Source organism: Kribbella sp. NBC_01505 (assembly GCF_045040285.1).
Classification (GTDB): domain Bacteria; phylum Actinomycetota; class Actinomycetes; order Propionibacteriales; family Kribbellaceae; genus Kribbella.
Genome location: NZ_CP109425.1, coordinates 4,541,951 through 4,599,621, shown reverse-complemented (window position 1 = coordinate 4,599,621; position 57,671 = coordinate 4,541,951). Strand labels below are relative to the sequence as shown.

Here is a 57,671-nt window from a genome sequence, read left to right as displayed (position 1 = left end):
TCGCCGGTTAGCGGAGCCAGGCTGTGGTGTCTGGGGGGAGTTGGCCGTTGTCCAGGGGGCTGCTGGTGAGGAGGAGCTCTGTGTGGGGCGGCAGGTCGATGGGTTCGGCGGACAGGTTGGTGATGTTGGTCAGGTGCTCGCGCTGGAAGGACAGGACCTGGGGGTCCGAGTCCAGCCAGGTCAGGGATCCGTCGCCTAGGTGGTGGCGGCGGATCGCCAGCGCGTTGCGGTAGAGGGCGAGCATCGAGTTCTGGTCGGCTTGCTGGGATTCGACGGTGAGGTTCTTCCAGTCGGCGGGTTGCGGGAGCCAGGGGGTGCCGGCGCCGAAGCCGAAGGGGGGTTCTTTGCCGGACCACGGGAGGGGGACGCGGCAGCCGTCGCGGCCTCGGTCGGTGCCGTTGGAGCGGGCGAAGATGGGGTCCTGCAACAGCTCGTTGGGAAGGTCTTCCACTTCGGGGAGGCCTAGTTCTTCGCCTTGGTAGACGTAGACCGCGCCGGGGAGGGCCATTGCCAGCAGGGCTGCGGCGCGGGCTCGGCGTTCGCCCAGGACCAGGTCGGTGTGCATGCCGTGTTTGCGGTCCTGGTGCGAGAACGACGTGTCCGAGCGGCCGTACTTGGTGACCGGGCGGGTGACGTCGTGGTTCGAGAGGACCCAGGTGGGCGGTGCGCCGATCGGGATGTGGGTGGCGAGGGTGAGGTCGATGGAAGCCTTCAACTCGGCTGCCTCCCAGGGGCGGGAGAGGAAGTCGAAGTTGAAGGCGGTCTGCATCTCGTCGGGGCGCAGGTAGAGCGCGAAACGCTCCTGGTCCGGCATCCAGATCTCGCCGACCAGCATCCGGCCTTCGTACGTGTCGGTGATGCGGCGCCAGCCGCGGTAGATGTCGTGCAGCTCGTCGTGGTCGGTGTAGGACTCCTCGACACTGTCCAGATCCTTGAACAGTACGGCGGCGCTGTCGATCCGGATGCCGTCCACGCCCCGGTCCAGCCAGAAGCGGAGGATGTCGTGGAACTCCTCGACCACCTCGGGGTTGCGCCAGTTGAAGTCGGGCTGCTCGGGCGCGAACAGGTGCAGGTACCACTCCCCGTCCGGCACCTGCGTCCACGCCGGGCCCGCGAAGATCGACTGCCAGTCGTTCGGCGGCTGATCGCCTCGGCCCGGGCGGAAGATGAAGCGCTCGCGCTCCGGCGACCCCGGTCCGGCCTGCAGAGCCTGGACGAACCACTCCTGCTGGTCGGACCCGTGGTTCGGCACGATGTCGATGATGGTGCGGATGTTCAGCGCATGGGCCTCGGCGATGTACGCCTCGGCCTCGGCCAAGGTGCCGAACGCCGGATCGATCGCGCGGTAGTCGGCGACGTCGTACCCGCCGTCGGCCATCGGGGACGGGTACCAGGGGTTGAGCCAGATCGCGTCGACGCCGAGCTCCGCCAGGTACGGCAACTTGGCGCGCAGACCGGCGAGGTCACCGATCCCGTCGCCGTTGCCGTCGGCAAAGCTGCGCAGGTAGACCTGGTAGATCGCCGTGCCACGCCACCAAACGTCTGCCATCGGAGCTCCTTAACCTTTGAGGGAACCGGCGGTGAGGCCGGCCATGATGCTGCGCTGGAACACGAAGAAAACAAGGATGGTCGGCAGGCTGGCGATCACCAGCGACGCGATCAGCACGTTCTGCGGCATCTGCGCGGACAGCGACGCGATGCCGACGCTGATCGACATCTTGTCGGTCTCCGGCAGCACCAGCAGCGGCCAGACGAAGTCCTTCCAGACCGTCACCACGGACAGGATCGAGACCACACCGAGGATCGGCCGGGAGACCGGCAGCACGATCGACCAGAGGATCCGCATCGGCGACGCGCCGTCGATCTCGGCCGCCTCCAGCAGTTCCTTCGGGATCGAGTCGAAGAAGCGCTTGAGCAGGAACACGAAGAACCCGTTCGCCGCCGCCGGCAACCAGATCGCCCACGGGGTGTTGAGCAGATCGAGGTGCAGGATCGGCAGGTCCTTGGCCACCAGGTACGTCGGTAGCAGCAGAACCATCGGCGGGATCATCAACGTGGCCAGCATCAGCCCGAGTACGACCTTGCCGAAGTAGGGACGGAGCTTCGACAACGAGTACGCCGCGGTGACGTCGACCGCCAGCGTGAACAGCCACGCGCCCCCGGCGTACAGGACGGTGTTCTTCAGGAAGACGCCGAGCTGAAGCTGGTTCCACGCCTCGAGGTAGACGCCGAAATCGAAGTGCTTCGGGAAGAAGCTCGGCGGGATCTGGGCGAGTTCGTCGGGTGACTTCAGGGCGCCGGTGATCATCCAGTACAGCGGGAAGACGAAGGCGCCGGTGAAGCCGACCACGGTGATCACGAGGATCGTCCAGTAGAGCACCCGGCCGCGCGGGGTCTGCAGGGCCAGCGGGGACACCAGAGTTCTCATCGCTCCGCCTCCCGGGAGACTCGCAGGTAGACCGTGGAGAAGATCATCAGCACGATCATCAGCATCAGGCCGAGGGCGCTACCGCCGCCGAAGTCGCCGAAGTTGAAGGCGTACTGGTACATCAGGTAGGCGACCGTGACGGTCGCGTTCTCCGGACCACCGCCGGTCAGCAGGTACGGCTCGATGAAGACCTGCATGGTCGCGACGACCTGCAGGAGCAACATCACCAGCAGGATCAGCTTGGTCTGCGGGACCGTCACGTGCCAGATCCGCCGGAACAGGCCGGCACCGTCGAGCTCGGCGGACTCGTAGAGATCACCGGGGATGCTCTGCAGCGCGGCCAGGTAGATGAGGGTGCCGGTGCCGAGGTTCATCCAGGTCGACACGAGCACGAGGCTGATCAGCGCCGTACTGGTCGAGTCCAGCCAGGCCAGCGGCGGGATGCCGAACGTATCCAGCACCTGGTTGAACAGGCCGGCACCCGGGTCGTAGAACCACTTGAACAGCAGTACGGCGACCGCCGGCGGCAGCATCACCGGCAGGTACACGATGAACCGCAGGTAGGCCTTCGCGTGCTTCAGCTCGTTCAGTACGACGGCCAGCACGAACGGCACCGCATACCCGACCACGAGCGCCAGCCCGCTGAACACCGCGGTGTTCAGCCAGGCCTGCCGGAACGCCGGGTCCTCGATGACGTTGCGGAAGTTGTCGAACCCGACCCACTTCCCCGGGTCGACGAAGTTGTTCTCCTGGAAGCTCAGAACCACTTCCCGCACCATCGGGTACCAGGAGAACAAGGCGAAACAGATCAGTGCGCCGCACAGGAATCCGTACGCCGTGAGGTTCCGCCCGAAGGCCCGTTTCAGGGCGCCACGACGGTCCTCGTCCGGGCGCGGGCCCGCCGCCCTCGGTTGAGGACGGCGTACCCGCTCTTGGGTGACAGTCATTACGTGTTCTTTGCCAGGATCTTGTTGGCCTTGGACTCGGCGTCACTCAGCAGCTTGTCGATGTCGGCGTCCTGACGGGTCAGTACGGCGGACATCGCGACGTCGAGGACGGCGTACAGCTCCTGCGCCTTCGGCGGCTCGAGCTTGTTGGCGATCGAGCCCTGAGCAGTCACGTACGGCGTGAAGTGGTCGACCGGCACCGTGGCGAACTGCTTGCGCAGGGCAACGATTTCCTTCCCGGGGGCCGAGTCGCCGTACAGGTCCGGGATCGGCAGGCCGACCGGGCGGCCCTGTTCCTTGGCCCGCTGGTAGTTGAACTGACCCTGGCCCGGCGTGAGCTCGTGGAACTCCAGCCAGAGCAGGCCTGCCTTGATCTTCTCGGGTGTCGCCTTCGGGTTGAACATGTAGCCGTCGCCACCGCTCAGCGACGACTTGCCCTCGGACTCCGGTACGGCGGTCACGCCGTAGTCCTCGAACTTGCCCTGGAAGTCGTTGTTCACCGACTGCACGACATCGGGCGCGCCGATCATCATGCCGAGCTTGCCGGAACCCATCATGCGCATCAGGTCTTCCCACTGCAGCAACTGCTTGCTGCCCATGGAGTTGTCGTTCCAGCGCATCGCCTTCAGGTTCTCGAGAACCGCCTTGCCCTCGGGGCTGTTGAACGCGGCGGTCTTGCCGTCCTCGCCGACCATCGAGCCGCCGCGGGCGTAGAGCGACGCGGCGAAGTGCCAGCCGCCGGTGTTGCCCGCGGAGTACTCACCGAAGCCGGTGTAGCCGGCGCCGAGGCCGGCGATCTTCTTGGCCGCGGCCTGGACGTCGGTCCACGTCTTCGGCGGGCTGTCCGGGTCGAGCCCGGCCTGGGTGAACAGCTTGCGGTTGTAGACCAGGCCCATGTTGTAGTTGTTGCGGGGCAGGCCGTAGGTCTTGTCACCGTCCTTGAAGACACCCTGGACATCCGGGCGCAGGTCCTTGGTCGCCTTCACATCGCCGACGTACTGGCTGATGTCGGCGGCCTGACGGGCCTTGATGATCTTCTGGACGTCGGTGTAGTAGACGTAGAACAGGTCCTCCTGGGTCCCGCCGGCCAGCTTCGCCTGGAAGGTGTCCGGGTTGATGCAGGGGAACGCGTCCTTGCTCTCGATGGTGATGTTCGGGTGCAGCTTCTGGAACGCGACGACGTCGGCGTCCCAGCCCTCCCGTTCCTTGGCGTTGCTCTTCGGCGGCTGACAGCCGACCGTGATCTTGACCGGTCCGTCCGCTCCACCGGAGCCCTGGGCCCCCGGCTTGTCGTCCCCCGAGCCGCAGGACACGGCCCCCAGCCCGAGTCCCGCTACCAGCAGCAGGCTGAGCCCGCGGCGCCTTGTCGTCATGTTGAACCCTCTCCCTCGACTCTGCGCCACACCGTAGGGTTGTCGACACATGAGCGCAATACTTCAAGAGAAGATTGCAAAAACGTGACTAATGACAGAACGCGGCTACGCCTGAACGCACGAATGCCCCGTTCACCTGGGTGAACGGGGCATTACTGGCAGTGAGCTAGGTGCGAGCTCGGGCAGTCGAGGCCCGTACGACGAGTTCCGGCTCGAAGAGGAGTTCGTCGGCAGCGACCGCCGCGCGCTCGATCAGCGCCATCAGCATCTCGACGGCCGCCCGGCCCATGGCGTCGATCGGCTGGCGAACAGTCGTCAACGGCGGGTCGGTGCAGTTCATCATCGCGGAATCGTCGTACCCGATCACCGACACATCGCCCGGTACGTCGAGGCCGGCACGCCGTACGGCGCGAATGACTCCGAGGGCGAGGATGTCGCTGGCGCAGACGATGCCGGTGACACCCGCGGCGACCAGTCGGCTGCCGGCGGCGTGACCGCCCTCGAGCGAGAACATCGTGTGCTCGACCAGCTTCGGATCCCCTTCCTCCGAGGCGAGGAACGCGGCCAGCTTGCGGCGGGACGGGATGTGGTCGCGCGGCCCGAGAACCATCCCGATCCGCTGATGACCGAGCGTACGCAGGTGCCCGATCGCCATCTCCGCGGCGACAGTGTCGTCGGTCGACACCTGCGGAAACCCGAGATGGTCGACCGCCGCGTTCACCAGAACGGTCGGCAGCTTTCGCTCCTGGATGAGCTCGTAGTGACCGTGCGGCGCGTCCGCCTGCGAGTAGAACCCACCGGCGAAGACGACCCCCGAAACCTGCTGCTGCAGGAGCAGGTCGACGTAGTCCGCCTCGGACACGCCACCGACCGTCCGGGTGCAGAGCAAGGACGTGAAACCTTGCTGCGCCAACGCTCCCCCGACGACCTCCGCGAACGCCGGGAAGATCGGGTTCTGCAACTCCGGCAGCACCAGGCCGACCAGCCGGGCGCGATCGCCGCGCAGCTGGGTGGGCCGCTCGTAACCCAGTACGTCGAGCGCGGTGAGGACCGCTTCCCGGGTCGCCTCGGAGACGCCGGGCTTGCCGTTCAGCACCCGGCTCACGGTCGCCTCGCTGACGCCGACCTTCTTGGCCACCTCTGCAAGTCGTCGTGTCATGACGCAAACTCTACGCCTATCTACGCAATTTCTTGCAACGACTTGCGCTGCCAGAATCGGCTCCCTTCGGCTCCCTGAGAGGTCAGGTTGCTGACAGACTGTCCGGGTGCCTCGCTTCGTCGCCACTCGTCCGGACACCGGTCTGCTGTCACTCCCGTGGGACGTCCCGCTGGAGGACTGGCCCGAGGAGCAGCTGGTCGCGCTGCCCCGCGGTATCTCCCGGCACGTGGTCCGGTTCGTCCGGGTCAACGGCACGGTCTACGCGATCAAGGAGGTGCTCGAGCACCTCGCGCTGCACGAGTACCGGCTGCTGCGTGACCTGGAGCGTCTCGAATCGCCCTCGGTCGAACCGGTCGGCGTCATCACCGACCGCATCGACCGCAACGGTGAGCCGATCGACTCGATCCTGATCACCCGGCACCTGCAGTTCTCGCTCCCGTACCGCGCGTTGTTCTCGAGCACGTTGCGCCCCGACACCGTGAACCGGCTGATCGACGCCCTGGTCGCGCTGATCGTCCGGTTGCATCTGCTCGGCTTCTTCTGGGGCGACTGCTCCCTGTCCAACACGCTGTTCCGACGGGACGCCGGCGCGTTCGCGGCGTACCTGGTGGACGCCGAGACCGGCGAGCTGCACCAGGAGATCTCCAACGGTCAGCGCGCCCACGACCTCTACACGGCCGAGATCAACCTCTTCGGCGAGCTGTCCGACCTGGAGGCCGGCGGCCTGCTCGACGAGTCGCTCGACCCGCAGGAGATCGTCCAGTCGATCCAGGACCGCTACGAGGCGCTCTGGAGCGAGCTGACCGCACCCGAGGAGTTCGCCACCGACGAGATGCACCGGCTCGACTCGCGGATCCGGCGGCTCAACGAGCTCGGCTTCGACGTCGCCGAGATCGACATCATCACCGACTGGGACGGCAGCCAGGTCCGGATCCAGCCGAAGGTCGTGGACGCCGGCCATCACTCCCGCCGCCTGATCCGGCTCACCGGCCTGGACGTCGAGGAGAACCAGGCTCGCCGCCTGCTGAACGACCTCGACTCGTACGCCGCCGCCACCGACCAGCAGAACGAGGACGAGGAGATCGTCGCCCACGAGTGGCTGACCGACGTCTTCGAGCCGGTCGTCCGCTCGGTCCCCCGGGATCTGAAGCGCAAGCTGGAGCCGGCCGAGGTCTTCCACGAGGTGCTCGAACACCGCTGGTTCCTCTCCGAGCAGGCCGGCCACGAGGTCGACACCATGGAGGCAGCCCGCTCGTACGTCGAGAACGTGCTGAGCGCGAAACCCGACGAGAAGCTGGCCCTCCCACCTGCTCCCCTCCCCGGCAGCACCCTCGACCCCGACCTGGACTGACCGGTTCGGGCCAGGGCAGTCCTCGATCGGCCGCGGCGGCGGAGGATCGAAGGATGAAGGTCCGCTTGGCAGCGTTGATGCTCTGTGCCCTGGCCCTGGCGTCGTGCGGCGAGAAGCCACCGCCCACCGGTCCCTCGATCCGGCTCCAGGACGTCGCCGACCGGCTGGTCACCTACACCCTGCGGATCGAGGACGAGGCGCTGACGCGTGATGCCAGCACCCAGCACACTCCGATGGTCGACAGCGACATCCCCCTGCGAGCCGTCACCACGTATCCGAGTCCACCGGCGCCGGATTGTCCCGGCGTCGGGAGTATCGCGAAGACCGAGTTCTCGATCGGCGACACCAACCCGGCCACGCAGTACGGCCTGCTCCGGACGTGGCTGACAGCCAACCGTTTCCGCGTCACCGAGCAGACGGTCGACGGCCAACCGACCCTGGACGGCCGGACCAGCGACGGCTTCACGGCAGCGATCACGATGATCGAGGACGACGTACAGGTGGTCCTGACCTCACCGTGCGGCTGGCCTGCCGACGTACCGGGTGGGCCTGCTCAGACGGGGACGTCCAAGCCGGCACAGAAGGTGGGGCCCCCTGAGCTGGCCTGCCAGAAGCCGGCCGAGTACGTCGTGAGCCTCAGCGGACCGCAGTACCGGGGTCCTGGTTCGCATCTGATCGCCGTGGCCACCTCGCTGCCGGACACGACCGCTGCAACCACGATCTTTCCGCCCTCCGGCTGGGGCGCGGAGCGAGGTACCTCGGGCGACCTCGACCGGCGACGGGTCCAGCTGGTCGCGTGCGTGACCGGTACGGCGACCGCGGGCTCGCGGCCGGTCAGCTGCAAATACGACCGCCCGCAACCGAAGACGCTGACGCTCGGGGTCCGCGAGGCCAAGTACGACGTCGTCGTCCGAACCGCCCGGACCGGGCAGCAGGTCGGCAGGTTCAGCGTCCGCGGCACTCAATCCGACCAGGACAGCTGTCCCTCCACCCTGATCGACAACACAACCGAACTCCTCCGAGGCATCGACCTCGAAGCATTCGAGGCAAAACTCCGCCCCTTCGTCACCACACGCAAGTAGCCGACGCAACGTCTGGCACCTGCCCAGCGTGCGAAGGTGATGATGCGGCACGCACAGGGCACCCGTCGAGGCGTATAACAGGTAAGCGGCTGCAATAGCGGGGTTGGTGTCCCCGATTCGCGCCGTACCGGACAGGCCGGTTGCGTATGCGGTGGCTGGTCGCCGCGGCGTCCGATCCGGAGTCACCATCCGGGGGCTTGAACAAGTTCCGGTGGCCTTGAACAAGGTATGACCTGTTCACGCCCACCGCCGAGTGTTCACACCCCCAGCTTGTGGCCACGGCGAGGTTGCGCAGTGGCGCCTCTCGCGAGGGTGGCAACCGTCGGGCTGGGGAGCCGTCCCCCGGAGCCCGACGCGAAGAACCTCCCCCAGTGCTGCTGGCCCCTCGCCATCACTGGTGGCCGGAGACATGAAGTTGGGGCCGCAGACATGAAGCTGGGGCCGGAGACCTCTGGCAACAGGTCTCCAGGAACCACAAGGTGTCTCGCGCCATTGGTGGTGGCCCGAGAGCATCCACCTGGCCTCAGGCAGCGTTCGTCGTGGTCTTCGGACGCCGACCACCTCGGCCGTGGTCGGGGCCGGTTCCCGGATGATTGCTGCCGGTATTTGGCAGTAGAACCCCGTGGATCTGTAGCTGGTCGGGGTTTCCACGGGTTTGCGGGGATCTGCTGCCGCTGGGAGGCAGCAGATCCCCGCAAAGGTGGTCGGTGGCCCCCGATTCGCGCCGCACCGGACAGGCCGGACACGCACACGGTGGCTGGCCGCCGCCGCGGCCGATTTACTGAAGCGCTAGGCGGGCGCGGTCTGTGGCTGAGGGGGATGGCGAGGCCGGTGACCGCGTGCCCGGTCGTTTGAGCTTCCGGGCTTCGGTTGCGGTCCCAGAAAACGAGGGGATCTCCCCGCAAGTTAACCCTTCTCCCCTCAAATTTTGAGCAGAGAAGGGTCAACTTGAACGGATATCCAGCCAAATTTCCGCGGGCCAGCCAGCCAGCCAGCCAGGCAGGCAGGCGAGGCAGGCGACCTGAACCGCAGTGGCCAACCGCGGCGGCGGGTCAGCTGACAGGCCTCGTGATCGTCGGGAGCAACCACAGCCCGGAAGCTCAAGCAACCGCAACCGTGGTCACCGACCGCACCATCCCCCTCAGCCGAAGACCAGCCCAGCCACCCGTCTCAGTCAATCCGGCCGCAGCGGCGATCAGCCACTGCGGACCTCGCCGGCCGAATCCGAGCGGCGGGACGGGACGAGCACATTCGGGAAGGAGGGGTTCCTGTCCAGACAAAGCCCTCAGCCACCGCGACCGACCACCTCTCGCGATCCCGCTCCCCAAACCGGTCTGGAGAGCAACAGCCGCCAAATCGCAACTGTCACCCAGCGGCAGTAGATCTCCGTGAACCGGGCAAACCTACAGTCATCGCGGCTAACGTCCGAAAACACGCCGACCCTGTACTGCGATCTTTCGGACGTTAGCCGCGCTAATCCGCACGGGCCCTTCGACCCGAGCCGATTGACCATGCAGCCCTTTGAGGTGGTTCCTCCGAAGCGTCAGCGCGGGGGCATGCGGAGGGCGCCGTCGAGGCGGATTACCTCGCCGTTGAGGAGTTGGTTGTCGAGGATGTGGGCGACCAGGGCGGCGTACTCGGAGGGGCGGCCGAGGCGGGAGGGGTGCGGGACCTGTGCCTCGAGGGCGGTGCGGGTCTCCTCGGGGAGGCCGGCGAGCATGGGGGTTTCCATGGTGCCGGGGGCGATGGTGACGACGCGGATGCCCTTGTCGGCAAGGTCTCGGGCCGCGGAGAGGGTGAGGCCGACGATGCCGCCCTTGCTGGCTGCGTACGCCGCTTGGCCGACCTGACCGTCGTACGCGGCGATCGAGGCGGTCATCACGATGACGCCGCGGTCACCGTCGCCGCCGGCGTCCAGCGCGATCATCCGCTCGGCGGCCAGCCGCATCACGTTGAAGCTGCCGATCAGGTTGACCTCGATCACCTGGCGGAAGGTTGCCAACGGCAACGGACCCTTGCGGCCGACGACGCGGCCCGGGGTTGCGATCCCGGCGCAGGTGACGACCACCCGCAGATTGCCGAGAGCAGTCGCCTCGTCGAGGGCCGCGGTGACGGCCGCTTCGTCGGTGACGTCGGCCGGGGCGAAGACCACTCGGTCGCCGAGCTCGTCCGCGACCGCCTTGCCCGCGGACGACGGGAGGTCGACGATGACGACCCCGAGCCCGTCCGCGGCCAACCGCCGTACTGTCGCTTCTCCGAGGCCGGAACCGCCACCGGTGACGAGGGCGACATCGGACGGGGCAAACTTCATGAAGCGCTCCTCAGCAGGTCGCGGCTGATCACGAGCCGCTGGATCTGGTTGGTTCCTTCGAAGATCTGGGTCACCTTGGCCTCGCGCATGTAGCGCTCGGCAGGGAACTCCCGCGTGTAACCGTAGCCGCCGAGGACCTGGACGGCGTCCGTGGTGACCTTCATGGCGGCGTCGGTGCAGATGAGCTTGGCGATCGCGGCCTGCTGGGTGAAGGGCCGGCCGAGGTCGCGGCGGCGGGCAGCCTGCAGGTACGTCGCTCGCCCGGACTCGACCGCTGCGGCCATGTCCGCGAGCAGGAACTGGACACCCTGGAAGTCGGCGATCGCCTGCCCGAACTGCTGCCGCTCCTTCGCGTAGGACGCCGCAACGTCCAGCGCGGCCTGAGCCAGCCCGATCGCGGCGGCGGCGATTCCGAGCCGGCCGGAGTCCAGGGCGGAGAGCGCGATCCGCATCCCGTCGCCCTCGGCACCGATCAGGTTCGCCGCTGGGATCCGGACCTGGTCGAAGTTGACCAGGGTCGTGGTCGAGCCGGTCAGCCCCATCTTGCGCTCGGGCGCGCCGAAGCTCAGCCCCTCGGTCGGCGCCGGGACATGGAAGGCGGAGATCCCGCGCTTCGGATCGGGCGACGTACGGGCGAAGGTCGTGTAGAAGTCGGCGTGCGAGCCGTGGGTGATCCAGGACTTCGTCCCGGTCAGCACGTAGGAGTCGCCGTCGCGGACCGCCTTGGTGGTCATGCCGCTGATGTCGGATCCGGCCTGCGGCTCGGACAGCGCGTAGGCGCCGAGCTGGTCACCGCCGACCATGTCGGGCAGCAGGCGAGCGCGCTGCTCCTCGGTCCCGAAGGTCGCCATCGCGTAGCTGGCCATCGTGTGCACGGACACCCCGACACCGACCGACATCCAGGCGGCCGCGAGCTCCTCGAGCATCTGCAGATACACCTCGTACGGCTGCTCGGCGCCGCCCCACTGCTCCGGGTAGGGCAGTCCGAGCAGGCCGGCCTTGCCGAGCGTGCGGAACGCGTCCCGCGGGAACGACTCGGTCTCCTCGGCCTTGGCGGCGTACGGGGCGAGCTCGTGCTCACACAGGTCGCGGACAAGCGCGAGCAGATCAGTGGATTCCTCGGTCGGCAACAGGCGATCGACGCTCATCAGGCACCCCTCCCCGGGTCTGCCAGAATGATACCAGGAATGATACTGACGGCCACAGTCTAGTATCGTTCTATGCTGTCTCGTTATGACGACCGTCGTGCCGGGGCGCCGCACGCGCAGGCAGAGCGAACTGCTCGACCGCCTCCTGTCCCTGTTCCTCGATCAGGGCTTCAGCCGGTTCACCCTGGACGACCTGGCCGCCGAGCTGCGCTGCAGCAAAACCACCCTGTACGCGCTCGCGCCGAGCAAGGAACAGCTCGCCGTCGAGGTGGTCAAGCACTACTTCAAGAACGCGACCGCCCAGGTCGAGTCCGCCGTCGCCCGGCAGACCCGGCACGACCGCCGGATCGCGGCGTACCTGAACGCCGTCGCCGACGCGCTGCGGCCGGCCAGCCGGACCTTCCTGGACGACGTCGCGACGTTCGCGCCGGCCCGCTCGGTCTACGAGCGGAACACCCGGATCGCCGCCGACCGGGTCCGGACGCTGATCGAGGACGGCATCAACAGCAAGACCTTCCGGCAGGTCGACATCGCGTTCGCCGCCGAGATGATCGCGCACACCATGCAGGCCATCCAGCGCGGTGACATCGCCCGCCGTACCGGCCTGAACGACGCCGAGGCCTACCGCGAGCTGGCGTCGTTCGTCCTGCATTCGCTGCGGTTGGATTAGGTCTGTAGTTTTCCGGCATGGAACTCAGGCTCGGTCCGTTGCTGCGGTACGTCGACGAGACGCGCGCGACCGTCTGGGTGGAGACCTCGGGGCCGGGCGTGGTCGAGGTGCTCGGGCACTCCGCGCCGACCTGGTCGGTGCACGGGCATCACTACGCGCTGGTGCGGATCGAGGGACTGGAGCCGGAGAGCTCGACGCCGTACGACGTTCGGCTGGACGGCTCGGTGGTTTGGCCGCTCGCGGACTCGCCCTACGGACCTAGCGTGATCAGGACGCCGCGGGCGGACGGGACGTTCCAGCTGACGTTCGGGTCGTGCCGGCGATCGGCGCCGTTCGATGCGGAGGGATTCAAGCGGTTCGGGCCCGATGCGCTCGTGGCGCTCGCCGGTGGCGAGCTGCCGGACGCGCTGCTGCTGCTCGGGGATCAGGTGTACGCCGACGAGCCGTCCGTCGCCGTACTCGAGCGACTGCGGGACGCGCATGGTGGGCGGCAGGGGTCCGAGGTGGCCGACGAGATCGGCAACTTCGAGGAGTACACCTGGCTGTACGACGACGCCTGGCTGGAGCCGGCCGTGCGCTGGCTGTTCTCGACCGTGCCGCTGTGCATGCTGCTCGACGACCACGACCTGCGCGACGACTGGAACACCTCCCTGACCTGGCGGCGCTGGGTCACCGAGCAACCGTGGTGGCGGGACCGCGTGGTCGGGGCGTACGCGTCGTACTGGGTCTATCAGCACCTGGGGAACCTGTCGCCCGAGCAGCTCGACCAGGACGCGACGTACAAGGCGATGCTGACGCTCGAGAGCGACGACGAGCGGACGGCGTACCTGGAGAGCTTCGCGTGGACTGCCGACGAGGACCCGGCGTCGACCCGCTGGAGCTTCTACCGCGACTTCGGTACGGCGGCCCGCGGCGTCCGGCTGGTCGCCGTCGACTCGCGGTGCTCGCGGCACCTGGAACCGACCGAGCGGGCGATGGTGGACGCGCACGAGTGGGCGTGGGTGCAGAAGGTTGTGCTGGACGCCGGTCGACCGATTCACCATCTCCTGCTGGCTTCTACACTGCCGTTCCTGCTTGCACCGGGCCTGCATCACTTGGAGGGTTGGGACGAGGCGATCTCGTCCGGTGCTTGGGGGCCGCGTGGGGCGCGGATCGGTGAGCGGATCCGGCAGGGGATGGATCTGGAGCACTGGGCGTCGTTCCGGAAGTCGTTCGACGATGTGACCTCGTTGTTGAGGGCGTTGGTGACTGGTGAGGATCCGCCGGCGTCGATCCTGATGCTGTCGGGTGACGTGCACTGCAGTTACATCGCCGAGGCTTCGCTGCAGGCGGTCGAGCATCCGGGGACGGCGATCCGGCAGCTGACGATGTCGCCGTTCCGGAATCCGGTGCCGCGGCATGTGCGGTGGGCGAACCACTTGCTCGATGCGCGGTGGATGACGTGGTTGCTGCATCGGCTCGCGCGGTCGGCCGGCGTACGGGATGTGTCGGCGGATTGGCAGCTCGCGCACGGGCCGTGGTTCGCGAACGGCGCTATGACGGTGCGGCTGTCCGGTGAGAGCTGGACGGTCGATGTGGAGCACGCTGAGCTGCACGGTGACCAGCAGCGACTGGTCCATACCCTGAGTTACCCTCAGTGAGGGTTTGTCGTCCTGAAGTTGCCATCTGACTCCTTAGGACCCCTCGCCATGGGAGGTTGACCGGTATGAGAACTTCGACCATCCGCCGCAGTGCAGCGGCCCTCGCCGCCGCTGCGCTCGCTGTCTCCGCCGTACCGGCCGCCCAGGCCGACCCGGCCCCGCCGCAGCGGCTCTCCGCCGCCGCGATCACGTCGGCGCTCACCCGCGACGTCAACATCGCCGGCACCGCCTGGCAGACCGAACCTGACGGCACCGTCCTGGTCTCCTACGACTCGACCGTGACCGGGGCCAAGCTGGCCGACCTGAAGACGAAGACGAGCCGCCTCGGCGGCGGCGTCACCCTCGAGAAGCTGCCCGGCAAGCTGCGCAAGTTCGTGCAGGGCGGGGAGGTGACGTACGGCGGCGAGTGGAAGTGCTCGGTCGGATTCAACGTCGTGCGCAACGGGAAGTACTCGTTCATCACCGCCGGCCACTGCGGCAACGTGGCCTCGACCTGGTTCTCCGACCAGGCCCACACGAACAAGATCGGCACCACGCGCAGCTCCAGCTACCCGGGCAACGACTACGCGATCGTCGACTACCCGGCCGGCATCAAGAAGCCGGGCGGCAGCGTCTACCTCTACAACGGGCAGTCGCAGGACATCGTGAAGTCGACGACCCCGGCCTTCGGCACCTACGTCTACCGCGCGGGCGCGACCACCGGCCTGAAGAGCGGCCGTGTCCGTGGCCTCAACGCCACGGTCAACTACGGCGACGGCCCGATCACCGGCCTGATCCGCACCAGCGTCTGCGCCGAGCCCGGTGACTCCGGCGGCCCGCTCTTCAGCGGTCGCTCCGCCTACGGCCTGACCTCCGGCGGCACCGGCGACTGCAACGGCCCGGGCGGCGTCACGTACTTCCAGCCCATCACCGAGGTGCTGACCAAGTACGGCGTGTCGGTCTACTGATTTTTCCGCCGGAGCGTGGGGAAAACAGCCTCACGCTCCGGCGTCGGTCGAATACTCCGCGCTGATCGCGGGTAGGAAACCTCACGGTTGAAGTCAAGGACGCACCCGCCCCGAGCGCGTCCTCATCGTGAGGAGGCTGAAACCGTGAACGTTTCTCCCATCCGCCGTACCACCGCGATCCTGGCCGTCGCCGGGCTCGCCGCCGCCGGGCTGCTCAGCACCGGGCAGGCGACCGCCGCCGTACCGTCTCCGGCCGCGATCACCTCGGCACTGAACACCGAGGCCCGGATCCCCGGGACCGCCTGGCAGACCAACCCCGACGGCCGGATCATCGTGTCGTACGACGACACCGTGACCGCGTCGAAGCTCGCCGCCCTGACCCGCGTCACCGACCGGTTCGGGGGCGCGATCACGCTCGAGAAGATCCCCGGCAAGCTCACCAAGTACATCGCCGGCGGTGACGCGATCTACGGCGGGCAGTACCGTTGCTCGCTCGGATTCAACGTGCAGGACAACGCCGGCGCCTACTACTTCGTGACCGCCGGCCACTGCGGCAACATCGCGTCCAGCTGGTACGCGAACTCCTCGAAGACCACCCTGCTCGGCACGGTCTCCGGCTCCAGCTTCCCCGGTAACGACTACGCGATCGTCAAGTACAGCACTTCGTACACGAACCACCCCGGCACCGTGAACCTCTACAACGGCAGCAGCCAGGACATCGCCTCCGCCGCCAACGCCACCGTCGGCCAGGCCGTCAAGCGCTCCGGCAGCACCACCGGCCTCCGCTCGGGCTCCGTCACCGCCACCAACGCCACCGTCAACTACGCCGAAGGCACCGTCACCGGCCTCATCCGCACCACCGTCTGCGCCGAAGGCGGCGACTCCGGCGGCGCCCTCTTCGCCGGCTCCGTAGCCCTGGGCCTGACCTCCGGCGGCTCCGGCAACTGCACCTCCGGCGGCACCACCTACTTCCAACCCGTCACCGAAGTCCTCACCAAGTACAACGTCCACGTCTACTGAGCAGGAACTGAACCAAGCGATCAGAAGCAAAGAACACTGAAAGATAAAGACAGAAGAGCAGTTAAGAACAGGTTGCCGACGGTCAGGCAAGCGATCGCCTGACCGTCGGCTCACGGCTAGGCGACGAGGCGTGCCAGACGTCGACGAAGTACTCGCGGTCGCCGTCCTCGACAGGCTCGTCGACCAACTCGAGTTCGGACCAGGCGACGAAGCTCGCGGCATGCAGGAACCCGTCCACGATCGACTCGAGTGACGCCTGGCGAACAGTTGCCCCGAACAACAACTGGTCCGGCGGGAGCGAGGTGATGGAGGACCGCAGTTGACCGGCCCGCTCGTCATGCCAGACAGAGAAGACCGCAGGAGTCGCCTGCCCAGCCTCGGCAAACCTCGCGCGCAAAGCGACCGCACAGGACTCGAAGGCGCCGACCACCTCAGCAACCGACAGCTGCTCCCGCTCCTCCTCGTCAGAAGACAGGAACCACGTGTTGTCACGGGTCTCCTGCAACGAGTCCGCCGGATCCAACCGGTACTCCTCAGTCGCCAGCTCCCCAATGAACCGAAGCAGACTCACCTCAATCGCCCCTCGCCACGTTATCGGCCGGGGACGGTGGATTGGGCGGCTTCCAGGAGGCGGGTGGCCCAGTCGATGCTCTTGGCGGCATCTGCTGCCGAGACCGGTGCTGACTGGTACTGCGCCTTGGACTTCAGCTTCAGAAGGCGCGAGAACGTCGTACTGGCGTCTCGTCCGGCGGGGCCTGAGTTCTTCAGCTCGGCAACGGCTTCGTCGAGGAGTGCCACTAGCCGGCCTTTCGGGTGAGGGTTCGGTGGGGGGTGGCGCCGGCGATGGGGACTGCGTCGCGGCGGAGTTCGGTGGCGAGGCGCTCGCCGCGAGCGACGAGGTCGGCGATCTCCGTGGCGCTGTATTCGACGACCTCGCAGGAGTTGCCGGACCAGGCGGTGGCATGCGCCGAGAGCAGTTCCAGCTGGCCCAGCCAGCGCCGATCTGATTCGTCGACCTCGTCCGGGCGGACGATCAACAGATCGAGATCGCTACCGACGTCGCCCTCCGCGCGCGCAGTCGAACCGAACAGCCAGACGGCCTGCGCAGGCACTTGCCAGGCCTTCACTTCAGCGCCAATCCGGTCGAGCAGTACGTCGCGGAGACGAGCCAGACTGTCGATCGCCGCGTACGCCACGTGCTCTCGGTTGAGGACATACAGCCGAGCACGACCAGCCGGCTCGGCGATCACTACGCCGCTGCTGACCAGGTCGTCGAGAACCTTCTGTACGCCGCTGGCACTCCCCGGAACTCGCAACAGACCAGCCACGGCCCGCCCGGTCAGCGCCTGCTCGGTGCGCGCGAGCACACCAAGCACCTGACCGTGCAGACCGGGAACCACTGTCGACACCGGCTCGACAAAGCGCACCCAAACCACCTCCGATTGCCTACTATACCGGGCATATGCCCGTTTTAGTGGGCAATCAGAGTTCGACTGACTCAGGCTTGGCGGCGGCGGGAGATTTCGTAGAGGGCTACGCCGGTGGCTATGCCGGCGTTGAGGGACTCGGTGGCCGACGTCATGGGGATGGAGACGATCAGGTCGCAGTTCTCGCGGACCAGGCGGGCGAGGCCTTTGCCTTCGGAACCTACTACCAGGACGATGGGCTCGGTGGCGGCTTCGAGGGCGGGGAGTTCTACTTCGCCGCCCATGTCGAGGCCGATGACGAGGAGGCCGGCGTCCTTGTAGGACTTGAGGGCTCGGTTGAGGTTGGTGGCGCGGGCCACCGGGATGCGGGCGGCGGCGCCGGCTGAGGTTTTCCAGGCGGAGGCCGAGACGGAGGCCGAGCGGCGTTCCGGGACCAGGACGCCGTGGGCGCCGAAGGCTGCTGCCGAGCGGGTGATCGCGCCCAGGTTGCGGGGGTCGGTGACGCCGTCGAGGGCGACGATCAGCGGGACCTCGTGCGCGTTGTAGGCGCGGTCCAGCAGGTCGTCGGGGTGGGCGTACTCGTACGGCGGGATCTGCAGTGCGACACCCTGGTGGGCGCCGCCGGCGGTGACCCGGTCGAGCTCGGGGCGCGGGACCTCGAGGACCGACAGACCCAGCTGCGAAGCGATCAGCAGGGCTTCGCGCAGGCGGGCATCACGCTCGGTGCCCTCTGCGATGTGCAGGGCGGCAGCCGGTACGCCGGCGCGCAGCGCCTCGACGACCGGGTTGCGGCCGTACACCCACTCGACGATCGAGTCGTTGTCCTTGCGGGCCGGACGGCGCCGGGTGTCGCGCTCCTCGGCGCGCTCCTTGGCCTTGGCCCGCTTGTGGGCGGGGTGCTTGGTGCGGTCGACCGCCTTCGGGGTCGGGCCGCGGCCTTCCAGACCCTGGCGGATCCGTCCGCCGGACCCGGCCGTCGGGTTTCCGCGCTTCTTCCGGATGGCGCCCTTGCGCTGGCTACTGCCTGGCACGTCAGTTTCCTTCGATCGTGGTCGGCGCCGCGAGCGTCCAGCGCGACCCCTGGGGTGTGTCCTCGACGACGACGCCGAGCGCCTTCAGCCGGTCGCGGATCGCGTCCGACGCGGCGTAGTCCTTGCGTGCACGGGCGGCCTGACGCTGCTCCAGCAGCGCGTGCACCAGCCCGTCGACGACCTCGGTGAGCTCGTCTCCGGCCGCGGCACGGGACGCCCACGGCTCGGCCAGCGGATCCAGCCCGAGCACGCCGAGCATGCCCCGAACCGCCGCCAGTGCTTCCCGCAACGCGGCCGAGTCGCCGTCGGCGACCAGCTTGTTCCCGTCACGGACGGTGTTGTGCAGTACGGCGACCGCGGCCGGCGTACCCAAGTCGTCATCCATCGCCGCGGAGAACTCCGGCGGCAGGTCGGCCGCGGGATTCACCCCGCCGGTCACCTCGGTCGCGCGGGTGACGAAACCGTCCACCCGCTGGAAGCTCTTCGCGGACTCGTCCAGCGCCTCGAACGAGAACTCCACCACCGACCGGTAGTGCGACTGGACGAGGTAGTAGCGCAGCTCGATCGGGCGCACCCGCTCGACCACGTTCCGGACCACGGCGCTGTTGCCCATCGACTTCGACATCTTCTCGCCGGCCGTGGTGACGAGCGCGTTGTGCATCCACGTCCGGGCGAACTTCTGCCCGACCGCGGTCGACTGGGCAAGCTCGTTCTCGTGGTGCGGGAAGCGCAGGTCCAGCCCGCCGCCGTGGATGTCGAACTCCTCGCCGAGGTACTTCCCGGCCATCGCCGAGCACTCCAGGTGCCAGCCCGGGCGGCCGCGGCCCCACGGGGTCGGCCAGGAGGCCGTCCGCGGCGTGCCCTCGGTGTGGCCCTTCCAGAGCGCGAAGTCGCGCGGGTCCCGCTTGCCGCGCGGATCCGCGTCGGGCGCGGCCTCCATGTCGGCGATCTTCTGGTGCGAGAGCGACCCGTAGGCCGGCCAGGACCGCACGTCGAAGTAGACGTCGCCCGATCCGTCCGGAGCGACGTACGCGTGGCCGGCCTCGATCAGCTGGTCGATCATCTCCAGCATCTCCGGGATGTGCCCGGTGGCGCGCGGCTCGTACGTCGGCGGGCGGCAGCCGAGGACCTCGTAGGCCCAGTGCAGCTCCCGCTCGAACTCGTAGGCGTGCGCCCACCACTCGACGTCGCGATCGGCCGACTTGGCCAGGATCTTGTCGTCGATGTCGGTCACGTTCGCGATCACGGTGACCTGGTAGCCCGAGCGCTCGAACCAGCGCCGCAGGACGTCGAAGACGACCTCCTTGTAGATGTGCCCGACATGCGGGGCACCCTGCACCGTCAGCCCACAGTGGTAGATCCCGACCTTGCCCGGATGGACCGGTACGAAATCCCTCACTGTTGCCGTCGCGGTGTCGTACAAGCGAAGTGTCACCGGTCAAGAGTACGGGAAATGGCACTTCTCCTTGACAAGATGTCCGTAGCACCCCTCAGGAGGACCCTTGTCGAACCAGCAGTACGGCCCGCCGCCGCAGCAGCCATACGGTGGTCCGCCCGGCCAGCCCCCGCAGTACGGCCCGCCGCAGCAGCAGTACTGGGGACCTCCGCAGGGCCCGCCGCCGCAGTACGGCCCGCCCATGGGCCCGCCGCCGGGCGGCCCCGGCTTCGGATTCGGGGGCAACGGCTACCCGCCGCCGCGGAAGAAGCGCAGCAAGGCGCCGTTCATCGTGGTCCCGCTCGTGCTGCTGTTCGCCGGCGTAATCTCGCTCTACCTGTTCGCGCTGAACGCCAAACAGGACCGCCGGAACAACTACTCCAGCCCGCAGCCGACGTACACCTCGACCTACGCGCCGAACTCGCCGTCCACAGAGCCGACCTCGGAGCCGTCGGCGTTCCCGACCACTCCGCGGGCCACGGTCGCCAAGCCGACCCGACCGACCGCACCGCCCCCGACCAAGAACACGCCGCCGCCCCCGTCGGACGTCGATCTGACCGCGCGGAACAGGTTCTACTCGACCGGGATCCAGAACAGCGTCAACTGCCGCGAGCCGAAGGACCGGCCGACCAACCTGGTCGGCGCGCGTAAGTACTACTCCGGGATCATGGCCTGCCTGAACAAGGCATGGCCGGCCCAGGTCCGCAAGGCCGGGTACACCTGGCAGGGCGTGCGGATGGAGGCGTACTGGGGCACCGGGTACAGCCCGTGCGGCAGCTCGTACCGGCGCTCCTTCTACTGCGAGGCCAACAAGCAGATCTACATGGACGCCCAGTCCGACGTCGTGAACTGGAAGAAGCACCCCGGCGACACGATCTCCTACAACTGGGTCCGCGCGGACATGATGGACACGACGGCCCACGAGTTCGGCCACCACCTCCAGGCGATCACCGGCATCCTGTCCGCGTCGCGGCGGATCCAGTACGAGCGCAGCGGCGACAAGGCTCTCGAGATGAGCCGACGCAAGGAGATCCAGGCGACCTGCTTCGACAACGTGTTCCTGGGGTCGAACAAGAGAACCCTGGTCACCAGCGGTGTCCGCAAGGAGCTCGTCTACATCAGCCACAACTCCGGCGACGAGTACGACACCGTCCGGGACCACGGCAGCAAGCAGATCCAGCCGTACTGGGCAGACCGCGGCTACAACTCCCGCAACCTGTCCCAGTGCAACACCTACGTCGCAGGTCCGCAGTACGTGCGGTAAACAACTTGCAGGGCCACATAGCCTCGATTGGTGACCTACTCGTTGCCGATCGAGACTGACCGTCTCACGCTGCGCCGCTATGTCGAGACCGACTACGACGACCTGCTGAAGCTGCAGTCCAACCCCGCTGTCACGCGGTTCCTGCTGTACGACCCGAAGACGCCGGACCAGGTGAAGGAATCCCTGGCCGGCCGGATGGCCGACGTACCGATGGATGCTCCGGACCAGGCGCTGACGCTCGCGGTGATCCTGCGGGAGACCGGTCAGCACCTCGGCGAGGTGACGCTGTTCGTGCAGAACTTCGAGCACCAGGGTGGCGAGCTCGGCTTCGTGTTTCACCCGGAGTCGCACGGGCACGGGTACGCCGGGGAGGCGTCGCTCGCGCTGCTGCGGCTCGGGTTCGAGGAGCTCGGGATGCACCGGATCATCGGTCGCCTGGACGCCACCAACAGCAGCTCGGCCAAGCTGCTGCAGCGGCTCGGGATGCGCCAGGAAGCGCACTTCGTCCGGAACGAGTTCCTGAAGGGCCAGTGGACCGACGAGGCCGTCTTCGCGATGCTCCGCGACGAGTGGAAGCTGCACACTTCGACAACGGGTTCGTAATTAATTAACCGGTTCGGAATCATTCGCGGCACGCGTTCACCGCGACAGCGGCGGATGCCGGGTCTACCGTCGAAAGATGACCGCCCCCCGTACCCTCACCGCCCTGATCGCCGGTGTGGTCGTGCTGAGCTCGGCAGTGCTGCCGAGCGAGGCCGTGAAGGTTGCCCCACCGCGACAGATCGCCTTCCACACGTGGACGTCGAACGCCGACTTCCTCGCCGGTGCGCACTCCGGCACCACCGTCTCCGACGGTTCGCTGACCTTCGGCCAGGCGACCGGCACCACGGCGTACGTCGATCCGTTCGGCGACGGGACCGCCAAGAGCTACGACCAGGCCAGCTGGGTGTCGCCGCCGGTCAGCACCGGCTTCGGGGTGACCGAGCTGATCGCCTCCTGGAACGCGACCACCCCGCCCGGGACCTGGGTCGAAGTGTCGATGGCGGCCAAGACGAACCTCGGCGCGACCACCAAGTGGTACGTACTCGGCCGCTGGACCGGTGGTGACGACATCGCCGCCGGTGACATCCACCGGACCTCAGTGCCGACTCAGGGCGACACCAACGGCCGCGTGGCCGTTGACACGTTCGTCGCTGCCAAGGACCGCTGGATGGACCGCTGGCAGCTCAAGGTGACGCTGTACCGGCTGGCCGGCTCGACGCAGGCGCCGCTCGTCCGCTCGGTCGGCGCAGTGTCGTCCCGACTGCCCGCTGACGCGAAAGTTGCCGTGAGCCCCCTTGGTGGCGCGGAGGGCGTCGTACTGGACGTACCGACGTACTCACAGGAGACGCACATCGGTCACTACCCGCAGTGGGACAACGGTGGTGAGGCGTGGTGTTCCGCGACCTCTACGGCGATGGTGCTCGACTACTACGGCGCTGGGCCGACAGCTGATGAGACCGACTGGGTGGGCGACGAGCCCGACCCACAGGTCGACCACTCCGCCCGCCATGTCTTCGACTACGACTACGACGGTGCCGGCAACTGGCCGTTCAACACCGCGTACGCCGGAAGTCGCGGTGTGGACGGATTCGTCACCCGGCTGCGGTCGCTGACCGAGGCGGAGCAGTTCATCAAGGCCGGTATCCCACTGGTGGCCTCACTGTCGTTCAAGAAGGGCGAACTGCCCGGTGCGGGCTACGGGACCAACGGTCACCTGATGGTGATCGTCGGCTTCGCCCCGAACGGCGATGTGGTCGTCAACGACCCGGCGTCGCACCTGATCGCGAGCAACGACCAGGTGCGCACCACCTACGACCGCGCCGCCTTCGAGAACGCCTGGGTCCCGCACTCGGGTGGAGTCGTCTACGTCATCCACCCATCCGGTACGCCGCTCCCACCGCACGAGCCGCAAGCGAACTGGTGAAACAACAACGTCCGAAGAACACGCGGGTGGTGTACCGCGTTCCTTCGGACGTTGTGAGGTTCAGCGGGCGAAGAGAGCGCCGGTGAGGTTGGTGGTGAGGTTGCGCAGGGAGTCCGGCAGGTTCTGCAGGTGCCAGCCACGCGGACCGCGGTACCAGGCGAAGCCTTCGTCCTCATCGGCGTCGTCGTCCGTCGCCACCAGCGCGTCGATCCAGCGCTCCGAGCCGCCGAGCACCACTGCATACGGCAGGGCCCGTGCGCAGAGCTCGGCGTGCTGGTCGGCCGGCAGCTCACTGACGTCCATCTCAGCCAGCTCACCGCGGATCGCAGCGATCTGGCCGAGCACCCGTCCGGCCGCCGGAGCCTTCGCCGGCATGTGGCGACCGATGAACAGCAGGCCGACACCGACTGCGGTGACCGCCAGGCCCACCAGGCCCCAGCTGCTGATCAGTGCGAGCACGATGGTCATCACGATGCCGACAACGGTCGTCCCGATCCCGATGGTCGCCCACAGCGAACGGGTCCGGTCCGGGCGCTCGTTGAACCACCCGCGCTTGACCACTCCGTCGTACAGGGCGTCTTGCACCTGCGCGAGGTTGGCCCGCACCTGCTTGCCGAGCTCGGAGACCAGCACCGAGTCGGAGTCGCCGAAGACTGCCCGGATCAGCACGTTCTCGTAGCGCTGCAGCTCCTCGGACGGAGCGTTCGACACTCGCCGCAGCTCCCAGTCCGGACGGGCGTACTCGCTGCGGTGCTCCAGCTCGATGACTGTGATGTGGCCGCGGACAGCCAGGTCGATGATCGTCGCGGTCACGTCCACCGGGTCGATCCGCTCGTCGATCAGCGTGCCGACCTCACCAGGCCGCAGATCCGACGGCGGCGTGAAGTTGATCCGCGCGTCCTGTCCGAGGCTGAACAGCGAAGCCGGTACGACGCGGCGCGCGTCGACCTCGTCGCGGCCGCGGAGGCGGTAGAGCAGCAGCAGTGCCAGCGCACCCAGCACCAGCAGGATGACCGCGGTCAGCAGCTGTGCGGTGTCGGTGGAGAAGGCCCGCGAGAACGTCCTGCGGTACTCGACGATCGGGTTGGCCGCGATCTGACCCTCGGGGAAGCCGACCGTCATCCGCACCGTGTTGCCCGGCGGCATGCTGGCCTGCTCGAACGTCGGCCCGGCGACCTCACCGAGCTGCGCGAGCGTGCACGGGGTGTTGCTGTCGATCGAGCCGACGAAGCAGGCGATGTGGCTGACCTCGGGCACGCTGAACTCGACGTGCACCGACTGGATGCTCAGGTTGATCCCGCTCAGCGGAGCGAACTCCACCTCGGTGCCGTTCAGCGTCTTGGACACCGCGCCCTTGACCGTGTAGGTCACGTCCAGCTGGGTGTCGCCACTGAGGTCGCCGACAGCGATCGAGGTGACGTCACCCTCGACCTTCTGCTCGGCCTTCTTGTCCGCGCCGCCGGCCTTGACCTTGAGGTCGCCGACCTCCTGTACGTGGTCGATGTCGTCGGCCAGGTGCTGCCGGGTGAGCAGGAACCGGCTGAAGGTGCCGGTGACGTTGCTCAGCTTCCAGGTCTCCGCGACCCGCAGCAGACCGTCCTCCTCGACCCGGACCTGGGCCGCGTAACTGGTCACGACCGGATCAGCGGTGGCATGGGTGGTTGCCGCGCCCGCCGGCACGCCGGTCAGGGCGGCAAGACCGAGAGCACACAGGGAAATCCCGAGCAGACGTAGACGCATCGACCAATCACACCGTAAAGAGAGGGTCAGTTGACCCGGGCACCATACCGTGAGGCGGACCACCACCACGGTGAGCCGCACCTTGAGTAGCGTTCTGTTCGTGTCAGGCAACCAGCAGTGGGGACCACCTCCGCCTCCCCAGGGGTACTACGCGCCGGCACTGCAGCCGTACTACGGTCCGCCGCCGAGCGCACCGCAGTACGGGTGGGGACCGATGCCTCCCCAGCAACGGCCGCCCAAGCGCGGAAAGGCCGGGCTGGTCTTCGCCCTACTGGCTCTGATCGCAGCCGGTGGCCTGGTCATCGCAGTGAAGATCCTGCAGAGCGGAAGTGACGACGCGGCAACGACTTCGCCGGTGCCGACGACCCGCTACACGCCACTGCCGCCCCGGAGCCCCTCGGTGCCGGTGGCAACGACCGCTCCTACCCAGCCTCCGCCGACGACGAAGAGCACCCCACCACCGCTGTCGCAGACCGATCCGCTGAAGTACATCGCCACCCACCGGCTCTACAAGTCGGGTCCGATGCGGTCGGTGAACTGCAAGGAGTCGAAGGGCGGGCTCCGGACGGTCAGCGCGGCCGGCGGCTATTACAAGACCATCAAGGCCTGCCTGGATCGCGCCTGGCCCCGGCAGGTGAGCGCCTCCGGTGCACGCTTCCAGGCACCGGCACTGATCGTCTTCAACACCCATGCCCAGTCCCCGTGTGGTGACTCCGACCGCGGCCTGTCGTTCTACTGCTCGTCGAACCACAGCATCTACATGCGAGCCTCCAACGAGGTAGCGGGCTGGAAGCAGAACCCCGCGTTCACCCGGGCGCTGGCGACGCACACCGTGGCGCACGAATACGCGCACGCGATGCAGGAGTCGACCGGGATCATGGCGGCCTACACGCGGGCTCGTTACCAGCAGGGCACCCAGGCCGGCAGGCTGGAGATGAACCGCCGGATGGAGCTGCAGGCGTCCTGCCTGGGCAACGTGTTCCTGGGCAGCAACCGGAGCTCGTACCCGATCACGGGCGAGGCCTACCGGCAGTGGCTCTACATCGTGAACAACAGTGGTGACATCAACCCGAACATCCCGGCGGACCACGGCACCACGGCAAGTCATGGCTACTGGTCGCGGGGCGGATTCACCGCTCGTAACCCGTCCAAGTGCAACACCTACAGCGCGGGGCCTGCCAAGGTTCGGTGATCCCGGGCTCCGCTACCGTCTGGTGGGTGTCAGGCAACCAGTGGGGCCCACCGCCCGGGCAGTACCCCCAGCAGCCGCCACCAGGTCAGCCCTGGCCACAGCAGCCCCCGTACGGCGGGGCACAGGCGCAGTACGGACCGCAGTATGGGCCACCGCCTGGGCAACCGCAGTTCGGATGGGGCGCTGGTCCTGGTGGACCGCGGCCGCCCAGGAAGAAGGGTGGCGGCGGCGCGAAGATCGTTCTTATCGCCGTGGGCGTGGTCGTGGCCGGTGTGGTCGGGCTGAGCGCCATCTCGAGTGTGCTGAAGCACAACGGCAGCAGCGATGGCCCGTACAGCAGCCAACCGGAACCGACGTACACGACGACCTACAGCCCGACGTACTCGCCGACAGTCGACCGGCCCACGCCGACGCCTACGGCCAGCCGGCCGGTGACGCAGCCACCACCGCAGCCCACCACGACGCGTCCGGTGGTGAAGCCGACGGCACCGCGGACGACCCGGCCGACGACTCGGCCGACCAAGAAGCCGGTGGTGGTCACGGACCTCGATGTGGTGGCGCGGAACCGGCTCTACAAGTCCGGTGCGATGCGCTCGGTGAACTGCAAGGAGTCGAAGGCCCGGCCGTCGAACGCCGCCGGGGCGACGACGAACTACAAGAACCTGTGGAACTGCCTGAACCGCTCATGGCCGTCGCTGGTGACCAAGTCCGGTGCGCAGTTCCGGGCGCCGAGTGTGCGCACCTTCAGCGGAAGCATCAACACCCCCTGCGGCACCTGGTACGACTCCGGTCCGCCGTTCTACTGCGGCAGCAACGAGACGATCTACATGAACCTGACCGAGGACGTCGGCAACTACAACCAGTACCCGCAGAACAGTCCGCGGGTCTGGGCCCGGATGTGGATGCTGCACCAGTTCGCGCACGAGTACGGGCACCACGTGCAGCAGCTGACCGGGATCTTCTCGGCCGCGCACCGGATGCAGTACGACGCGGCGTCCACCGCGAAGGAGCTGGAGATCAGCCGCCGGATCGAGCTTCAGGCGTCCTGCTTCAGCGACATCTTCATCGGGTCGAACCGGAGCAGCTACCCGATCACCGGGCAGTCGGCCACCGAGTGGCGCTGGCTGATCGGGCATGTCACCGACAAGCAGAACGACCACGGTGACGCCCCGAACCACCAGTACTGGGCGCTGCGCGGGTACAACGCACGGAACCCGAGCGCGTGCAACACGTACGTCGCGTCACCCAAGAAGGTGCAGTAATCGGCGTGTGGCTCACCGACGGGCCGCCGTAGCTGGCGTCCGGCCCCAGGATCACGCAGAGTATGTCCCGGGGGCGTACGGCGTTGTCCGGGGGGACGAAGGACGTGCGCGGCTTCGGCACCCCGAGAAGCGCCGGAAGCAGTTAGTCGACGGCTACACCCAGCAAGGTCGTGAGGAGTATCGATGTCGGACAGCGGGAACCCACCACGGGGGGACGAACCGGCGGACGGCCAGAGTGCCGCCCCGTCGGAGCGCGATGACGCGTCGTCGCGCAAGTGGTGGACCGGGAGCGAGGCCAAACGCGAGTTCGAGGACCCCACCGGGTCCGAGGAGCCGCCGCCGCCGGCGAACAACTGGTTCGGCGACGGCTGGAACGCCCGCCGCCCCGAAGACCCCACCCCCGCCCGCCCCACGCCACCCCCAACCCCCCGCCGGACACCACCCCCAGCCCAGCCCCCTACTGGCCAGCCCAGCCCGGTTTGGCCTGGCACCGGGCAGCCGGACGCGGTTCGGCCGGGCCCGTCACAGCCTTCCCCCGCGGCTCAGCCCGGGCCCGCGGGACCCCGCACCGGTCAGCCAGGTTCCACGCCGGCTGGCCCACCGCAGTCTGGTCCCGCGACTCGGACCGGTCCGGCAGGTCCCCCGCAGGGCGGACCGGCTCAGTCCGGCCCGGGCGCGCCCCGCGCTGGACAGCCGGGGACGCCGCAGTCCGGCGGACCGCGCACTGGACCGGCAGGTTCCACCCCGGCTGGTCCTGGCGGACCGCGGGCTGGGCAGCAGCAACCGCCGTACTCGGCGCCTCCGCAGGGAGGGCGGGGGGCTCACGCCGGCCCGCCGCAGGGCGGGCGGCCGGTTACGCCGCCCCCGGCGAACAACGGCTCGTGGGGCCCACCTGAGCAGGCCAGTGGTCCTCGCCACGCTGCGAGTGGCGGGCCGATCGGTCCGATGGGTCAGCCGGTGCAGCAGCCGCCCACCTGGCAGTACCCGCCGATCCCGATCCCGCAGCCCCCGGGTTCCGGCCGGCGCCGGAAGCCGACCAAGACACCCCGCGTCCTCCTGATCGGCCTGGTCGTACTAGCGGTCCTGGTGGTCGGCACCGGCATCACCCTGCTCGTCGGCAACCTCGGCGACGACGAGAAGACCCCGATCGCCACCGACACCCCGACCCCGGTCACCTCGAGCACCCCGTCGACGGCTCCGTCACAGACCCCGACCAAGCCGCCGACCCAGGCCCCGCAGCCGACGCAGCCCACCCCGAACACCGCGGCCGCGGACAAGATCGTGACCGGGAGCAACCTGTACGCCATCGGTTCGCTGGGACCGTCGAAGTGCCCCGAGCCGCCGTTCGCGCCGACCAGCTTCGCGCTGGCGCAGAGCTACTACAGCAATCTGCTGGTCTGCCTGAACGCGACCTGGGTGCCCGCGATGAAGAAGGTCAACGTCAAGTTCCGCGGTCCCAAGCTCGCGGTCTACAACGGCAAGGTCAACACCGCCTGCGGCATGCAGCGTGGCGTCCGCGCGGCGTACTGCGGCGCCAACGAGACCATCTACATGCCGTTCGCCGTCGATGCCCGCTCCTACAAGTCCAACGCCCTCTACGCGCGCGCACTGATGCTCAGCACCTTCTCCCACGAGTACGGGCATCACGTCCAGAACCGCACCGGCATCCTGGCCGCCTCCCTCGAGCGCTCCAAGAACATGGACGCCGGAGGGAAGCTCGAGGAGAGCCGCCGCCGCGAACTCCAGGCCACCTGCCTCGGAGCGGCGTACCTGGGCATCAACGCGGGCTTCATCCCGATCACCGGCGCACTGCTGCAGAGCTACCGCTTCCTGATCGAACACAGCGGGGACGACTACTCGCGCCCCCGCGTCCACGACCACGGCAACAAGGCCAGCAACTACGCGTGGAACATTGCCGGCTTCAACACCAAGAAACCCGGCAGCTGCAACACCTTCAGCGCCAGCCAAGCCAGAGTCGCCTAGGGCGTATCTCTTGAGTCCGCGCAGTAGGCGGGGACTTGAGAGATACGCCCTAGTTCGCTCCTTCGAAGGCCCATTGGCCGATCGTGGCGACGGTGCCGCCCCAGAACGGGGCGACGCCGCCGACCGCTATCGACTTGCTGGTGGCGGCCACCGAGTGATCGGAGTACAGGGTGAGGACCGGTAGTTCGTCCTGCCAGAGTTTCTGCAGCTCGTTGTAGATCTTCTGGCGGGCGGCGAACTCCGGTTCCGCCTTGCCGGCTTCCAGCAGGCGGTCGCTCTGCGGGGAGCTGTAGCCGGTCAGGTTGAAGGAGCCGTCCGTTCCGTACATGGTCGAAACATCCGGATCGACGTTGAAGTTCAGGCCCATCAGGACCATGTCGTGGTCCTTCGCGCGCGCCTTCGCCAGCGTGGTCGGGAAGTCGTAGTTCGTCTGGACCACGTTGAGGCCGATCGCCTTGAAGTTCTGCAGCATGATGTCGGCGGAGCGTTCGCGGATCTCGTTGCCGGTCGGCACCACGAAGTTGATCTTGGTGGCGAAGTTCCAGCCCGCTTCGGTGAGCAGCTTCTTGGCGAGGTCGGGGTCGTAGCTCAGGTTCTTCAGATCCTTGTTCAGGTACGGGCTCTGGCTCGTGTACGGCCCGTCGACCACCTCGCCGTTGCCACGCAGCAACTCGTCGACGATCTGCTGCCGGTTGATCGCGTGCGCGAGGCCCTGGCGCAGCCGCGGGTCGGGGAACTTCTTGACGTTGAACTGGATCGTCTGGAAGCCGATGTTCGGGTTCACCTTGGTGTTCACGCTCTGAATGGCCTGCACGGTCTTCAGATCCTGGAACGGGACGTTCCCGATGCCACCGCCGGAGTTCATCAGGATCGACCCGGACTGGAGCTCACCGGCCAGGTTCGCGGCCGGCATGATCTTCATGATCACGCTGGGGATCTTGGGCGCACCCAGGTAGTAGCCGGGGTTGGCGACGTACTCGATGCTGGCGTTGGCCGTGTACTTCGAGAACTTGTACGGACCGCTGGTGACATCGGGGAGCTGGGCGAACTTGCTGTCGTCCACCTTCGCGGGCTCGATCTTCCCCAGGACGTGCTCGGGGACGATGACCACCTTGGTCCCGATCAGCTCCTTGATGTAGTTCGGGTCCACCGGTGACTTGGTGCTGAAGACCACGGTGGTGTCATTGGTTGCCGACAGCCCCGGAATCTTCGACTGGCCCTTGGGGAGCTTCCCGGTCGCGTCGACGCCCTGCAGTGACGAGACATTGCTGCCGAGGCTGGTCAGCGAGTCCCGGTTGGCGATCAGGTTCAGCGTGAAGACGACGTCGTTCGCGGTGATCGGCTGACCGTCGCTCCATTTGGCGCCCGGATGCAGCTTGACCGTGAACACCTTGTTGTCCGTGCTGGTGATGGACTCGGCCAGCTTCGGGATGAACTTCAGCGGCTCGGGCTGGTCCACCAGCGTGTCCATCGCGAACCGGACCGCCCACTGGCCGCCGATGTCGGCCTGGTTGATCGGGTTCATGCTGGCCGGTGGATTCACGGTGCCGATGTAGAGCGTGTCACCGCCTCCACCGGAGCCGGAACCGCCGGAGCAACCCGCCGCGACCAGCAGGGCGGCAGCGGTTGCGATCAGGGTCTTCGGTGCTCTCATCGTGGGTTCCCAATCTGTCCGGCGGGAGGGGTCATTTGTACGAGCGGGACTCGAGCGAGTCGCGGAGGCCGTCGCCGACGAAGTTGATCGACAGCACGGCGAGCAGGATCATCAGGCCGGGCGGGAGCCAGATCCACGGCTGGCTGGAGAGCACGGTGATCGACTGGGCCTCGCTGAGCATGTTTCCCCAGCTGGCCGCCGGTGGCCGGACGCCCATCCCGAGGAAGCTCAGCCCGGACTCGAGGATGATCGCCTGCGCCACCCCGAAGGTCGCGTTCACGATGATCGGCGACAACGTGTTCGGCAGGATGTGCCGGAACAGGATCCGCGGCGTGCTGTAGCCGAGCGTCACCCCGGCCTGCACGTAGTCGGTCCGCTTGATCGACAGCACGCTGCCGCGGACCAGCCGGGCGATCATCGGCCAGGCCAGCAAGCCGATCACGACGATGATCGTGAGCAGGCTCGGCCCGAGGATGCTGACCAGGATCAGGATCACCATGAAGTACGGGAAGGACATGAACACGTCGGTGATCCGCATGATCACCGAGTCCACCCAGCGTCCGTAGTACCCGGCGAGCAGGCCGAGCAGGACACCGATCAGCACGTAGACGGCGACCGCCCCGACGCCGACGCTCATGGAGACGCGCGCGCCGTAGATCAGCCGGCTCAGCACGTCGCGGCCGACCGCATCCGTGCCCAGCAGGTGATCGGCCGACGGTGAAGCCTCGAAGGATCCGAAGATCTGGTTGGGGTCATGCGGTGCCAGCAATGGCGCGAGCGCCGCCGTCAACACCATCAGAACGACGAGCACCAGCCCGGCGACCGCCATCCGATGCCGCAGGAACCGCCGTACGACGAAACTGGCGGATGAGCGCGTCTTTCGGAGCTCATGCATAGCTGACCCTCGGATCCGCCACGGCATAAGCGATGTCGGTCAGCAGGTTCGCGCCGAAGACCGCGAGCGCTGCGAGCAGGTTGATCCCCATCAGCACCGAGTAGTCGCGCGCGCCGATCGACTGGATCGTCAGCAGCCCGATCCCGGGCCACTGGAAGATCTGCTCGGTCACGATGGCCCCGCCGATCAGGGCCGAGAGGTCGACGCCGATCACTGTCACCACCGGGATCAACGCGTTCCGCAGGGCATGCTTGTTGGTGATCGCCCGGCTGCCCAGCCCCTTCGCCTTCGCGGTCCGGATGTAGTCCTGGCCGAAGGCGTCGATCATGCTCGAGCGGACGTAGCGGGTCATGTTGGCCGCCGTCGCCGTGGCCAGTACGGCGACCGGCAGGATCAGGTGGTCGACCCGATCGGCCAACCCGCCACCGCGGCCGAGCGTGATCATGTTCCCGGTCGGCAGCCAGCCGAGTTGGAGCGCGAAGACGAAGATCAGCACCAGACCGAGGAAGAAGTGCGGCACCGAGATGCCGAGGAACGCGGCGCCGACCACGCTGTAGTCGGTGAGGCTGTTCTTCTTCCGGGCCGCGAGGATCCCGATCGGAACGGCGATCAGGTAGGCGACGACGAGCGACGTACCCATCAGCAGCAGCGTCGGGCCGAGCCGCTCGGAGAGAAGCTCGGTGACGGGGGCGCGGTTCTGGAAGGAGACCCCGAGATCACCGTGGAACAGGCGGACCAGCCAGTGGAAGTACTGGACGAAGATCGGCTGGTCGAGGCCCAGTTCGGCCTCGACCCTGGCCACGTCCGCCGACGTCGAGGTCGGGGTGAGATAGAGATCGGCCGGACTGCCCGGCGCGAGGTTGATGATCAGGAAGTTGATCATCGTGACGCCGATCAGGACCGGGATCCCGATCAGCAGCCGCCGGATCAGGTAGCTGCCCATCAGCCCACCACCTCTGCGGCTTTCCCTATGGACAAGGGGAAATGGCAGGCCACCGGATGATCTTCGCTGCTCAGCCGCGGGATCTCGGTCCGGCAGATCGCCCGGGCGGACGGGCACCGGGTGTGGAAGACACAGCCGGCCGGCGGCTTCGCGGGGCTGGGGACATCGCCCTCGACGATGATCCGCGGCCGGTCCCGCAGCCGCGGATCGGCCTCGGGATAGGCGTCGAGCAGGATCTCCGTGTACGGGTGCCGCGGGCCGCTGAAGATCTCCGCGGTGGTCGCCACCTCCATCACCTTGCCGAGGTACATCACCACGATCCGGTCGCTGATGTACTTGATCGCGCCCAGGCCGTGCGAGATGAAGACATAGGTCAGCCCGAACTCACCCTGCAGATCCTTGAGCAGGTTCAGGACCTGGGCCTGGATCGAGACGTCCAGTGCCGAGACCGGCTCGTCGCAGACGATCAGCTTCGGTTCGAGCATCAGGGCCCGCGCGATCCCGACCCGCTGCCGCTGACCGCCGGACAGTTCGTGCGGGTAGCGGTTCAGGTACTGCCTCGGCAGACCGACCACCTCGAGGATCTCGGCCGCCCGGGCGTGCGCCGCGGCGCGTTTCTGCCGGTGGTGCGCGATCAACGGCTCGGCGAGCAGGTCACCGATCCGGATCTGCGGATTGAGCGACGAGTACGGGTCCTGGAAGACCATCTGGAGATCCGTGCGGAGCCGTCGCATGGTGCCCGCGGACAGCGTGGCGATGTCGGTGCCCTCGAAGAGCACCGACCCAGCCGTCGGCGTCTCCAGCCGGACGATCGCGCGGCCGGTGGTGGATTTGCCACAGCCGGACTCACCGACGATGCCGAGCGTCTCGCCCGGATAGACGTCGAAGCTGACGTCGTCGACGGCGCGCACCTGCCCGACCGTCCGGGCGATGACGCCTTTCCGGATCGGGTAGTACTTCTTCAGGTTCCGCACCTGCAGCAACGGCTCGCCCGCTGCCGTGCTCATGCCGACACCTGCGCAGCCGGTACGTCGTACAGCCAGCATCGGACTGTGTGATCGCCTGGCCCGGCCGCGAGCTGGAGCAGTTCGGGACGGTCGTCGCGGCAGCGGTCCATCGCCTGCGGGCAGCGCTCGTGGAACCGGCACCCGGTGGGCATCTGCAGCAAGCTCGGCACCGAACCGGAGATCGAGGCCAGCCGCTCGCCGCCCGGGCCGGAGATGTGCGGGACCGATCGCATCAACGCGATCGTGTACGGATGCTTCGGCTCGGCGAACAGCGTGAAGACGTCCGCCTCCTCGACCACCTGCCCGGCGTACATCACCGCGACCCGGTCGGCCATCTCCGCCACCACGCCGAGATCGTGGGTGATCAGGATCATCGCCGTACCGGTCTCGGCGCTCAGATCCCTGATCAGCTTGAGGATCTGGGCCTGGATCGTCACGTCCAGGGCGGTGGTGGGTTCATCGGCGATGATCAGCTTCGGCGCACAGCTCAACGCCATCGCGATCATCGCCCGCTGCCGCATCCCGCCGGACAGCCGGTGCGGGTAGTCGTCGACGATCTCCGCCGCTCGCGGGATGCCGACCTTCGCGAGCAACTCGATCACCCGCTCCCGCGCCTGTGCCCGGCTCAGCCCGAGGTGCAGGATCATCGTCTCGGAGAGCTGGTCGCCGATGGTCAGCACCGGGTTCAGCGACGTCATCGGCTCCTGGAAGATCATCGCGATCGAGTTGCCGCGGATCCCGCGCAGCTGCCCCTCGGGGAGCGTGACGAGATCGTGGTCCTCGAACTGGATCCGGCCGTCGGTGACCCGGCCGTTGTCGGCGAGCAGCCGCATGATCGACAGCGCGGTGACGGACTTGCCGCTCCCCGATTCACCGACCAGGCAGAGCGTCTCCCCGGCCGCCAGGCTGAAACTGACCTCGTCGACGGCCGTGACCGCGCCTTGGTCGGTGCTGAACTCGGTCCTGAGATTGCCGACCTGTAGCAGTGCCGGGGTAGTCGTCAAGCGGATCCTCCAGGGCAGATGGGAGATCGCGGGGTAGCCCAAATGGTCCTCAGGACGCCTGTTCAGTCATATTTTCTCGAAGAGATTGCAGGGAACTTGCATACGGTGCGTCCCCATGCAGTGATTTTGCGTTATGGACGACGTAGATTTCGCGCTGGTGAACGCCCTGCAGATCAGTCCGCGGGCCGGCTGGTCCCAGCTGGAGACGATCATCGGGGTCGATGCGACCACGCTGTCGCGCCGCTGGTCGCGCCTGGTCGACAGCGGTCTGGTGTGGAGCTCCTGCTTCGCCGTCACCCCGCCGGAAGGGCCCCGGCAGTCGCGCGGGGTGATCGCGCTGGTCGAGGTGTCCTGCGTGGCCGGCGAACGTGAGGACGTGCTGGACCGGATCGCACCGAACCCCTCGGTCCTGACCATCGAGTGCACCTCGGGGTCGCGCGAGCTGATCCTGACCTTGTCCTTCCGGTCGGTCGCCGAGGTGGACCAGTACGTCGCCACGGAGCTGGCCACGGTGCCCGGCGTACTGGCCACCAGGACGCATTTCACCCGCACGTTCTTCAAGGAGGGAACGAACTGGCGGCTCGGCGTCCTCAGCCAGAGCCAGATCCGGGCGCTGAACGCCCTACCGGCCAGCGGGATCGACGCACCGGCCCGGCCGACTCCTCTGCACGAGCAGGTGATCAACGGCCTCGCGGGCGACGTCCGCCGCTCGGCCACCTCGATCGCCGACGAGATCGGCAAGAGCGTCGCCACGGTGACGCGCGCGATCGGTCAGCTGCTCTACGCTCCCTGGGCGCGGACCCGCGTCGACCTCGCGCACAACGTGGTCGGCTACAACGCGACGGTGATGGTGTGGTTCAGCGTCCCGCACCACCAGTTGGAGACGGTCGGTGCGGGCCTGGCGATGCTCCCGGAGACGCGCATGTGCTGCTCGGTGATCAACAGCGCCAACCTCACCGCGGTCCTGTGGATGCGCGACCTGCTGGAGTTCGACACCCTCGAGGCGAAGATCGCCCGCGCCTTCCCCACCGCCCAGATCGAGGACCGCTGGATGCTCCCCCGCTTCGCCAAGCGCCTCGGCCACATCCTCACCCCCACCGGCCACCACGCCAAGTTCGTCCTCCCCAACCCACCAACCCTCCCCTCCAACTGGCACGACCTGCCTTAGAGGGGTCAGAACAGGCGGCGGCCTGTGGACAGGGAGCCGCCGAAGGAGGTGACGAAGTTGCTGAGGGACTCGCCGATGTCGGAGAGGTGCCAGTTCTCGGGGCCGGTGTACCAGCCGATGCCGGCGTCCGGGTCGTCGTCATCGTCGGTGGCGGCGATCTCGGCGGCCCACTTCTCGGTCAGGCCGAGGACTGCGGCGTACGGGAGGCAGCGGGAGGCGAACTCGAGGCGGTGGCTCTGCGGCAGCGAGGCGGACGTCTCGTCAGCCAGGTAGCGATGCAGACCGGCCACTCGGCCGAGAACTGCAGCCCCGCGAGCAGTGCGGGCCGGTGCGGCCTGGCCGGCGAGTGCGAGCGCCAGACCGGCCACCATCAGCGCGAAGCCGACCAGACCGAACTTGCTCACCACAGCCAGCACAACCGTCAGTACGACGCCTGCTCCGATCAGCACGAGACCCGCAGTGGTCCAGCGACCCCGTACGGCGTCCGGGCGGCTGGCGAACCAGCCTTGCGTGACGACGTCGGCGTACAGCTGCTCGCGGACGAGGTTGAGTCGCGGCCGCAGCGCGGAGCCGAGCTCGGAGACGATCACCGTGTCACCGTCCGCGAAGACCGCGTCCAGCAACGCCTTCTCGTACGACAGCAGCTCCGGCCCGCCCTGGTGCTGGCGGTGCAGCTCCCAGTCCAGCTTGCCGAACTGCGACTGCCGCGGCAGCTCCGCGATGGTCAGGTAGTTGCGCACAGCAAGGTCGAGCAGCGTGGCGGTGATGTCCACGACGTCCGCGGTCTCGTCCACCACCGTGCCCACCTGGCCCGGGCGGATCCCATCCGGCGCAGCGAACTGCGGTCCGTCCGCACCGTCCAGCACTGGACGCTCCGGCGCACCCGCACCGATCTTGCCCGCGTCCCGACCGCGCAGGAACCACAGCGCGGCCGCACCGAGCAGTCCGATGCCCAGCACGATCACAGCGAGTCCAACCGTGCCGGAGTCGACAGTGAACGCCCGCCCGAGCGTCCAGCGGGTAGTGAACTGCGCGTTGGCCTGCACAGTCGCCTGGTCGCTCAGACCGGTCAGGAAGGTCAGCCGCCCACCAGCCGGTACGCCGTTCTGCGTGATCTCGAGCGCAGCGGACTCCGCCAGCTGGGACGACGTACAAGGCATGCTCGAACCGGTGCGACCCGCGAAGCACGTCACCCAAGTCGCGAACGGAACGTTGACCGACAGCGCCACCTTCGGGATCGCGGTCGCGAACCCCTGCACCACCGGCCAGCTGACCTCACGGCCCTCGGTGGACTCGGCCACCACATTGCCGACGGTGTAGCTGTAGACAACCGTCGACTTGCCGGAGGCGTTCACGGTGATCCGGCGACCGTCGTCGATGCCTTCGTTGCTGAACCCCTGCGCCGGCTGACCGTTGACGGTGGCTGACACGTCAGAGACGTCGTACGTCCGGTCGCGCTCGGCGTCGGAGCGGACCCGGGTGGTCAGGGTCCGGCTGAACGTCGAGCCGCCGGCGGTCAGATCGACGGTCTCCTTGATCTGGAGCTTGCCGTCCTTGGTCAGCGTCGCATCGGCGGAGTAGCCCGAGATCTGGTCGTCCGCGGCCTGGGCGGGCAACGTGCTCAAGGCAACGATCGGTGCGGTCAGACAAATCATCAGGGCGGCCGGGAGCACGCGGCGCTTCAGTGACATGGGTTGAGAGTAGTCTCGTGCCGGTTCGTCGAGCGAAATCAGGAGGGCAAGACCGGTGAGCAGCCCGTACGGCGGTCCCCAGGACCGGGTCGGACCCCCACCCGGTGTCCTCCCACCACCCCAGGCCGCGCCCTGGCAGGGGCAGTACTCCGGACCTCCCCAAGGCCAGCAGTATCCGCCCCAGGGTCAGTTCCAGCAGCAGGGCCAATGGGCCCAGCCGTACTACGGCCCGCCCGGCGGACAGTTCAACGGCTTCCAGCCGCCGAAGCGCCGGGGCGGCGGAGTCCGGCTGATCGTGTTCAGCATGATGGTGCTGGTGTTCCTGGGCGTGTCGCTGGTCGTCATCGTGGTTCTGCTCGGCCGCGGCAGCGACGTCACCGCCGACCCGGGCGTGACCGGTCCGTCGATCGTACCGACGGCCACCACCAAGCCGCCGAAGGGCACGGCCGAGGACTTCCTGCTCAACGCGAGCATCTACCGGACCGGACCGCTACCGGTGCAGAACTGCAAGGCCGAGAACCTCGGTGACGGCAGTCTGGCCTCGCAGAAGGTCTACTACCAGAAGCTGTTCGCCTGCCTGAACGACGCGTGGCGGCCGATCTTCAAGGAGATCGGGCAGGAGAAGCCCGATCCGGGCCTGGTGGTCTTCGACAAGCCGGTGCAGACGCCGTGCGGCAACTTCGCACCGCTGTCCGGCCGCGTACTCGCCTTCTACTGCTACGGCAACCAGGTGATGTACACCGACGTACTGCAGATGAACAAGGCGTTCGGGTCGCAGCAGGACCTCGCGTACCTGATGACGATCGCGCACGAGTACGGGCACCATGTGCAGGGAGTCAGTGGTTTGTTCTACGCCCGTGCGGTCTATCTGCAGGACCACCCGGAGCAGAAGCTCGAGTCGTCGCGGCGTAACGAGCTGCAGGCGTCCTGCTTCGCCGGTGTGTTCAGCAAGGCGGTTGAGGAGTCCTACCCGCTGACCGGCCGGCTGGACGAGTTCAAGGAGCAGTCCAGCAACAGCTTCGGCGAGAGCCCGAACACGCCCGAGGACGAGCGCACCCACGGGCTGGCCACCAGCCAGGGTTTCTGGATCCAGAACGGCTTCAACATCGGTGCGAACAAGGCCTGCAACACCTTCGCGGTGAGTACCGATCTGGTGAAGTAGTCCACCGGCCATTCGACGTTCCGGCGTCGTTAACCGAGCGGCGTAACATTCGCCCGTGACGTTGCGACGCGGGGACCTGGCGCCGTCGGCGCGGACATTGGTGGACGTGCTGTCCGAGACAGCCACCAAGTACGCCGACGAACCCGCGCTGGACGACGGCAGTGTCAGCCTGAGCTATCGCGAGCTGATGGCCCAGGTGGAGAAGTTCGCCGCCCGCCTGACCGCGGCCGGCGTCGGTCCCGGCGACCGCGTCGGCGTCCGGATCTCGTCGGGCCACAACGACCTGTACGTCGCCATCCTCGGCACCCTGTACGCCGGTGCCGCGTACGTGCCGGTCGACGCGGACGACCCCGAGGAGCGCGCGGAACTGGTCTTCGGTGAGGCCGCGGTCGCCGCGACGGTCGCCGACGAGCTCGAGCTCACCGTGCTCCGTGAGCACCCGGCTCCGCCCGCTGAGAACGACAACGCCGACGGCTACTACGACTACCCGTACTCGGCTCGGATGGACTCCACCGAGGCCGCGCCGCCACGGCGTACCGGCGGCGGCCCCGAGCCGACCGACGATGCCTGGATCATCTTCACCTCGGGCTCGACCGGCGTACCGAAGGGTGTCGCGGTGTCGCATCGGTCGGCGGCCGCGTTCGTGGATGCCGAGGCCCGGATGTTCCTCCAGCAGGAGCCGATCGACCCGGACGATCGCGTGCTCGCCGGGCTGTCGGTCGCGTTCGACGCGTCCTGTGAAGAGATGTGGCTGGCCTGGGGCCATGGCGCCTGCCTGGTGCCGGCACCGCGCTCGCTGGTGCGTAGTGGCATGGACCTCGGCCCGTGGCTGGTCGCCCAGGGCATCACAATCGTCTCGACCGTCCCGACGCTGGCCGCGCTCTGGCCGGCCGACGCACTCGACCAGGTGCGGCTGCTGATCTTCGGTGGCGAGGCCTGCCCGCCCGAGCTGGCCGAGCGGCTCGCCGTCGACGGCCGCGAGGTCTGGAACACGTACGGCCCGACCGAAGCGACCGTGGTCGCGTGCGGCGCGCCGCTGACCGGCGAAGGCCCGGTGCGGATCGGTCTGCCGCTGGACGGCTGGGACCTCGCAGTAGTAGATGCTGAGGGCAACGAAGTTCCCGAGGGCGGGATCGGCGAGCTGATCATCGGCGGCGTCGGCCTGGCCCGCTACCTCGACCCGGTCAAGGACGCGGAAAAGTTCGCCGCGATGCCGACACTGGGCTGGGAGCGCGCGTATCGCAGCGGCGACCTGGTGAAGAACGAGGCGGCCGGTCTGCTCTTCCAGGGCCGGGCCGACGAGCAGATCAAGCTCGGTGGCCGTCGGATCGAGCTGGGCGAGGTCGACGCGGCTCTGCAGGCACTCCCCGGCGTCACGGGCGCGGCAGCCGCCGTACGGGCCAGTGCGGCCGGTAACCAGCTTCTCGTCGGGTACGTCGTACCGGACGATCCGGAGGCGTTCGACCAGTCCGGTGCGACTGAGCGACTGCGTGAGGCTCTGCCCGCAGCACTCGTGCCACTGCTGGCGATCGTGGACACTCTGCCGACTCGGACGTCCGGCAAGGTCGACCGCAACGCACTGCCCTGGCCGCTGCCCGGTATGGACTCTGACGGCCCTGCGGCCGACCTGGACGGTACGGCGGGCTGGCTGGCCGAGCGGTGGACCAAGGTGCTCGGTGCCAAGGTCACTGGGACCGACAACGACTTCTTCATGCACGGTGGTGGCAGTCTGGCCGCTGCGCAGCTGGTGTCCGCGCTGCGCGAGCGCTACCCCGAGGTGACGGTCGCAGACATCTACGAGTACCCCCGGCTCGGCGCACTGGCCGATCGACTCGACGACTCCACTCAGGTGCTGGCCGAGCCGGTTGAGCTGCGCGACATCCGGCCAACCCCACCCAGTACGCAGCTCCTGCAGACTGCACTCACGCTCGTGTTGCAGACCGTGGTCGGCGTGCGCTGGCTGGTCTATCTGTTCACCCTGAACAACCTGCTCGACCAGTTCGCCGGACCGCTGCCATGGATCCGCACGGTGTCGTGGTGGTGGATCCTGGCCGGCTGGCTGCTGCTGATCACCCCCGCTGGGCGGATGGGGATCGCTGTGGTCGGTGCGCGGCTCCTGCTGCGTGGTCTGCGGCCCGGCACCTATCCACGCGGCGGCAACGTGCACGTCCGGCTCTGGGCAGCCGAGAACCTCGCGGACGCCGCAGGTGCGGCCAACCTGGCCGGTGCGCCCTGGATCGCGTACTACGCCAGAGCGCTCGGCGCCAAGATCGGCCGCGGCGTCGACCTGCACACGCTTCCCCCGGTCACCGGCATGCTGACGATGGGCCGTGGCGCCTGCATCGAGCCTGAGGTCGACCTGTCCGGCTACTGGATCGACGGCGACCAGCTGATCGTCGGCGCGATCACTGTGGGACCGGATGCGGTCATCGGCTCACGCTCCATGCTGCTCCCGGGCGCAGAGATCGGCCGGAGCGCCGAGATCGCAGCCGGCTCGGCAGTGTCCGGCAAGGTCCCAGCAAACGAGCGCTGGTCCGGCTCCCCGGCCAGCCGCGTCGGACGCGCTCGACACCCGTGGCCCGACGAGCGTCCAGCCCGCGCCCCGTGGTGGGTGGCGGCGTACGGCGCCCAGTCCGCGGTGATGTCCCTGCTTCCGGTAGCTGCTGCCGCGGCTGCGCTGGTCGTGCTGGGCCGCGCCCTCCACGGCACCGAGACACTCGGTGAGGCGGCACTGCGGGCGCTGGGCGCGGTTCCACTCATGACACTGGTCGGTTTCGTCACCCTCGCCGTACTGACGTTGATCGGTGTTCGCCTGCTCGGGATCGGCCTCAAGCCCGGCCACTACCCGGTCCGAAGCCGGGTCGGCTGGCAGGTCTGGGCGACCGAACGGCTGCTGGACACCGCGCGGACGCTGCTGTTCCCGCTGTACGCGAGCCTGGCGACACCGTGGTGGCTGCGCGCACTGGGCGCCAAGATCGGCAAGGACGTCGAGGCCTCGACAGTCCTGCTGCTGCCGAAGATGACCACCGTCGGCGAGGGTGCGTTCCTGGCCGACGACACCATGATCGCGTCGTACGAGCTCGGCGGCGGTTGGCTGCACGTGGCCGGCGCGAAGGTCGGCAAGCGCGCCTTCCTCGGCAACTCCGGGATGGCCGCGCCCGGCCGCAACGTGCCGAAGAACGGCCTGGTCGCCGTACTGTCCGCCGCTCCGAAGAAGTCCAAGGCCGGTACGTCGTGGCTGGGCTCGCCGCCGGTGAAGCTGCGCCGGCAGGCCCTCGACGGCGACCAGAGCCGCACGTTCCACCCGCCGTTCAAGCTCAAGGTCGCCCGGGCGCTGGTCGAGCTGTGCCGGTTCGTCCCGATGATGTGCACGGTGCTGATCGCGCTCGGCGTGCTGTTCGCGCTGCAGGCGCTCGACATCTGGCTCGGTCCGTGGGCGGCGCTGCTGCTCTCCGGCGCGGTGATCCTCGCAGCGGGCGCGGTCGCCGGCGGGATGGCGACCGTGGCCAAGTGGGTCATCGTCGGCCGCACCCGCGCGGTCGAGTACCCGCTGTGGAGCTCGTTCGTCTGGCGCAACGAGGTCGTCGACAGCTTCGTCGAGCTGGTCGCCGCGCCCTGGTTCGCGAACGCCGCCGCCGGTACGCCGGTGCTCGCGCTCTGGCTGCGGTCGCTCGGAGCCAAGATCGGCAAGGGGGTCTGGTGCGAGACGTACTGGTTCCCCGAGGCCGATCTGATCACTTTGGGCGACGGGGCAACGGTGAATCGCGGCTGCGTGCTGCAGACGCACCTGTTTCATGATCGAGTGCTCTCCATGAGCACAGTCACCTTCGGGCCGGGAGCAACGCTCGGACCGCACGGCATCGTCCTGCCTGCGGCGTCAGTAGGTGCGGGGGCTACTATCGGCCCGGTGTCTCTCGTGATGCGCGGTGAAGGTGTGCCCGACGGAACCCGTTGGGCCGGTAACCCGATCGCTCCCTGGCAGGGCTGATGGTTCTCCGTAGCCACGGACAGCCAGGAGACTCGTCCGCCGGTGACCCCTACACGCCGCACCACGGCAACGGCGGGTACCACGTCGAGTCGTACGAGCTCGACCTGGACTACCGCGTCAACAGCAACCGCCTGTCCGGCAAGGCCAGCATCACTGCGGTCGCCGAGCAGGCGCTGACCCGCTTCGCACTCGACCTGTCCGGTCTGCGCGCCTCCAAGGTGACGGTCAACGGCCGCCGCGTCTCCCGGTACACGCAGCGCTCCGGCAAGCTGCACATCACCCCGGCGAGCACTCTGATGGACGGCGCCGAGTTCATCGTCGACATCCAGTACGCCGGGAACCCGAAGCCGGAGGACAGCCCGTGGGGCGGCCTCGGCTGGGACGAGCTCACCGAGGGTGTCATCGTGGCCAGCCAGCCCAGCGGCGCGGCCACCTGGTTCCCCTGCAACGACCATCCGGGCGACAAGGCGCACTACCGGATCACGATCACCACGGACTCGCCGTACCACGCCCTCGCGAACGGGCGACTGGTCTCGCGCCGGGTCAAGGCCAGTCGCACGACCTGGGTCTACGACCAGGCCGCGCCGATGGCGACGTACCTGGCAACCGTGCAGATCGGCCGGTACGACGTACTCGACCTGGCCTCGACTCCGGTCACCACGCGGGCGCTGGTGCCGCCGGGTGAGCTGCGCGATTTCAAGCACGACTTCGGTCGGCAGCAGGACATGATCAAGCTGTTCTGCAAGCTGTTCGGGTCCTACCCGTTCGGCAACTACACGGTCGTGGTGACGGACGACGACCTGGAGATTCCCCTGGAGGCACAGGGCATCTCGGTCTTCGGCAGCAACCACGTCGACGGGAAGCGGACGTCGGAGCGGCTGGTCGCGCACGAGCTGGCACACCAGTGGTTCGGCAACAGCGTCACTCCGTCGACCTGGAAGGACATCTGGCTCAACGAGGGCTTCGCCTGCTACGCCGAGTGGCTGTGGTCGGAGGAGTCCGGCGGTCTGAGCGCTGACCAGCAGGTGTCGAAGGCCTACACGCGACTGCGCGGACTGCCCCAGGACCTACTGCTGTCGGACCCGGGCCCAGAGCTGATGTTCGACGACCGCCTCTACAAGCGCGGTGCGATCACCCTGCACGCGGTCCGCCTGCACCTCGGCGACGACGCCTTCTTCGACATGTTGCGCAGCTGGACCAAGACCTACCGCCACGGCTCGGTCACCACCGCCGACTTCGTTGCCCAGGCCACTCAGTTCTCCACCGACCAGGACGCGCTCCGAGAGCTGTTCGCCACCTGGCTGGGCTCGTACGAGCTGCCGCTGCTACCCCGCTCCGCGAGGAAACGCCGTACGTGAGATACCTCCCGCTCGAGTTCTTCCTCGGAGTGGCCGCGATCCTGGTGATCACGATCGTGGCGGGCAAGCCGCTGCGCCGGCGGGGATCACCCCAGGGCCCGATGTGGCGGTACGTCGGGCTCGGCGCCGTACTGTTCGTCGTCGCCGGCCTGCTTTTCACGTTGCCGCCGCACGCCGTCCTGCCCGCGGTGCTCGTCATGGTGCTCGGGACGGTGTTCTTCACACTCGGCATCGCGATCCTCGGCGGCGGCTACTTCGGGCTACTCGGCGCGTTGGCGAGTGGGCTGGCAGCGGTCCCGCTCTTCATGACACCGACGCCGGTCGGCCTGGCCGCGGTCGGTACGACGATCACCTGCTCGGTGCACGACTACCGCGGGCGCCATGTCTCGGACTTCACCGCAGACTGTCCGGACGGCCGCAGCTATGACTTCACCACCGAGAAGCTCCGGGAATTTCCCGGTGGCAAGGTGCAGGTCATCGTTGACCCGCACGGGGTGCTGAAGCCTCAGTTCGTCGGCCAGGAACACGTCACCGTCGACCTGGTCGCCGGGATCGCGTGCCTGCTCGGTGCCGCGGGCATCGTCGCGGCGGCCGCCGTACAGCGTCGTCGGCGACACGGGCAGGTCGACCACGTCGTCAGCCCGCGCTACTCATCGGGCCCCTAGGACGCGCGGGCTACCTCGGCAGCGGCCTTGAGGAAGCGTTCGGTGAGTGGGGTGCGGGTGGACCAGGCCGCGCCGATCCACCAGGTGGCGGTGCGGCCGGGGAGTGGCACCAGACGGACCTCGCCCGGTGCGAGGCGTTCGGCAGACAGCGGTACGACGGATGGGCCGGCGCCGGATGCGGTGAGCGCCAGCATGGTCTGCAGGTCTCCCGCCTCCTGGAGTACTTGCGGGCGGCAACCGAGTTCGGCGTACAGGCCGTTGATCTGGTCGGTCAGGCCGGGCCCACTGCTCGGTGTCAGCCGGACCAGCGGGCGGCCGTCCAGCCAGCGGGCAAGGTCGCGGGGCACCGCCTGATCGATCGGCAGTGCGAGGGCCAGGCGGTCCTTGCGGAGCCGCAGGTGCTCAAGACCAGCTGGGACCGGCAGCCGGACGAATCCGATCTGCAGTCCGCCGGCTTGGAGCCGCTCGTACTGCGCGGTCGAGGACATGTCCTCCAGCGACACCGAGACCTGCGGCCAGCGGCTGCGGAAGAGTGCGACCGCCCGCGGTGCCAGCTCGATCCCGGACAGGCCGAAGCCGATCGCCAGCGATCCCTCGACCCCCGCGGCCACCTGAGCGGCTCGTCGTTCGAACGCCTCGGACCGCTCAAGCAGTTGCAGAGCGTCAGGAAGCAGCAGCTCACCTTCGGGAGTCAGCCGGGCACCATGCCGACCTCGCACGAACAGGACCGAACCGAGGCGACGCTCCAGCACCTGGATCTGCTTGGTGAGCGCAGGCTGACTCGTCGCCAGCTCCTCAGCCGCGGCCCCGAAGGCCCGCACCCTGGCGACCGTGACAAACGCCCGCAGCAATCGCAGGTCCATAACCACAGGGTATAGAAAATCGACAAAGATGTACTGGACGTGATGGATCGCCGGGCGTTTCCGTCCCAGTGAACCGGGGCCGTCGGCAACCGGTCCGGTTAGTAGATGAGGGCTGTCGCCATCGCGACGATGCCTTCGCCGCGGCCGGTGAAGCCCAGGCCGTCGCTGGTAGCGGCGGCTACCGAGACGTCGGCGCCGCAGGCCGCGCTGAGCACTTCTTCGGCTTCCTGCCTGCGCAGCAGGAACCGTGGGCGGTTGCAGACGACCTGGACGGTCACGTTGCCGATCTCGTACCCGGCGTTCCGCACCCGCTTGGCCGACTCGGCCACCAGCGTCACGCCGGCCGCCCCGGCCAGCTCCGGCTCATCGGTCCCGAAGTTCGTGCCGAGGTCGCCCAGGCGGGCCGCGCTCAGCAACGCCGTACAGATCGCGTGGGCCGCCGCGTCGCCGTCCGAATGACCTGCGGCGCCGACGGTCTCCCGCGGCCAGTGCAGGCCGGCCAGCCACATCGGGCGGCCTTCCTCGAACGGGTGAATGTCGATGCCGTTGCCGACCCGGGGAATCCTGCCCTCGATCAAACCAATCGCCTCTCCGCCAGCAGTGCCTCTGCCAGCAGCAAGTCCTGGGGGCGCGTCACCTTGAACGCGTCCGGCGACCCTTCGACCGTCTGCACAGTCACACCGAGCGCCTCGCACAGCATCGCATCATCGGTCGCCCCGACCACACCGGCCGCATGCGCCCGCCGCAGTACGTCAGGCGCGAAGCCCTGGGGAGTCTGGACCGCGACCAGGGTCGACCTGTCCGGGGTGGCAACCACCTCGCCGGACGGTCCGACCTGCTTGATCGTGTCGGTCACCGCAACGGCCGGTACGACGGCTTGCGCACCTGCTCGCACAGCCGCGACCACCCGCTCGATCGCGTCCACCGGGACGAACGCCCGGGCCGCGTCGTGCACCAGAACGCAGTCGATCCCGTCGGTCGGGACCAGCTCGAGCGCCGTCCGGACCGAGTCCGACCGCTCCGCGCCACCCGCGACCACGAGCAGGCGGGTCTCCCCGACGTACGGCAGGAGCTCTTTCCTGACGGTCTCCTCGGTCCCGGGCGGGACCGCGACCACCAAACAGACGAGGTCGGCGGCACACGCTGCCTTCAGTCCACGGACCGCGTGGACCAGCAGCGCGTCGCCACCGACCTCTCGAAACGCCTTCGGGGTCTCACCACCGAGCCTCAACCCGAGACCTGCCGCCGGAATGATCGCCGCCGTACTCATACGGCGGCGGGACAAGACAGCAGGGTCACGGGATCAGACTCGACCTGACAATCAGGACGCGAGGACCTCGTCGAGGATGGCCTCCGCCTTGTCCTCGTTGGTGTGCTCGGCCAGCGCCAGCTCCGAGACGAGGATCTGGCGAGCCTTCGCCAGCATCCGCTTCTCGCCGGCGGACAGACCACGGTCCCGCTCACGGCGCCACAGGTCGCGGACGACCTCGGCCACCTTCATCACGTCACCGGAGTGCAACTTCTCCAGGTTCGCCTTGTAACGTCGCGACCAGTTGGTCGGCTCCTCCGTGTGCGGAGCCCGCAGCACGTCGAAGACGCGCTCCAGACCGGCCTGATCCACGACGTCACGCACGCCGACAAGATCGAGGTTGCACGCGGGGACCCGGACGACCAGGTCGTTCTGAGCGACGATCCTCAAGACCAGATAGGTCTTGTCCTCACCTTTGATCTGACGGGTCTCGATGTCCTCGATGACGGCCGCACCATGGTTGGGGTAAACAACCGTCTCGCCGACTGTGAAAGTCATATGTCACGTGCCCCTTTCCGAGTCCTATCCTACCACGCGCCGGCTGGTCCGGTTCGGGCGTTTGTGCTGGTCAGAGGCCACTTCCCGCCTTGACAAACGCTTTCGGCCATGCCTCGTACGCGCGAAGACCGTTGCCGGTGACACCTTCGAGAGCCCACCCGGCGTCGGGCTCGGGCCGGCCGGGCACTACGCTGTGCTGCGCCGGAGGCCGATGACCGATTCCAGGACTCGGACCCCGCCGAAAGGCCCCGAAACAGCTTGCAGGAGAGGGATTCCAGTGCCGATCACGTTGTCCTCGCGGTCCGTCCGGCGCGCCGCGCTGGCGGGCGCCGCCGCCACTCTCAGTATCGCTCTGGCAGCCTGTGGCGCGAGCTTCAACGCCCAGACCGCCCAGCCCTACCAGGCGGCCGAGGGCACCAACGCCGCGTCCGGCGGCATCGTGGTCCGCAACCTCCTGGTCCTGGCCTCCGAGGCCGGCAAGGGCGAGCTGCACGGCGTCGTCGTCAACAACGGCACCACCGCCGACACCCTGGTCTCGATCGAGCAGGGTCCGTGCCCGGCCGCGGACAAGCCGCAGCCCGCCAAGTGGCTGTTCAGCAGCTTCGAGGCGCTGACGCTCAAGCCGGGCGCCTCGATCAGCCTCCCGCAGGCCATCGAGACCACCGCGACACCCGCTCCGAGCACCGCCGCGACCGCGACCCCGGGCACCGCCACGGCGACCCCCGGCAAGTCCACCGCGACGCCTACCGCCTCGGCACCCGCCACCCCCGTCCCCTGCGGCGCCACGCCCACCCCGCTGCCGAAGCTGCAGCCCGGCGAGGCCCTGGGCGGCAAGCCCGGCCAGATGGTCAACGTAACCATCACCTTCGGCAACGCCGGCCCCATCACCACCGACATCCCGGTCCTCACCGAGGACCACTACGCCCCGACCCCTCGCGACGACGCGTCCGCGGGCGAGCACTAGAACTCAGCCAGACGGCCGAACGGGCCGCTCCCGGCGCGGGGCGGCCCGTTCGTCGTGCCGTCGGGGCCTGTGGCCGAGGTCCCGGCGGACGTTTCAGTTGGCTGCTTGCGCGGCCTTGGTGAGGCTGGGGAGCATCTTGTCGAGCACCCAGGGGATGCTGACGACGCTGACCGAGCTCATGCCGGAGATGACCTGCGGGTCGTCCAGGGCGTAGGCGCTGCCGCGTTTGACGGCACCCAGCGACGAGTAGATCGGGTCCGCGGTGAACTTCTGCGGGCCGAGGCCGTCGACGTACGCGATCAGTACGTCGGCATCGGCGTCGGCGATCTTCTCCTTGCTGATGCTGACGGCGAACTCGTTCTTGCTGTTCGCCTTCTGCAGGGCGTCAACGCCGGGCGCGTTCACGAAGCCCATCTGGTTCAGGATCTGCACGCGGGGGTCGCTGGGCATGTACAGCCAGTTCTCCGGGCCGAAGGAGCCGACCGCGAGGGTCTTGCCCTTGAACTCGGGGTGATCGGTGGCGACCTTCTTGATCTTGTCGCTCAGGCCGGTGATCAGCTTCTCGGCCTCGGCCTTCTTACCGAGGGCCTGACCGACGAGCAGCGTCTGGTCCTGCCAGGTGGTCTGCCACGGGCGGCCCGGATAGGCGACGGTCGGCGCGATCCCGGACAGTGTCTCGTACGTCGCCTTGTCGAAGCCCTCGTACGGCGCGAGGATCACGTCGGGCTTCAGGGCCGCGATCTTCTCGAACGGGTACTTGTCGCCGGTGTCGAGGAGCTGGGTCTTGGCCGGGTCGAACCAGTCGGCCTGCCAGGCGCTGATCCCGGCGGCAGTCGGGCCGTAGGTGATCTTCGGCATCGCGACCGGGGTCTCGCCGAGGGCGTGGACGATGTCCTGAGCGTTCCAGCCGAGGGTGACGATCCGCTGCGGCTTCGCGGGTACGACGGTTTCGCCGAAGGTGTTCTTCAGCGTCACCGGGAACCCGATGCTCGCCGTACTCCCCTGCGGCTGCGCGTCGTCGGCGGCACCGCACGCGACGAGCGAGCTGGTCGCGATCAGTACGCCGGCGGCCGCACTGATCGCCCGACCTGCCCTGATCGCCGGGAAGGGGGGCAACACCATAGGGGAACTCTCCTCAGTCGGAACCTCAACTAAGGACAGCCTAAGCTAACTTCCCGGGAGATGGCAGTCAGGGGGCCATGACGCGGGACACAACCGGAGTCAGGAATCGAATTTGTAGCCCAGGCCGCGGACCGTGACCAGGTGCTGCGGGTTCGACGGGTCCTTCTCGAGTTTGGAGCGCAGCCGCTTCACGTGGACGTCGAGGGTCTTGGTGTCACCGACGTAGTCGGCGCCCCAGATCCGGTCGATCAACTGCCCGCGGGTGAGCACCCGCCCGGTGTTGCGCAGCAGCATCTCGAGCAGCTCGAACTCCTTCAGCGGCAGCCGGATCTCGGCGCCACCGACGGTCACGACGTGCCGCTCGACATCCATCCGGACCGGACCTGCCTCAAGGGTGTCCGGAAGCAGTTCGACGTCCTGACCACGACGCAGCACGGCGCGGATCCGGGCCAGCAGCTCGCGCGGGCTGTACGGCTTGGTGACGTAGTCGTCCGCACCCAGCTCGAGCCCGACGACCTTGTCCACCTCGGTGTCCTTGGCGCTGACGATGATGACCGGGACGTTGCCCCGGCTGCGCAGCGCCCGGCACACCTCGGTACCGGACAGGCCCGGCAGCATCAGGTCGAGCAGCACGATGTCGGCGCCGGCCCGGTCGTACTCGTCCAGCGCGTCCGGCCCGGTCTCCGCGACGGCGACCTCGAAGCCTTCCTTGCGCAGGACGTACGACAACGCGTCGCTGTAGCTCTCTTCGTCTTCGACGACCAGCACTCGGGTCACGAAGCTGTCTCCTTTGTGATCTGCCCTGACGGGGTAGGCGTCAGGGTGACGGCCGGCTCATCCTGGCTGGGCGAACCGGTCTGGCCCTCCGCGGAATCGAGCCGCAGTGGGAGTCTCACGGTGAACGTGGAGCCTTGGCCTTCGACACTCCAGACTCGCACGTCACCGCCGTGGATGGAGGCGATGTGCTTGACGATGGACAGCCCGAGCCCGGTCCCGCCGGTCTCCCGGCTGCGGGCCCGGTCGACCCGGTAGAAGCGCTCGAAGATGCGCTCCAGGTCGCTGGTCGGGATCCCGACCCCCTGGTCGCTGACGGTCACCTCGACCAGGTCGCCGATCGGGTGCGCGGCGACCGCGACCCGGGTACCGTCCGGGCTGTAGTTGACCGCGTTCTCCACCAAGTTGCCGATGGCAATGGACAGCTGGTCCTCGCTGCCCATCACCTCCAGCTCCGGCTCGGTCTTCACCACGATCTTGATGTCGCGGTCCTCGGCGTCCACCCGGCAGCGGTCGACCGCGGCGTCGATCACCGCGTTGATGTCGACCGAGTGCGGGTGCTCGAGCGGGTCGTCGCCCTGCAGCCGGGACAGCTCGATGATCTCCTTGACCAGCCGGCTGAGCCGGGAGGCCTCGATCCGCATCCGGTCCGAGAACCGCTGCACCGCCTCGGGGTCGTCGGAAGCTTCCGAGACCGCGTCGGCGAGCAGGATCAGCGCTCCGACCGGGGTCTTCAGCTCATGGCTCACGTTGACGGTAAAGTCGCGCCGGATCGCCTCCAGCCGGCGCTCCCTGGTCCGGTCCTCGACCAGCACGAGCACCAGCTGGCTGCCCAGCGGCGCCACCCGCGCGCTCACGTACTGCGTGGCGCCGAGCCGGCCGCGGACGATCTCCAGGTCCTGCTGGCGAATCTCGCCGTCGCGGCGGACCGAGCGAACCATGGTCAGGATGTCGTCGACCACCAGCCGCTCGCCCCGGACGATGCCGAGCACGTGGGCCGGGGCGCTCGCCTGGAGCACCTGGTCCTCAGGCCCCATCACGACCGCGGACGAGCGCAGTACCGACAGAACGGTGGCGACACCGCCCGGCACGGCGGGGTCGGGGGACTCGGGGATCTTGCGCTGAGCCCGTTCGGAAAGCATCATCGCGCCGAGCGAAAGGAGGGCCAGGGCTGCGCCGATGACGCCGCCCAGCACCGCAGCCAGCGTGGGGTCCACAGCACCGATGCTACGCGGGCAACCAGCAGGGAAAGACCGAATGAGCACCGGATGACCGGGACGCGTCACAACTGTTCATCAGGCGTTCACCACTCATCGCCGACCGGCAACCTCGACGGCATACCGTGACGGTTGGGCGGGTACTGGCCTGTCCGGCACCGGGCCACGGGCACTCAGAAGATCGGAAACGAACACAATGCGTGACAGTTACCACGAGCAGCTCGACGACATCCTCGCCGAGCTCGAGCGGATGACCCGGACGGTGTCGACCGCCGTCCGCCGGTCCACCGCCGCCCTCCTGGAGGCCGACATCCGGCAGGCCGAGGACGTCATCGCCGCCGACATCCAGCTCGACGCCGCCGGTGAGGGTGTCGAGGAGAAGGTCTTCGAGCTGATGGCGCGGCAGGCCCCGGTCGCCAACGAGCTGCGGATGCTGGTCGCCGCGCTCCGGATGGTCGCCGACCTCGAGCGGATGGGCGACCTCGCCGCCCACGTCTCCAAGATCGCCCGGCTCCGCTACCCGTCCCCCGCCATCCCCACCGAGCTGCACAGCGTCATCGCCGAGATGGGCACCGTGGCCGGCCACATGGTCGACGCCGCCGGCGACGTGATCAAGACCCGCGACGTCGACGCCGCCAGCGCCCTCGAGGCCACCGACGACGAGATGGACAAGCTCCGCACCAACCAGTTCCGCCTGATGATGGACGACAGCTGGCCGCACGGCGTCGAGGTGGCAGTCGACATCGCCCTCCTCGGCCGCTACTACGAGCGCATCTCCGACCACGCCGTCTCGATGGCCCGCCGCGTCGTCTACCTCGTCACCGGCGAGCTCCCGGTCGCCGTAGGCGGCACCGCCGCCGGCTCCGGCGCCGGTGCCTCCACCCCCAACCCCAACGGCAACGACTGACCCCGCCGTACAACGAAAGGCGCCCTAGGCAACTATTGCCGAGGGCGCCTTTTCATTGGCCTGTTCCGGCTCAGGTCCCCGTGCGCAGGACCTTGCGCGGGCCGGTGACACATCCGAAAGCGGCGAAGCCGTGCTTCCCGGCCTGTCCCACCACCGCATCCACCGGCACCCACCGGTTGTCATTGCGGCAGTCCGTGTAGCTGCGCCCGGTCCGCAGACCGTTGCACCCAAGGTCCACCAACGTCTTCCCCGCCCCGACAAAGTAGTCGGCCGTTTGCGACGTCGGCGACCGGAACAGATCGATCCCCGTGTTGGTCTCGTAGTAGCAGTCGTAAATGGGCGCGGCCTGCGCCGCCCCCACAGCCAACACACTCCCCGCTCCAGCAACAACCACCGCCACCGCCGTACTCAGCAACCGCTTCCTACCCATAGCTCCTCCGATCGGCCTCGGAACGACCCGTCACGCCGTCCCACCAGCCGCCATCGTGCGCCGCTGCCCCCCGCCCACAACACAAACCCGATCGAATCCGATCAACCCCCGACGGCCGGTGCAGCGGGGGTTGCGCTTGGATGCGGCCGGTGAGGTCTGCTCCTGGTTGTTCGCCGCTGCGGAGTCCTACTGTCGCCCAGAGCCTGTTGCGATTTGGCGGCTGCTCTTCTCCGAACCGGTTGGGGAGAGCGGGATCGCGACGGGTGTTCGGCCGCGGTGGCTGAGGGCTTTGTCTGGACAGGAACCCCTCCTTCCCGGATGTGCTCGTCCCGTCCCGCCGCTCGGATTCGGCCGGTGGGGTCCGCGGTGGCTGGTCGCCGCTGCGGCCGGATTTCCTGAGACGGGTGGCTGGGCTGGTCTGTGGCTGGGCCGGATGGCGAGGCCGGCGACCGAGGTTCCCCGTCGCCTGTGGCTGACGGGCTGTGGTTGCTCCCGACGATCAGGAGGCCTGATAGCTGACCCGCCGCCGCGGTTGGCCACTGCGGTTCGGGTCGCCTGCCTCGGCTGCCTCGGCTGCCTCGGCTGCGGAAATTTGGCTGGATATCCGTTCAAGTTGACCCTTCTCTGCCCAAATATTGAGGGGAGAAGGGTCAACTTGCGGGGAGATCCCCTCGTTTTCCGGGACCGCAACCGAAGCCCGGAAGCTCAAGCAACCGAAACCGTGGTCACCGGCCTCGCCATCCCCCTCAACCACAGACCACGCCCGCCTAGCGCTTCAGTAAATCGGCCGCCGCGGCGACCAGCCACCGGCTACGTATCCGGCCTGTCCGGTGCGGCGCGAATCGGGGGCACACCAACACCCCGCGAACACGCACTAACCGCGACCAGCCGCCTCGTTGCATCTTTGTGGAGTCCTACTGCCGCTGGGTGGCAGTAGGACTCCACAAAGCGACCGCAACCGCGCCCATCGCGGGCTAGCGTCCGAAAGACACGCCGACCACGTGCTGCGAACGTTCGGACGTTAGCCGGGCCAGCCCTCCGGTCACTCGACCTCGAGGAGGTCAGCGGCCTTGGTTCTTGACTGCTTCGATGGCGGCTGCGGCGGCGGTGGGGTCGAGGTACTCGCCGCCGGGGGTGAGCGGCTTGAGGTCTTCGTCGAGCTCGTAGAGGAGGGGGAGGCCGGTGGGGATGTTGAGGCCTACGACGGTGGGCTCGTCGAGGTTGTCGAGGTGCTTGACGAGGGCGCGCAGGGAGTTGCCGTGGGCCGCGATCAGGACCGTCTTGTCGGCGCGGAGGTCGGGGACGACGGCGTCGTACCAGTAGGGGAGCATCCGGGCGACGACGTCCTTGAGGCACTCGGTCGCGGGCATGATCTCCGGCGGGAGGTTCGCGTAGCGGGGGTCGCCGGCCTGGTCGTACTCGGAGCCGCGCTCGATGGGCGGCGGCGGGGTGTCGTAGGAGCGGCGGAAGAGCATGAACTGCTCCTCGCCGAGCTCCTCGAGGGTCTGCTTCTTGTCCTTGCCCTGCAGGGCGCCGTAGTGGCGCTCGTTGAGGCGCCAGGAGCGGCGGACGTCGATCCAGTGGCGGTCGGCCACGTCGAGGGCGATGTTCGCGGTGCGGATCGCCCGGCGCAGCAGCGAGGTGTGCACGACGTCGGGGAGCAGGCCGCGTTCGCGGAGCAGCTCACCGCCCCGCTGCGCCTCCTCGACACCCTGCGCGTTCAGGTCGACGTCGACCCAGCCGGTGAAGAGGTTCTTGGCGTTCCAGTCGCTGTGGCCGTGGCGGAGCAGGATCAGGCGATAGGTCATGGCCCGAGTTTACTGAGGTTCGAGCCAGCCCTTGAACGCGTCCAGGTTCCGGGTCGATTCGCCGCGGGAGATCCGCCAGTCGTACTCCTTGCGGATCGAGGTGGCGAAGCCGAGCTCGAGGATCGTGTTGAACGACGTGTCGGAGTACTCCAGCACGGCGCCGAGCAGCCGGTCGACCTCGGTCGGGGTGATCGCGTGCAGCGGGACGCGGCCGTCCAGGTGGATGTCGCCGAGGTGGTCGACGGCGAAGGCGACGCCGTACATCTTCAGGTTCTTCTCGAGCAGCCAGCGGTAGACGGCCTCGTGGTTCTCGTCGGGGTGCCGGGCCACGAAGGCGTGCACCTGGACCGCCTGCGCGCCGACCGTCAGCGCGACCGTGGTCTTGAGCTTGCGCTCCCCCGGCAGGTCGGCGCTGAAGACGCCTGGCGACGCCTCGGTGAACTCGATCTCGTTCTCGGTCAGCACCTGGCGGATCACATCCGCCGCGGACACCCTCATTCAGAACACCTCAGCCGCCATCGTCTCCGCGGCGGTCCGGTACGCCGCCAGCGTCTTGCGGGCGGTCAGCTCCCAGCCGAATCCCTGCGCGTGTTTGACCGCCGCCCGGCTCATGGTCTCGCGGGTGGTCGGATCCGTCGCGATCCGGGCCAGCGCGTCGGCGAAGTCGTCGGCGCTGTGCCCGTCGACCAGCAGCCCGGTCTGCCCGTTGGCCACCGCGGTCGTCAGCCCGCCCACGGCCGCTGCGACGACCGGCGTACCGCAGGCTTGCGCCTCCAGCGCGACCAGCCCGAAGGACTCCGAGTACGACGGCACGCAGACCACCGAAGCGGCTCGGTACCACTCGGCCAGCCCGCTGCGCTCCAACGGCTTCACGAACCGGGTCACGTCGTCGACCCCGAGCGCCCGGGCCAGCTCGGCATGCGCCTCCGGGTGCTCCATCCCGTTCCCCGAGGGGCCTCCGATGATCGCCACCACCAACCGCGAACGCAGCGACGGGTCACGCTCCACCATCCGCGCGGCCGCCCGGATCAGCAGGTCCGGCGCCTTCAACGGCTGGATCCGCCCGACGAAGGCCAGCACGATCGCATCCTCCGGTACGCCGACCGCTCGGCGAGCCGCGGCCTGGTCGCCGGGCACGAACACTTCCAGGTCCACGCCCGGGTTGACGACACCGACCTTCGCCGGCTGCGCGCCGTACAGGCTGATCAGCTCCTGCGCCTCGTCCGGGGTGTTCGCCAGCAGGCGGTCGGCGGACTCGACCACCTGCTCCTCGCCGATCAGGCGCGCAGGCGGTTCCGGTACGTCGCCCTCGGCCAGGCTGGCGTTCTTGACCTTCGCCATCGTGTGCATGGTGTGCACGAGCGGGATCGCCCACCGGTCGCGCGCCAGCAGCCCGACCTGCCCGGACAACCAGTAGTGCGAGTGGATCACGTCGTACCAGCCGGGCTCGTGGATCGCCTCGGCCCGCAGGACGGCGCGCGCGAACGTGCACAGCTGGGCCGGGAGCTCGTTCTTGGTCAGGCCCTCGTACGGACCGGCGGCGACGTTGCGAACGGTCACGCCGGGCAGCATCTCGACCCGCGGCGGGAGCGCCGAGGTGGTCGCCCGGGTGAAGACGTCGACCTCGATCCCGAGCTCGGCGAGCTGTTTGGACAGCTCCACGACGTAGACGTTCATGCCGCCGGCGTCGCCGGTACCCGGCTGGTCCAACGGCGAGGTGTGCAGGCTGATCATCGCGACCCGCCGCGGCGGACGGTCGGCGGACGGCGGCAGACTCACCTCGTCAGCGTACGCCCGTAAGTAGAGCTACCTCCCCCACGGGAGGCGCTCTGAGCCCACTGCGGTGCAGACCCTGCGCAGAAAGCATTGAGGACATGCACAAAGTCCTCGCCGAAGTAAGAACCTGGCATCGCCCGCTGATGGTGATGGTGTCCGCCATGGCCGCCCTGGTCCTCGTCGCCGCCGTCGGTCTGCTGGTCGACAACCGCGAGATCCTGAACGAGTCCGTCTGGCTCAAGCCGTTCAAGTTCGCCCTGTCCTTCGTCCTGTACGGCGCCACCCTGGCCTGGCTGTTGTCGCGGCTGCGCAAGGCCAAGCGCTTCGGCTGGTGGACGGGTACCGTCTTCGCGCTCACCGGCGTCGTCGACGTCGGCTTTATCGCCGTCCAGGCGGCCCGGGGCACGTTCAGCCACTTCAACGACAACACCGACACCTTCAACCAGGTCGGTCAGCGGATCTTCTCGTCCGGGGTGATCGGCCTGTTCGGCGCCAGCCTGGTGATCGCGATCATGCTGCAGTTCCAGCGGGTCGGCGACGCCCCGCTGAACCGTGCGATCCGGACCGGCGTCGCACTCGCCGTGTCCGGGATGTTCCTGGCCTTCTACCTCGTCGGCGCCAACGGCGCCGAGACCAGGACCACCGATGCGTACGGCCAGCCGGTCGACCTCGCGGGCAGTCACACCATCGGCGTCGAGACCGGCGGACCCGGACTGCCGCTCGTGCACTGGAGCACCGAGGGTGGCGACCTCCGCGTCCCGCACTTCATCGGTCTGCACGCCATCCAGGTCCTGCTGGCGGTCGTCCTGCTGCTGAGCGTCCTCGCAACCAGGGTAGTTTGGCTGCGGCCGGAGAGGGTTCGCGCCCGGCTCGTGGGCGTGGTGGCGATCGCCTACACCGGTCTGATGGTTGCCACCAGCGCGCAAGCGTTCCGCGGGCAGTCGGTGATCCACCCTGATGGGCAGACGCTCGGACTACTCGGTGGATTCGTCGCACTGAGCCTGCTGGCGCTCGCCTTCACGATCACCTCCGCTCGCCGCCAGGTCGCCGTACCGAAGCACGCGGCGGCACCGGAGCGCACCCTGGTGCCGT

At 68.1% G+C, this 57,671-nt stretch carries 50 protein-coding genes (1 of these 50 cut by a window edge); 20 read left to right on the top strand and 30 right to left on the bottom strand.

The genetic code is table 11. The features are described from left to right. Positions 1–7 precede the first annotated feature (7 nt). The 5 genes from OG474_RS21775 to OG474_RS21755 all read right to left on the bottom strand — a co-directional run bounded on the left by OG474_RS21775 (position 8) and on the right by OG474_RS21755 (position 5,907). Entirely contained in the window at positions 8–1,549 is a 1,542-nt protein-coding gene (locus OG474_RS21775) for a glycoside hydrolase family 13 protein (protein ID WP_405064189.1), read from the bottom strand. Between the two features lie 9 nt (positions 1,550–1,558). Then, complete coding sequence (locus tag OG474_RS21770; protein WP_405064188.1) at positions 1,559–2,428, bottom strand: carbohydrate ABC transporter permease; 870 nt, start codon at positions 2,426–2,428, stop codon at positions 1,559–1,561. Next, entirely contained in the window at positions 2,425–3,375 is a 951-nt protein-coding gene (locus OG474_RS21765) for a carbohydrate ABC transporter permease (RefSeq protein WP_405064187.1), read from the bottom strand. Before OG474_RS21765 ends, OG474_RS21770 begins: the two co-directional genes overlap by 4 nt. Beyond that, positions 3,375–4,748: an ABC transporter substrate-binding protein gene (locus OG474_RS21760; RefSeq protein WP_405064186.1), complete on the bottom strand. Its 1,374-nt coding sequence runs from the start codon at positions 4,746–4,748 to the stop codon at positions 3,375–3,377. Before OG474_RS21760 ends, OG474_RS21765 begins: the two co-directional genes overlap by 1 nt. A gap of 166 nt (positions 4,749–4,914) precedes the next feature. After that, positions 4,915–5,907: a LacI family DNA-binding transcriptional regulator gene (locus OG474_RS21755; protein WP_405064185.1), complete on the bottom strand. Its 993-nt coding sequence runs from the start codon at positions 5,905–5,907 to the stop codon at positions 4,915–4,917. A gap of 106 nt (positions 5,908–6,013) precedes the next feature. On the opposite strand from OG474_RS21755, the gene OG474_RS21750 reads away from it, so the two are divergent. Together OG474_RS21750 and OG474_RS21745 are read left to right on the top strand one after the other, a co-directional pair. Beyond that, positions 6,014–7,258, top strand: coding sequence for a DUF4032 domain-containing protein (locus tag OG474_RS21750; RefSeq protein WP_405064184.1), 1,245 nt, complete (start codon positions 6,014–6,016; stop codon positions 7,256–7,258). 53 nt (positions 7,259–7,311) lie between these two features. Then, positions 7,312–8,340, top strand: coding sequence for a hypothetical protein (locus OG474_RS21745; protein ID WP_405064183.1), 1,029 nt, complete (start codon positions 7,312–7,314; stop codon positions 8,338–8,340). Between the two features lie 1,543 nt (positions 8,341–9,883). On the opposite strand, the gene OG474_RS21740 is transcribed toward OG474_RS21745, so the two are convergent. Beyond that, positions 9,884–10,651: an SDR family NAD(P)-dependent oxidoreductase gene (locus tag OG474_RS21740; RefSeq protein ID WP_405064182.1), complete on the bottom strand. Its 768-nt coding sequence runs from the start codon at positions 10,649–10,651 to the stop codon at positions 9,884–9,886. Then, a complete protein-coding gene (locus OG474_RS21735) occupies positions 10,648–11,799 on the bottom strand; it encodes an acyl-CoA dehydrogenase family protein (protein ID WP_405064181.1) in 1,152 nt (383 codons plus the stop codon). The genes OG474_RS21740 and OG474_RS21735 overlap by 4 nt, the downstream gene beginning before the upstream one ends. An 85-nt stretch (positions 11,800–11,884) precedes the next feature. Here OG474_RS21735 and OG474_RS21730 point away from each other — a divergent pair, with 85 nt between their 5' ends. The 4 genes from OG474_RS21730 to OG474_RS21715 all read left to right on the top strand — a co-directional run bounded on the left by OG474_RS21730 (position 11,885) and on the right by OG474_RS21715 (position 16,076). Then, the gene (locus OG474_RS21730; RefSeq protein WP_391542211.1) at positions 11,885–12,469 is read left to right on the top strand and encodes a TetR/AcrR family transcriptional regulator; all 585 of its coding nucleotides are present in this window, start codon (positions 11,885–11,887) and stop codon (positions 12,467–12,469) included. A gap of 17 nt (positions 12,470–12,486) precedes the next feature. Beyond that, positions 12,487–14,109: an alkaline phosphatase D family protein gene (locus OG474_RS21725; RefSeq protein ID WP_405064180.1), complete on the top strand. Its 1,623-nt coding sequence runs from the start codon at positions 12,487–12,489 to the stop codon at positions 14,107–14,109. 65 nt (positions 14,110–14,174) lie between these two features. Beyond that, positions 14,175–15,056 carry a S1 family peptidase gene (locus OG474_RS21720; protein WP_405064179.1) on the top strand — a complete coding sequence of 294 codons (882 nt, stop codon included), beginning with the start codon at positions 14,175–14,177 and terminating at the stop codon, positions 15,054–15,056. 144 nt (positions 15,057–15,200) lie between these two features. Then, positions 15,201–16,076 carry a S1 family peptidase gene (locus OG474_RS21715; RefSeq protein ID WP_405064178.1) on the top strand — a complete coding sequence of 292 codons (876 nt, stop codon included), beginning with the start codon at positions 15,201–15,203 and terminating at the stop codon, positions 16,074–16,076. 82 nt (positions 16,077–16,158) lie between these two features. Here the strand turns inward: OG474_RS21715 and OG474_RS21710 are convergent, their stop codons facing one another. The 5 genes from OG474_RS21710 to cysS form a co-directional block, all read right to left on the bottom strand. Continuing rightward, the gene (locus tag OG474_RS21710; RefSeq protein ID WP_405064177.1) at positions 16,159–16,647 is read right to left on the bottom strand and encodes a hypothetical protein; all 489 of its coding nucleotides are present in this window, start codon (positions 16,645–16,647) and stop codon (positions 16,159–16,161) included. Between the two features lie 20 nt (positions 16,648–16,667). Further along, on the bottom strand, positions 16,668–16,874 hold the full coding sequence (locus tag OG474_RS21705; RefSeq protein ID WP_405064176.1) for a hypothetical protein: 207 nt from the start codon (positions 16,872–16,874) through the stop codon (positions 16,668–16,670). Beyond that, a complete protein-coding gene (locus tag OG474_RS21700; RefSeq protein WP_405064175.1) occupies positions 16,874–17,503 on the bottom strand; it encodes a nucleotidyltransferase domain-containing protein in 630 nt (209 codons plus the stop codon). The genes OG474_RS21705 and OG474_RS21700 overlap by 1 nt, the downstream gene beginning before the upstream one ends. A 71-nt stretch (positions 17,504–17,574) precedes the next feature. Continuing rightward, complete coding sequence (gene rlmB, locus OG474_RS21695; RefSeq protein WP_405064174.1) at positions 17,575–18,534, bottom strand: 23S rRNA (guanosine(2251)-2'-O)-methyltransferase RlmB; 960 nt, start codon at positions 18,532–18,534, stop codon at positions 17,575–17,577. Position 18,535: 1 nt separating this feature from the next. Then, the gene (gene cysS, locus OG474_RS21690) at positions 18,536–19,969 is read right to left on the bottom strand and encodes a cysteine--tRNA ligase (protein ID WP_405064173.1); all 1,434 of its coding nucleotides are present in this window, start codon (positions 19,967–19,969) and stop codon (positions 18,536–18,538) included. 67 nt (positions 19,970–20,036) lie between these two features. Here cysS and OG474_RS21685 point away from each other — a divergent pair, with 67 nt between their 5' ends. The 3 genes from OG474_RS21685 (at position 20,037) to OG474_RS21675 (ending at position 23,199) form a co-directional block, all read left to right on the top strand. Continuing rightward, the gene (locus OG474_RS21685; RefSeq protein WP_405064172.1) at positions 20,037–21,233 is read left to right on the top strand and encodes a neutral zinc metallopeptidase; all 1,197 of its coding nucleotides are present in this window, start codon (positions 20,037–20,039) and stop codon (positions 21,231–21,233) included. A 30-nt stretch (positions 21,234–21,263) separates the two neighbouring features. Further along, the gene (locus tag OG474_RS21680) at positions 21,264–21,836 is read left to right on the top strand and encodes a GNAT family N-acetyltransferase (protein ID WP_405064171.1); all 573 of its coding nucleotides are present in this window, start codon (positions 21,264–21,266) and stop codon (positions 21,834–21,836) included. A gap of 76 nt (positions 21,837–21,912) precedes the next feature. After that, positions 21,913–23,199, top strand: a complete 1,287-nt coding sequence (locus tag OG474_RS21675; RefSeq protein ID WP_405064170.1) for a peptidase C39 family protein — start codon at positions 21,913–21,915, stop codon at positions 23,197–23,199. A 60-nt stretch (positions 23,200–23,259) separates the two neighbouring features. On the opposite strand, the gene OG474_RS21670 is transcribed toward OG474_RS21675, so the two are convergent. Further along, the gene (locus OG474_RS21670; RefSeq protein WP_405064169.1) at positions 23,260–24,939 is read right to left on the bottom strand and encodes a DUF2207 domain-containing protein; all 1,680 of its coding nucleotides are present in this window, start codon (positions 24,937–24,939) and stop codon (positions 23,260–23,262) included. Positions 24,940–25,039: 100 nt separating this feature from the next. Here OG474_RS21670 and OG474_RS21665 point away from each other — a divergent pair, with 100 nt between their 5' ends. The 3 genes from OG474_RS21665 to OG474_RS21655 all read left to right on the top strand — a co-directional run bounded on the left by OG474_RS21665 (position 25,040) and on the right by OG474_RS21655 (position 29,376). After that, positions 25,040–26,131 carry a neutral zinc metallopeptidase gene (locus tag OG474_RS21665; protein ID WP_405064168.1) on the top strand — a complete coding sequence of 364 codons (1,092 nt, stop codon included), beginning with the start codon at positions 25,040–25,042 and terminating at the stop codon, positions 26,129–26,131. A gap of 251 nt (positions 26,132–26,382) precedes the next feature. After that, complete coding sequence (locus tag OG474_RS21660) at positions 26,383–27,393, top strand: neutral zinc metallopeptidase (protein WP_405064167.1); 1,011 nt, start codon at positions 26,383–26,385, stop codon at positions 27,391–27,393. A gap of 945 nt (positions 27,394–28,338) precedes the next feature. Next, positions 28,339–29,376: a neutral zinc metallopeptidase gene (locus tag OG474_RS21655; protein ID WP_405064166.1), complete on the top strand. Its 1,038-nt coding sequence runs from the start codon at positions 28,339–28,341 to the stop codon at positions 29,374–29,376. 49 nt (positions 29,377–29,425) lie between these two features. On the opposite strand, the gene OG474_RS21650 is transcribed toward OG474_RS21655, so the two are convergent. Genes OG474_RS21650 through OG474_RS21630 form a run of 5 tightly spaced genes read right to left on the bottom strand, consistent with a single transcriptional unit; the run spans position 29,426 to position 34,879 of the window. Beyond that, a complete protein-coding gene (locus OG474_RS21650) occupies positions 29,426–31,030 on the bottom strand; it encodes an ABC transporter substrate-binding protein (RefSeq protein WP_405064165.1) in 1,605 nt (534 codons plus the stop codon). A gap of 31 nt (positions 31,031–31,061) precedes the next feature. Further along, complete coding sequence (gene opp4C, locus OG474_RS21645) at positions 31,062–31,925, bottom strand: oligopeptide ABC transporter permease (protein ID WP_405064164.1); 864 nt, start codon at positions 31,923–31,925, stop codon at positions 31,062–31,064. Further along, complete coding sequence (locus tag OG474_RS21640; RefSeq protein WP_405064163.1) at positions 31,918–32,868, bottom strand: ABC transporter permease; 951 nt, start codon at positions 32,866–32,868, stop codon at positions 31,918–31,920. Before OG474_RS21640 ends, opp4C begins: the two co-directional genes overlap by 8 nt. After that, entirely contained in the window at positions 32,868–33,875 is a 1,008-nt protein-coding gene (locus OG474_RS21635; RefSeq protein ID WP_405064162.1) for an ABC transporter ATP-binding protein, read from the bottom strand. The genes OG474_RS21640 and OG474_RS21635 overlap by 1 nt, the downstream gene beginning before the upstream one ends. After that, entirely contained in the window at positions 33,872–34,879 is a 1,008-nt protein-coding gene (locus tag OG474_RS21630) for an ABC transporter ATP-binding protein (protein WP_405064161.1), read from the bottom strand. The genes OG474_RS21635 and OG474_RS21630 overlap by 4 nt, the downstream gene beginning before the upstream one ends. Positions 34,880–35,012: 133 nt before the next feature. Between OG474_RS21630 and OG474_RS21625 the strand changes: the two genes are divergently transcribed. Continuing rightward, complete coding sequence (locus tag OG474_RS21625; protein ID WP_405064160.1) at positions 35,013–36,047, top strand: Lrp/AsnC family transcriptional regulator; 1,035 nt, start codon at positions 35,013–35,015, stop codon at positions 36,045–36,047. 5 nt (positions 36,048–36,052) lie between these two features. Here the strand turns inward: OG474_RS21625 and OG474_RS21620 are convergent, their stop codons facing one another. After that, positions 36,053–37,738 carry a DUF2207 domain-containing protein gene (locus OG474_RS21620; RefSeq protein ID WP_405064159.1) on the bottom strand — a complete coding sequence of 562 codons (1,686 nt, stop codon included), beginning with the start codon at positions 37,736–37,738 and terminating at the stop codon, positions 36,053–36,055. Positions 37,739–37,793: 55 nt separating this feature from the next. Here OG474_RS21620 and OG474_RS21615 point away from each other — a divergent pair, with 55 nt between their 5' ends. From OG474_RS21615 to OG474_RS21600, 4 genes are read left to right on the top strand one after another with little or no spacing between them, the layout of a single operon-like run. Next, on the top strand, positions 37,794–38,900 hold the full coding sequence (locus OG474_RS21615) for a neutral zinc metallopeptidase (RefSeq protein ID WP_405064158.1): 1,107 nt from the start codon (positions 37,794–37,796) through the stop codon (positions 38,898–38,900). Positions 38,901–38,955: 55 nt separating this feature from the next. Next, positions 38,956–42,888, top strand: coding sequence for a Pls/PosA family non-ribosomal peptide synthetase (locus OG474_RS21610; protein ID WP_405064157.1), 3,933 nt, complete (start codon positions 38,956–38,958; stop codon positions 42,886–42,888). Beyond that, entirely contained in the window at positions 42,888–44,246 is a 1,359-nt protein-coding gene (locus OG474_RS21605; protein ID WP_405064156.1) for a M1 family metallopeptidase, read from the top strand. Before OG474_RS21610 ends, OG474_RS21605 begins: the two co-directional genes overlap by 1 nt. Beyond that, on the top strand, positions 44,243–44,911 hold the full coding sequence (locus OG474_RS21600; protein ID WP_405064155.1) for a hypothetical protein: 669 nt from the start codon (positions 44,243–44,245) through the stop codon (positions 44,909–44,911). Before OG474_RS21605 ends, OG474_RS21600 begins: the two co-directional genes overlap by 4 nt. Here OG474_RS21600 and OG474_RS21595 read toward each other — a convergent pair. The 4 genes from OG474_RS21595 to OG474_RS21580 form a co-directional block, all read right to left on the bottom strand. Then, complete coding sequence (locus tag OG474_RS21595) at positions 44,908–45,774, bottom strand: LysR family transcriptional regulator (protein ID WP_405064154.1); 867 nt, start codon at positions 45,772–45,774, stop codon at positions 44,908–44,910. The genes OG474_RS21600 and OG474_RS21595 overlap by 4 nt on opposite strands. 98 nt (positions 45,775–45,872) lie before the next feature. After that, the gene (gene ispF, locus OG474_RS21590) at positions 45,873–46,352 is read right to left on the bottom strand and encodes a 2-C-methyl-D-erythritol 2,4-cyclodiphosphate synthase (protein ID WP_405064153.1); all 480 of its coding nucleotides are present in this window, start codon (positions 46,350–46,352) and stop codon (positions 45,873–45,875) included. Beyond that, positions 46,349–47,059: a 2-C-methyl-D-erythritol 4-phosphate cytidylyltransferase gene (gene ispD, locus OG474_RS21585; RefSeq protein ID WP_405064152.1), complete on the bottom strand. Its 711-nt coding sequence runs from the start codon at positions 47,057–47,059 to the stop codon at positions 46,349–46,351. The genes ispF and ispD overlap by 4 nt, the downstream gene beginning before the upstream one ends. A 36-nt stretch (positions 47,060–47,095) precedes the next feature. Continuing rightward, positions 47,096–47,581, bottom strand: a complete 486-nt coding sequence (locus OG474_RS21580; RefSeq protein WP_012918679.1) for a CarD family transcriptional regulator — start codon at positions 47,579–47,581, stop codon at positions 47,096–47,098. A gap of 277 nt (positions 47,582–47,858) precedes the next feature. On the opposite strand from OG474_RS21580, the gene OG474_RS21575 reads away from it, so the two are divergent. Then, positions 47,859–48,545 carry a hypothetical protein gene (locus OG474_RS21575; RefSeq protein ID WP_405064151.1) on the top strand — a complete coding sequence of 229 codons (687 nt, stop codon included), beginning with the start codon at positions 47,859–47,861 and terminating at the stop codon, positions 48,543–48,545. 93 nt (positions 48,546–48,638) lie between these two features. Here the strand turns inward: OG474_RS21575 and OG474_RS21570 are convergent, their stop codons facing one another. The 3 genes from OG474_RS21570 to OG474_RS21560 form a co-directional block, all read right to left on the bottom strand. Continuing rightward, the gene (locus tag OG474_RS21570; protein ID WP_405064150.1) at positions 48,639–49,667 is read right to left on the bottom strand and encodes an iron-siderophore ABC transporter substrate-binding protein; all 1,029 of its coding nucleotides are present in this window, start codon (positions 49,665–49,667) and stop codon (positions 48,639–48,641) included. Positions 49,668–49,766: 99 nt separating this feature from the next. Continuing rightward, positions 49,767–50,444: a winged helix-turn-helix domain-containing protein gene (locus OG474_RS21565; RefSeq protein WP_391542241.1), complete on the bottom strand. Its 678-nt coding sequence runs from the start codon at positions 50,442–50,444 to the stop codon at positions 49,767–49,769. Continuing rightward, entirely contained in the window at positions 50,441–51,658 is a 1,218-nt protein-coding gene (locus tag OG474_RS21560; RefSeq protein ID WP_405064149.1) for a sensor histidine kinase, read from the bottom strand. The genes OG474_RS21565 and OG474_RS21560 overlap by 4 nt, the downstream gene beginning before the upstream one ends. A gap of 196 nt (positions 51,659–51,854) precedes the next feature. Here OG474_RS21560 and phoU point away from each other — a divergent pair, with 196 nt between their 5' ends. Beyond that, complete coding sequence (gene phoU / locus OG474_RS21555; RefSeq protein ID WP_405064148.1) at positions 51,855–52,565, top strand: phosphate signaling complex protein PhoU; 711 nt, start codon at positions 51,855–51,857, stop codon at positions 52,563–52,565. A gap of 70 nt (positions 52,566–52,635) precedes the next feature. Here the strand turns inward: phoU and OG474_RS21550 are convergent, their stop codons facing one another. From OG474_RS21550 to mshA, 4 genes are all read right to left on the bottom strand, one after another. Beyond that, positions 52,636–52,995, bottom strand: a complete 360-nt coding sequence (locus OG474_RS21550; RefSeq protein ID WP_405064147.1) for a hypothetical protein — start codon at positions 52,993–52,995, stop codon at positions 52,636–52,638. Between the two features lie 1,061 nt (positions 52,996–54,056). Further along, the gene (locus OG474_RS21545; protein ID WP_405064146.1) at positions 54,057–54,803 is read right to left on the bottom strand and encodes a phosphoglyceromutase; all 747 of its coding nucleotides are present in this window, start codon (positions 54,801–54,803) and stop codon (positions 54,057–54,059) included. 9 nt (positions 54,804–54,812) lie between these two features. Then, positions 54,813–55,301, bottom strand: a complete 489-nt coding sequence (locus OG474_RS21540) for a YbjN domain-containing protein (RefSeq protein WP_405064145.1) — start codon at positions 55,299–55,301, stop codon at positions 54,813–54,815. Continuing rightward, complete coding sequence (gene mshA, locus OG474_RS21535; RefSeq protein WP_405064604.1) at positions 55,302–56,537, bottom strand: D-inositol-3-phosphate glycosyltransferase; 1,236 nt, start codon at positions 56,535–56,537, stop codon at positions 55,302–55,304. A gap of 140 nt (positions 56,538–56,677) precedes the next feature. On the opposite strand from mshA, the gene OG474_RS21530 reads away from it, so the two are divergent. After that, positions 56,678–57,671 carry the 5' portion of a hypothetical protein gene (locus tag OG474_RS21530; protein WP_405064144.1) on the top strand. Its footprint extends 2 nt past the window's final position, so 994 of the gene's 996 nt are visible here — the first part of the coding sequence; it begins with the start codon at positions 56,678–56,680; only part of the stop codon is in view: it crosses the right edge, with 1 base visible at position 57,671.

Bases quoted from the DNA above. Each gene is read 5' to 3' on its own strand.
- mshA (WP_405064604.1), bottom strand. From the start codon at position 56,537: ATGATCAGCCTGCACACCTCGCCGTTGGACCAGCCGGGTACCGGCGAC.
- OG474_RS21625 (WP_405064160.1), top strand. From the start codon at position 35,013: ATGGACGACGTAGATTTCGCGCTGGTGAACGCCCTGCAGATCAGTCCG.
- OG474_RS21640 (WP_405064163.1), bottom strand. From the start codon at position 32,868: ATGGGCAGCTACCTGATCCGGCGGCTGCTGATCGGGATCCCGGTCCTG.
- OG474_RS21655 (WP_405064166.1), top strand. From the start codon at position 28,339: ATGGGTCAGCCGGTGCAGCAGCCGCCCACCTGGCAGTACCCGCCGATC.
- OG474_RS21550 (WP_405064147.1), bottom strand. From the start codon at position 52,995: ATGGGTAGGAAGCGGTTGCTGAGTACGGCGGTGGCGGTGGTTGTTGCT.
- OG474_RS21540 (WP_405064145.1), bottom strand. From the start codon at position 55,301: ATGAGGGTGTCCGCGGCGGATGTGATCCGCCAGGTGCTGACCGAGAAC.
- OG474_RS21670 (WP_405064169.1), bottom strand. From the start codon at position 24,939: ATGCGTCTACGTCTGCTCGGGATTTCCCTGTGTGCTCTCGGTCTTGCC.
- OG474_RS21675 (WP_405064170.1), top strand. From the start codon at position 21,913: ATGACCGCCCCCCGTACCCTCACCGCCCTGATCGCCGGTGTGGTCGTG.
- OG474_RS21765 (WP_405064187.1), bottom strand. From the start codon at position 3,375: ATGACTGTCACCCAAGAGCGGGTACGCCGTCCTCAACCGAGGGCGGCG.
- phoU (WP_405064148.1), top strand. From the start codon at position 51,855: ATGCGTGACAGTTACCACGAGCAGCTCGACGACATCCTCGCCGAGCTC.
- opp4C (WP_405064164.1), bottom strand. From the start codon at position 31,925: ATGCATGAGCTCCGAAAGACGCGCTCATCCGCCAGTTTCGTCGTACGG.
- OG474_RS21570 (WP_405064150.1), bottom strand. From the start codon at position 49,667: ATGGTGTTGCCCCCCTTCCCGGCGATCAGGGCAGGTCGGGCGATCAGT.
- OG474_RS21545 (WP_405064146.1), bottom strand. From the start codon at position 54,803: ATGACCTATCGCCTGATCCTGCTCCGCCACGGCCACAGCGACTGGAAC.
- OG474_RS21595 (WP_405064154.1), bottom strand. From the start codon at position 45,774: ATGGACCTGCGATTGCTGCGGGCGTTTGTCACGGTCGCCAGGGTGCGG.
- OG474_RS21650 (WP_405064165.1), bottom strand. From the start codon at position 31,030: ATGAGAGCACCGAAGACCCTGATCGCAACCGCTGCCGCCCTGCTGGTC.
- OG474_RS21580 (WP_012918679.1), bottom strand. From the start codon at position 47,581: ATGACTTTCACAGTCGGCGAGACGGTTGTTTACCCCAACCATGGTGCG.
- OG474_RS21770 (WP_405064188.1), bottom strand. From the start codon at position 2,428: ATGAGAACTCTGGTGTCCCCGCTGGCCCTGCAGACCCCGCGCGGCCGG.
- OG474_RS21720 (WP_405064179.1), top strand. From the start codon at position 14,175: ATGAGAACTTCGACCATCCGCCGCAGTGCAGCGGCCCTCGCCGCCGCT.
- OG474_RS21730 (WP_391542211.1), top strand. From the start codon at position 11,885: ATGACGACCGTCGTGCCGGGGCGCCGCACGCGCAGGCAGAGCGAACTG.
- OG474_RS21740 (WP_405064182.1), bottom strand. From the start codon at position 10,651: ATGAAGTTTGCCCCGTCCGATGTCGCCCTCGTCACCGGTGGCGGTTCC.
- OG474_RS21760 (WP_405064186.1), bottom strand. From the start codon at position 4,748: ATGACGACAAGGCGCCGCGGGCTCAGCCTGCTGCTGGTAGCGGGACTC.
- OG474_RS21755 (WP_405064185.1), bottom strand. From the start codon at position 5,907: ATGACACGACGACTTGCAGAGGTGGCCAAGAAGGTCGGCGTCAGCGAG.
- OG474_RS21635 (WP_405064162.1), bottom strand. From the start codon at position 33,875: ATGAGCACGGCAGCGGGCGAGCCGTTGCTGCAGGTGCGGAACCTGAAG.
- OG474_RS21735 (WP_405064181.1), bottom strand. From the start codon at position 11,799: ATGAGCGTCGATCGCCTGTTGCCGACCGAGGAATCCACTGATCTGCTC.
- OG474_RS21725 (WP_405064180.1), top strand. From the start codon at position 12,487: ATGGAACTCAGGCTCGGTCCGTTGCTGCGGTACGTCGACGAGACGCGC.
- OG474_RS21745 (WP_405064183.1), top strand. From the start codon at position 7,312: ATGAAGGTCCGCTTGGCAGCGTTGATGCTCTGTGCCCTGGCCCTGGCG.
- OG474_RS21775 (WP_405064189.1), bottom strand. From the start codon at position 1,549: ATGGCAGACGTTTGGTGGCGTGGCACGGCGATCTACCAGGTCTACCTG.
- OG474_RS21620 (WP_405064159.1), bottom strand. From the start codon at position 37,738: ATGTCACTGAAGCGCCGCGTGCTCCCGGCCGCCCTGATGATTTGTCTG.
- OG474_RS21605 (WP_405064156.1), top strand. From the start codon at position 42,888: ATGGTTCTCCGTAGCCACGGACAGCCAGGAGACTCGTCCGCCGGTGAC.